Annotated in this window: 63 protein-coding genes (1 of these 63 only partly in view); 20 read left to right on the top strand and 43 right to left on the bottom strand. The window is 55.3% G+C overall.

The features are described from left to right. Window positions 1-492, top strand: the 3' portion of a protein-coding gene (locus BEN30_RS11470) for a class I SAM-dependent methyltransferase (protein WP_069958500.1). It extends 201 nt beyond the left edge of the window; the window shows 492 of its 693 coding nt (coding positions 202-693); the start codon falls outside the window, past its left edge; it ends in the stop codon at window positions 490-492. 101 nt (window positions 493-593) lie between these two features. After that, window positions 594-863, top strand: a complete 270-nt coding sequence (fliN, locus tag BEN30_RS11465; RefSeq protein WP_069958479.1) for a flagellar motor switch protein FliN — start codon at window positions 594-596, stop codon at window positions 861-863. An 18-nt stretch (window positions 864-881) separates the two neighbouring features. Here the strand turns inward: fliN and BEN30_RS11460 are convergent, their stop codons facing one another. Both BEN30_RS11460 and BEN30_RS11455 read right to left on the bottom strand, forming a co-directional pair. Continuing rightward, on the bottom strand, window positions 882-2,201 hold the full coding sequence (locus BEN30_RS11460) for a Y-family DNA polymerase (RefSeq protein WP_069958478.1): 1,320 nt from the start codon (window positions 2,199-2,201) through the stop codon (window positions 882-884). A gap of 203 nt (window positions 2,202-2,404) precedes the next feature. Beyond that, window positions 2,405-2,887, bottom strand: a complete 483-nt coding sequence (locus BEN30_RS11455; protein WP_245649044.1) for a LexA family protein — start codon at window positions 2,885-2,887, stop codon at window positions 2,405-2,407. A gap of 262 nt (window positions 2,888-3,149) precedes the next feature. Here BEN30_RS11455 and ald point away from each other — a divergent pair, with 262 nt between their 5' ends. Further along, window positions 3,150-4,262: an alanine dehydrogenase gene (gene ald / locus BEN30_RS11450; protein ID WP_069958498.1), complete on the top strand. Its 1,113-nt coding sequence runs from the start codon at window positions 3,150-3,152 to the stop codon at window positions 4,260-4,262. Here the strand turns inward: ald and BEN30_RS11445 are convergent. Continuing rightward, window positions 4,259-4,585, bottom strand: coding sequence for a hypothetical protein (locus BEN30_RS11445; RefSeq protein WP_139134995.1), 327 nt, complete (start codon window positions 4,583-4,585; stop codon window positions 4,259-4,261). The genes ald and BEN30_RS11445 overlap by 4 nt on opposite strands. Window positions 4,586-4,661: 76 nt before the next feature. Beyond that, window positions 4,662-6,632, bottom strand: a complete 1,971-nt coding sequence (gene amt, locus BEN30_RS11440; RefSeq protein WP_069958476.1) for an ammonium transporter — start codon at window positions 6,630-6,632, stop codon at window positions 4,662-4,664. 422 nt (window positions 6,633-7,054) lie between these two features. Here amt and BEN30_RS11435 point away from each other — a divergent pair, with 422 nt between their 5' ends. Next, window positions 7,055-7,420 (top strand): nucleotidyltransferase domain-containing protein, encoded by a 366-nt coding sequence (locus tag BEN30_RS11435; protein ID WP_170827035.1) that lies wholly within the window; start codon window positions 7,055-7,057, stop codon window positions 7,418-7,420. 17 nt (window positions 7,421-7,437) lie between these two features. Here BEN30_RS11435 and BEN30_RS11430 read toward each other — a convergent pair whose 3' ends face one another. Beyond that, window positions 7,438-9,108: a formate--tetrahydrofolate ligase gene (locus BEN30_RS11430; protein WP_069958474.1), complete on the bottom strand. Its 1,671-nt coding sequence runs from the start codon at window positions 9,106-9,108 to the stop codon at window positions 7,438-7,440. A gap of 156 nt (window positions 9,109-9,264) precedes the next feature. Beyond that, complete coding sequence (locus BEN30_RS11425; protein WP_069958473.1) at window positions 9,265-9,717, bottom strand: helix-turn-helix domain-containing protein; 453 nt, start codon at window positions 9,715-9,717, stop codon at window positions 9,265-9,267. A gap of 362 nt (window positions 9,718-10,079) precedes the next feature. Here BEN30_RS11425 and BEN30_RS18660 point away from each other — a divergent pair, with 362 nt between their 5' ends. Genes BEN30_RS18660 through BEN30_RS11415 form a run of 3 tightly spaced genes read left to right on the top strand, consistent with a single transcriptional unit; the run spans window position 10,080 to window position 12,286 of the window. Further along, window positions 10,080-10,256, top strand: coding sequence for a hypothetical protein (locus tag BEN30_RS18660; RefSeq protein ID WP_170827034.1), 177 nt, complete (start codon window positions 10,080-10,082; stop codon window positions 10,254-10,256). A gap of 18 nt (window positions 10,257-10,274) precedes the next feature. Beyond that, a complete protein-coding gene (locus BEN30_RS11420) occupies window positions 10,275-10,895 on the top strand; it encodes a protease complex subunit PrcB family protein (protein WP_069958472.1) in 621 nt (206 codons plus the stop codon). An 8-nt stretch (window positions 10,896-10,903) separates the two neighbouring features. Next, window positions 10,904-12,286, top strand: a complete 1,383-nt coding sequence (locus tag BEN30_RS11415) for an FAD-linked oxidase C-terminal domain-containing protein (protein ID WP_069958471.1) — start codon at window positions 10,904-10,906, stop codon at window positions 12,284-12,286. Window positions 12,287-12,412: 126 nt separating this feature from the next. Here BEN30_RS11415 and BEN30_RS11410 read toward each other — a convergent pair whose 3' ends face one another. The 11 genes from BEN30_RS11410 to BEN30_RS11360 form a co-directional block, all read right to left on the bottom strand. Continuing rightward, window positions 12,413-12,781 carry a 2Fe-2S iron-sulfur cluster-binding protein gene (locus tag BEN30_RS11410; RefSeq protein ID WP_069958470.1) on the bottom strand — a complete coding sequence of 123 codons (369 nt, stop codon included), beginning with the start codon at window positions 12,779-12,781 and terminating at the stop codon, window positions 12,413-12,415. Between the two features lie 186 nt (window positions 12,782-12,967). Next, on the bottom strand, window positions 12,968-13,834 hold the full coding sequence (gene nifM / locus BEN30_RS11405; protein ID WP_084005427.1) for a nitrogen fixation protein NifM: 867 nt from the start codon (window positions 13,832-13,834) through the stop codon (window positions 12,968-12,970). Continuing rightward, window positions 13,831-14,298: a nitrogen fixation protein NifZ gene (locus BEN30_RS11400; protein WP_069958469.1), complete on the bottom strand. Its 468-nt coding sequence runs from the start codon at window positions 14,296-14,298 to the stop codon at window positions 13,831-13,833. The genes nifM and BEN30_RS11400 overlap by 4 nt, the downstream gene beginning before the upstream one ends. Window positions 14,299-14,309: 11 nt before the next feature. Continuing rightward, on the bottom strand, window positions 14,310-14,642 hold the full coding sequence (gene nifW / locus BEN30_RS11395) for a nitrogenase-stabilizing/protective protein NifW (protein ID WP_069958468.1): 333 nt from the start codon (window positions 14,640-14,642) through the stop codon (window positions 14,310-14,312). A gap of 20 nt (window positions 14,643-14,662) precedes the next feature. Further along, on the bottom strand, window positions 14,663-15,169 hold the full coding sequence (locus tag BEN30_RS11390) for a hypothetical protein (protein ID WP_069958467.1): 507 nt from the start codon (window positions 15,167-15,169) through the stop codon (window positions 14,663-14,665). A gap of 3 nt (window positions 15,170-15,172) precedes the next feature. Beyond that, complete coding sequence (cysE, locus tag BEN30_RS11385) at window positions 15,173-16,015, bottom strand: serine O-acetyltransferase (protein ID WP_069958466.1); 843 nt, start codon at window positions 16,013-16,015, stop codon at window positions 15,173-15,175. Further along, complete coding sequence (gene nifV / locus BEN30_RS11380) at window positions 16,008-17,195, bottom strand: homocitrate synthase (RefSeq protein WP_069958465.1); 1,188 nt, start codon at window positions 17,193-17,195, stop codon at window positions 16,008-16,010. The genes cysE and nifV overlap by 8 nt, the downstream gene beginning before the upstream one ends. A gap of 180 nt (window positions 17,196-17,375) precedes the next feature. Further along, a complete protein-coding gene (gene nifS, locus BEN30_RS11375; RefSeq protein WP_069958464.1) occupies window positions 17,376-18,584 on the bottom strand; it encodes a cysteine desulfurase NifS in 1,209 nt (402 codons plus the stop codon). 3 nt (window positions 18,585-18,587) lie between these two features. After that, the gene (gene nifU, locus BEN30_RS11370) at window positions 18,588-19,538 is read right to left on the bottom strand and encodes a Fe-S cluster assembly protein NifU (protein WP_069958463.1); all 951 of its coding nucleotides are present in this window, start codon (window positions 19,536-19,538) and stop codon (window positions 18,588-18,590) included. 27 nt (window positions 19,539-19,565) lie between these two features. Then, a complete protein-coding gene (locus BEN30_RS11365; protein ID WP_069958462.1) occupies window positions 19,566-19,889 on the bottom strand; it encodes an iron-sulfur cluster assembly accessory protein in 324 nt (107 codons plus the stop codon). Window positions 19,890-19,978: 89 nt separating this feature from the next. Then, window positions 19,979-21,103, bottom strand: coding sequence for an FAD:protein FMN transferase (locus tag BEN30_RS11360; protein WP_069958461.1), 1,125 nt, complete (start codon window positions 21,101-21,103; stop codon window positions 19,979-19,981). Between the two features lie 261 nt (window positions 21,104-21,364). Between BEN30_RS11360 and BEN30_RS11355 the strand changes: the two genes are divergently transcribed. After that, the gene (locus BEN30_RS11355) at window positions 21,365-23,002 is read left to right on the top strand and encodes a tetratricopeptide repeat protein (RefSeq protein WP_069958460.1); all 1,638 of its coding nucleotides are present in this window, start codon (window positions 21,365-21,367) and stop codon (window positions 23,000-23,002) included. 17 nt (window positions 23,003-23,019) lie between these two features. Here the strand turns inward: BEN30_RS11355 and BEN30_RS11350 are convergent, their stop codons facing one another. From BEN30_RS11350 to nifH, 17 genes are all read right to left on the bottom strand, one after another. Further along, window positions 23,020-23,445 carry a hypothetical protein gene (locus BEN30_RS11350; protein ID WP_069958459.1) on the bottom strand — a complete coding sequence of 142 codons (426 nt, stop codon included), beginning with the start codon at window positions 23,443-23,445 and terminating at the stop codon, window positions 23,020-23,022. A gap of 13 nt (window positions 23,446-23,458) precedes the next feature. Then, window positions 23,459-23,782 (bottom strand): (2Fe-2S) ferredoxin domain-containing protein, encoded by a 324-nt coding sequence (locus BEN30_RS11345; RefSeq protein ID WP_069958458.1) that lies wholly within the window; start codon window positions 23,780-23,782, stop codon window positions 23,459-23,461. 43 nt (window positions 23,783-23,825) lie between these two features. Continuing rightward, window positions 23,826-24,140 carry a ferredoxin III, nif-specific gene (fdxB, locus tag BEN30_RS11340; protein WP_069958457.1) on the bottom strand — a complete coding sequence of 105 codons (315 nt, stop codon included), beginning with the start codon at window positions 24,138-24,140 and terminating at the stop codon, window positions 23,826-23,828. A gap of 34 nt (window positions 24,141-24,174) precedes the next feature. Next, window positions 24,175-24,384: a CCE_0567 family metalloprotein gene (locus tag BEN30_RS11335; protein ID WP_069958456.1), complete on the bottom strand. Its 210-nt coding sequence runs from the start codon at window positions 24,382-24,384 to the stop codon at window positions 24,175-24,177. A 14-nt stretch (window positions 24,385-24,398) separates the two neighbouring features. Beyond that, window positions 24,399-24,869, bottom strand: coding sequence for a NifX-associated nitrogen fixation protein (locus BEN30_RS11330; protein ID WP_069958455.1), 471 nt, complete (start codon window positions 24,867-24,869; stop codon window positions 24,399-24,401). Continuing rightward, window positions 24,866-25,339, bottom strand: a complete 474-nt coding sequence (locus BEN30_RS11325) for a SoxR reducing system RseC family protein (protein WP_069958454.1) — start codon at window positions 25,337-25,339, stop codon at window positions 24,866-24,868. Before BEN30_RS11325 ends, BEN30_RS11330 begins: the two co-directional genes overlap by 4 nt. Continuing rightward, window positions 25,332-25,757 (bottom strand): nitrogen fixation protein NifX, encoded by a 426-nt coding sequence (gene nifX, locus BEN30_RS11320; RefSeq protein WP_211563377.1) that lies wholly within the window; start codon window positions 25,755-25,757, stop codon window positions 25,332-25,334. Before nifX ends, BEN30_RS11325 begins: the two co-directional genes overlap by 8 nt. 10 nt (window positions 25,758-25,767) lie before the next feature. After that, the gene (gene nifN, locus BEN30_RS11315) at window positions 25,768-27,204 is read right to left on the bottom strand and encodes a nitrogenase iron-molybdenum cofactor biosynthesis protein NifN (RefSeq protein ID WP_069958452.1); all 1,437 of its coding nucleotides are present in this window, start codon (window positions 27,202-27,204) and stop codon (window positions 25,768-25,770) included. Between the two features lie 3 nt (window positions 27,205-27,207). Continuing rightward, a complete protein-coding gene (gene nifE / locus BEN30_RS11310; protein ID WP_069958451.1) occupies window positions 27,208-28,596 on the bottom strand; it encodes a nitrogenase iron-molybdenum cofactor biosynthesis protein NifE in 1,389 nt (462 codons plus the stop codon). A 156-nt stretch (window positions 28,597-28,752) separates the two neighbouring features. Further along, window positions 28,753-29,706 (bottom strand): hypothetical protein, encoded by a 954-nt coding sequence (locus BEN30_RS11305; protein WP_069958450.1) that lies wholly within the window; start codon window positions 29,704-29,706, stop codon window positions 28,753-28,755. After that, window positions 29,703-29,966 (bottom strand): hypothetical protein, encoded by a 264-nt coding sequence (locus BEN30_RS11300; protein ID WP_069958449.1) that lies wholly within the window; start codon window positions 29,964-29,966, stop codon window positions 29,703-29,705. Before BEN30_RS11300 ends, BEN30_RS11305 begins: the two co-directional genes overlap by 4 nt. Further along, window positions 29,963-30,673, bottom strand: a complete 711-nt coding sequence (locus tag BEN30_RS11295) for a NifB/NifX family molybdenum-iron cluster-binding protein (protein WP_069958448.1) — start codon at window positions 30,671-30,673, stop codon at window positions 29,963-29,965. The genes BEN30_RS11300 and BEN30_RS11295 overlap by 4 nt, the downstream gene beginning before the upstream one ends. 71 nt (window positions 30,674-30,744) lie before the next feature. Further along, entirely contained in the window at window positions 30,745-30,942 is a 198-nt protein-coding gene (locus BEN30_RS11290; RefSeq protein WP_069958447.1) for a 4Fe-4S binding protein, read from the bottom strand. A 55-nt stretch (window positions 30,943-30,997) separates the two neighbouring features. After that, on the bottom strand, window positions 30,998-31,210 hold the full coding sequence (gene nifT / locus BEN30_RS11285) for a putative nitrogen fixation protein NifT (protein WP_069958446.1): 213 nt from the start codon (window positions 31,208-31,210) through the stop codon (window positions 30,998-31,000). A 60-nt stretch (window positions 31,211-31,270) separates the two neighbouring features. Further along, a complete protein-coding gene (nifK, locus tag BEN30_RS11280; RefSeq protein ID WP_069958445.1) occupies window positions 31,271-32,842 on the bottom strand; it encodes a nitrogenase molybdenum-iron protein subunit beta in 1,572 nt (523 codons plus the stop codon). A 99-nt stretch (window positions 32,843-32,941) separates the two neighbouring features. Beyond that, window positions 32,942-34,417, bottom strand: coding sequence for a nitrogenase molybdenum-iron protein alpha chain (nifD, locus tag BEN30_RS11275; protein WP_069958444.1), 1,476 nt, complete (start codon window positions 34,415-34,417; stop codon window positions 32,942-32,944). 76 nt (window positions 34,418-34,493) lie between these two features. Further along, window positions 34,494-35,396: a nitrogenase iron protein gene (gene nifH / locus BEN30_RS11270; RefSeq protein WP_211563382.1), complete on the bottom strand. Its 903-nt coding sequence runs from the start codon at window positions 35,394-35,396 to the stop codon at window positions 34,494-34,496. 209 nt (window positions 35,397-35,605) lie between these two features. Between nifH and BEN30_RS11265 the strand changes: the two genes are divergently transcribed. The 3 genes from BEN30_RS11265 to BEN30_RS11255 all read left to right on the top strand — a co-directional run bounded on the left by BEN30_RS11265 (window position 35,606) and on the right by BEN30_RS11255 (window position 37,903). Further along, window positions 35,606-36,454 (top strand): NAD(+)--dinitrogen-reductase ADP-D-ribosyltransferase, encoded by an 849-nt coding sequence (locus BEN30_RS11265; RefSeq protein ID WP_069958442.1) that lies wholly within the window; start codon window positions 35,606-35,608, stop codon window positions 36,452-36,454. Window positions 36,455-36,587: 133 nt separating this feature from the next. Then, complete coding sequence (locus BEN30_RS11260) at window positions 36,588-37,457, top strand: hypothetical protein (RefSeq protein WP_069958441.1); 870 nt, start codon at window positions 36,588-36,590, stop codon at window positions 37,455-37,457. Next, the gene (locus BEN30_RS11255; protein ID WP_211563375.1) at window positions 37,454-37,903 is read left to right on the top strand and encodes a bacteriohemerythrin; all 450 of its coding nucleotides are present in this window, start codon (window positions 37,454-37,456) and stop codon (window positions 37,901-37,903) included. Before BEN30_RS11260 ends, BEN30_RS11255 begins: the two co-directional genes overlap by 4 nt. Here BEN30_RS11255 and draG read toward each other — a convergent pair. The 8 genes from draG to nifL form a co-directional block, all read right to left on the bottom strand. Continuing rightward, window positions 37,884-38,852 (bottom strand): ADP-ribosyl-[dinitrogen reductase] hydrolase, encoded by a 969-nt coding sequence (gene draG, locus BEN30_RS11250; protein WP_069958440.1) that lies wholly within the window; start codon window positions 38,850-38,852, stop codon window positions 37,884-37,886. The two genes, BEN30_RS11255 and draG, sit on opposite strands and share 20 nt — an antisense overlap. Next, complete coding sequence (locus BEN30_RS11245) at window positions 38,827-39,399, bottom strand: nitrogen fixation protein NifQ (RefSeq protein ID WP_069958439.1); 573 nt, start codon at window positions 39,397-39,399, stop codon at window positions 38,827-38,829. The genes draG and BEN30_RS11245 overlap by 26 nt, the downstream gene beginning before the upstream one ends. Before the next feature lie 7 nt (window positions 39,400-39,406). After that, a complete protein-coding gene (locus BEN30_RS11240) occupies window positions 39,407-39,691 on the bottom strand; it encodes a 2Fe-2S iron-sulfur cluster-binding protein (RefSeq protein ID WP_069958438.1) in 285 nt (94 codons plus the stop codon). A gap of 25 nt (window positions 39,692-39,716) precedes the next feature. Beyond that, entirely contained in the window at window positions 39,717-39,995 is a 279-nt protein-coding gene (locus BEN30_RS11235; RefSeq protein ID WP_069958437.1) for a 4Fe-4S dicluster domain-containing protein, read from the bottom strand. 12 nt (window positions 39,996-40,007) lie between these two features. Beyond that, window positions 40,008-41,510: a nitrogenase cofactor biosynthesis protein NifB gene (nifB, locus tag BEN30_RS11230; RefSeq protein ID WP_069958495.1), complete on the bottom strand. Its 1,503-nt coding sequence runs from the start codon at window positions 41,508-41,510 to the stop codon at window positions 40,008-40,010. Window positions 41,511-41,713: 203 nt separating this feature from the next. Next, a complete protein-coding gene (locus BEN30_RS11225; RefSeq protein WP_069958436.1) occupies window positions 41,714-42,928 on the bottom strand; it encodes a PAS domain-containing sensor histidine kinase in 1,215 nt (404 codons plus the stop codon). A 41-nt stretch (window positions 42,929-42,969) separates the two neighbouring features. After that, window positions 42,970-44,568: a nif-specific transcriptional activator NifA gene (gene nifA / locus BEN30_RS11220; protein ID WP_069958435.1), complete on the bottom strand. Its 1,599-nt coding sequence runs from the start codon at window positions 44,566-44,568 to the stop codon at window positions 42,970-42,972. Next, window positions 44,568-46,166, bottom strand: coding sequence for a nitrogen fixation negative regulator NifL (gene nifL, locus BEN30_RS11215; protein ID WP_170827033.1), 1,599 nt, complete (start codon window positions 46,164-46,166; stop codon window positions 44,568-44,570). Before nifL ends, nifA begins: the two co-directional genes overlap by 1 nt. Window positions 46,167-46,460: 294 nt before the next feature. Between nifL and rsxA the strand changes: the two genes are divergently transcribed. From rsxA to BEN30_RS11170, 9 genes are all read left to right on the top strand, one after another. Further along, a complete protein-coding gene (gene rsxA / locus BEN30_RS11210; RefSeq protein ID WP_069958433.1) occupies window positions 46,461-47,036 on the top strand; it encodes an electron transport complex subunit RsxA in 576 nt (191 codons plus the stop codon). A gap of 12 nt (window positions 47,037-47,048) precedes the next feature. Next, complete coding sequence (rsxB, locus tag BEN30_RS11205; protein ID WP_069958432.1) at window positions 47,049-47,588, top strand: electron transport complex subunit RsxB; 540 nt, start codon at window positions 47,049-47,051, stop codon at window positions 47,586-47,588. A 14-nt stretch (window positions 47,589-47,602) separates the two neighbouring features. Continuing rightward, window positions 47,603-49,096, top strand: coding sequence for an electron transport complex subunit RsxC (gene rsxC / locus BEN30_RS11200; RefSeq protein WP_069958431.1), 1,494 nt, complete (start codon window positions 47,603-47,605; stop codon window positions 49,094-49,096). Then, window positions 49,093-50,181 (top strand): RnfABCDGE type electron transport complex subunit D, encoded by a 1,089-nt coding sequence (locus BEN30_RS11195; protein WP_069958430.1) that lies wholly within the window; start codon window positions 49,093-49,095, stop codon window positions 50,179-50,181. The genes rsxC and BEN30_RS11195 overlap by 4 nt, the downstream gene beginning before the upstream one ends. Continuing rightward, window positions 50,178-50,861, top strand: a complete 684-nt coding sequence (gene rsxG, locus BEN30_RS11190; protein WP_084005420.1) for an electron transport complex subunit RsxG — start codon at window positions 50,178-50,180, stop codon at window positions 50,859-50,861. Before BEN30_RS11195 ends, rsxG begins: the two co-directional genes overlap by 4 nt. Before the next feature lie 3 nt (window positions 50,862-50,864). Beyond that, the gene (locus BEN30_RS11185; RefSeq protein ID WP_084005418.1) at window positions 50,865-51,611 is read left to right on the top strand and encodes an electron transport complex subunit E; all 747 of its coding nucleotides are present in this window, start codon (window positions 50,865-50,867) and stop codon (window positions 51,609-51,611) included. A gap of 27 nt (window positions 51,612-51,638) precedes the next feature. Beyond that, the gene (locus BEN30_RS11180) at window positions 51,639-51,899 is read left to right on the top strand and encodes an RnfH family protein (protein WP_069958429.1); all 261 of its coding nucleotides are present in this window, start codon (window positions 51,639-51,641) and stop codon (window positions 51,897-51,899) included. A gap of 1 nt (window position 51,900) precedes the next feature. Beyond that, window positions 51,901-52,248, top strand: a complete 348-nt coding sequence (locus BEN30_RS11175; protein WP_069958428.1) for a hypothetical protein — start codon at window positions 51,901-51,903, stop codon at window positions 52,246-52,248. Window positions 52,249-52,354: 106 nt separating this feature from the next. Beyond that, window positions 52,355-54,013 (top strand): alpha-D-glucose phosphate-specific phosphoglucomutase, encoded by a 1,659-nt coding sequence (locus BEN30_RS11170; protein WP_069958427.1) that lies wholly within the window; start codon window positions 52,355-52,357, stop codon window positions 54,011-54,013. Between the two features lie 39 nt (window positions 54,014-54,052). Here BEN30_RS11170 and glgC read toward each other — a convergent pair whose 3' ends face one another. Further along, window positions 54,053-55,345 carry a glucose-1-phosphate adenylyltransferase gene (gene glgC / locus BEN30_RS11165; RefSeq protein ID WP_281201836.1) on the bottom strand — a complete coding sequence of 431 codons (1,293 nt, stop codon included), beginning with the start codon at window positions 55,343-55,345 and terminating at the stop codon, window positions 54,053-54,055. Window positions 55,346-55,505 lie beyond the last annotated feature (160 nt).

Raw genomic sequence — 55,505 nt, 5'->3', positions numbered from 1 at the left:
GAAGTCTATTTTTCGGGCCGTGCCGAGGAACTGCCGTTTGATTCCGACAGCATCGATATCGCCGTCTTTTTCAACAGCCTCCATCATGTCGACATCGACAATATGAGCCTGGCGCTGAAAGAAGCGGCGCGCGTTCTCAAGTCTGGTGGCATACTTTACGTCTGTGAACCGGTGGCCGAGGGACCTCATTTCGAATTGATGCAGCCCGTGCATGACGAAACCGAAGTGCGCGCCAAAGCCTATGAAGCTCTGCAAGGGGCTGGTGCGCTGGGGCTTGTTCAAGACTCCGAGTTCACCTATACGCACCCGGCCCTGCATGCGGATTTCGAGCGTTTCAAAGAACGCCTGCTGCGCATCAATCCCCAGCACGATGAGGGCTTCGCCAAGCATGAAGCGGCGCTTAGGGCCGCGTTTGAGCGCCTGGGCGTGCCCGTCAAAGACGGCTTTTCGTTTGACCAGCCCATGCGCGTGAACCTGTTTAACAAAGCCTAGATAAAGCCTTGTTTCTGGGCCTCAACAGCATTCATGGTCGTTTAAGAGAATTTGCGCTATAGTGCGTTATCATTTCACCGATTCTTGGACCAAAATCAATCATGGCAAATGGCATCAACGAAGAAGACGAACACAAAGCCCTCTTGGATGTTCCGCTGGAAGTGACCGCTGTTTTGGGCACCGCCACCATGAAGGTGAGCCAATTGCTTAAGATGGGCCGTGGCGCCGTGGTGCAATTGGATCGCAGCGTCGGTGAGGACATCGAAGTCAAAGCCAACGGCAACCTGATCGCGCGCGGCGAAGTGGTTGTGGTCGAAGACCATTTGGCCGTCACGATGACCAAAATCTACAAAGCCAATATGGGCCGCTAAGCCCACACTGGATTTCCCCTAAGCCTTAACGACCCGCAGCTCTGCCCACGATGTGGTGTAGCGCGGGGACTTGTGGTCGCGGCGCAGGCTCCAACCGCTCCCTTTTGCCCCCCCTCGCGCAGGGTCTGGCGTGATATCTTGGGGCCGCAGCCCAAAGCGCACCAAATCTCGCCCCCCTCTTTGCCCCCCGTTCAAGCTGTCCAAGGCCTGCTGCAGACGTTCCGCCTTCATCTGGTTGGCCGCAGACGGGGCAAACAAGGTGGCTTGCTGGGCCACCTGCGGGGCCAAGTCCAACAACATCACACCGGCTTTTTTATAGCGAAGCCCTGGTTGATACGCTTGGCCCAGAGCCTTCAGCGCGCCACGGGTCAAATCGGCCGTCAGGTTTGACGGGCTGGGCAACGCCACCGTGGCGGTCGCCTGAACCAGGGGCTGTTGGGGGTTAAAGCGATCCGTGTGCGCAAACACCATGACTTGCCCGGCCACCAATCCGCCGTGGCGCACCCGTTCACCTGCGCGGGCGGCAAAGGTCGCAATGGCGTCTTTCACATCGTCATAGGCCGTGACCGGGCGCGCAAAAGATCGCGATGATACACACGATTTGTGACTGTGCGGCTGGCTCTCCAAATCAAGGCACGAGGTCCCCAAAAGCTCCACCTGGGTTCGCGCCCCGGTGACGCCCATTTTTTTACGCACCCAAAATTCCGACTGGCGGGAAAAGTCCAACGCCGTGTAAATACCAAACGCGGGAAAGCGCTTTGCCCATTGGCGGCCCACCCCCCACACGTCCCCCACCGGGGTCGCGGCCAAGGCGGCTTCGATTTCAATATGGTCGGTCAAAATCGCCACCCCGCCCAAGGCCGGGTTCTTTTTTGCGCGTTCCGCAGCAATCTTCGCCAAGGTCTTGGTCGGTGCGATGCCAACCGACACGACAATGCCGGTCCAGCGCTTGACCGTGGTGCGGAGGTCTCTCGCATAGGCGTCCAAGTCCCAGCCTTCAAACCCATCCAAGCCTAAAAAAGCTTCATCAATGGAATAGATTTCCATGTCGGGACTGTACCCACTCAGCACCGCCATGACCCGCGCCGACAAATCGCCATACAGCTCATAATTGGATGAAAACACCTGCACATCATGACGCCTCAACAGATCGCGGACTTTGAAATACGGCGCCCCCATGGGGATGCCAATGGCTTTGACCTCGGCGGACCGCGCCACGATGCAGCCATCGTTGTTGGACAACACCGCCACCGGGCGATCTTGGAGGTCGGGACGAAACACCCGTTCACACGACGCGTAAAAATTATTGCAGTCGATGAGGGCGAATAGTTTTGTCATAACAGAGCCCTTCTTTTTTAAAGCCGCACGCGGTTGGATTGCCGCCCCCCGAACCAACGACGAGCCATTGCGAGAAGCAAAGCGACGAAGCAATCCATGTTTGAAGTGCACTCCGTAGCTTGCTAACGCTCCAGCCCGTATCTGGATTGCCACGCCCCCTGCGGGGGCTCGCAATGACGGGCGGGATGCGTCATCGCACGTCATCACATCATCAGATTGCGCACCGCATTCGTCACCACCCCCCAAATGGCGGAGGTTTCACCGCCGCCCTCTCCGCTGGCATCCAGACTGGGCATCAGGATGGGCGGGAAATCCGGGTGTTCCGCCACCAAGCGCCACGCCCCGGCCCGGCCCTTCAGACGCTTAACCGTCAGCTCGCCTTCCACCACGGCGATCACCACATGGCCGTCATGGGGTTCAACGCTGCGGTCCACCACCAGCAAATCGCCGGGAAAAATGCCTGCCCCGGTCATGGATTCCCCTTCGACCCGCACAATAAAGGTAGCGGCGGGGTGGCGGATCAGGTGGCGATTTAAATCCAGACTGCCTTCAATGTAATCTTCCGCCGGAGAAGGAAAGCCAGCGCGCACCGCACTGGCCAAGACGGGCGTTTCCCGCTTGCTTTTGACCACCGCGTGCCACGCTTTGCCATGCCCCAGCGACAGCCACATGGGCGGCTCCGACATGTGCGAGAGGCGCGGCCTCTGCACCATGTGCGGTGCGGACGGCGGGGCAAAGGCATCAGCGCCCTCCCTTGGAGATATCCTGGGGGACAGCCTGTGAGACATCGTGCGCGAAATCATGGCTGCGGGTCCTTTTGCTAACTTGATTCCATTAAGAACAAAACAGGAACATATCACGCGACCGTCACCCGCACAAGCTTCCTCAATTCCCACCTTGCAAACACCCCCACGACGTTCATACTTAAAGAGAACAAGGAGATTTATGATGCGCATTGGAATCCCCAAAGAAATCAAGAACGGTGAGTTTCGTGTTGGCATGACGCCCGCCAGCGTGCGCGAGGCAGCCCAGCACGGTCATTCCATTTTGGTCGAAACCGGTGCCGGCATCGGCATCGGCGCCACCGACCAAGACTATGAAAATGCCGGAGCCACCATCGCGCCGGACGCAGCCTTGGTGTGGGAACGCGCGGACCTTGTCGTTAAAGTCAAAGAGCCTCAGGCGGTTGAACGCGCCCGTCTGCGCGCGGGCCAGACCCTGTTCACGTATCTGCACCTAGCCCCCGACACGGCGCAAACAAGCGATCTGATGCGCAGTGGCGCGATCTGCATCGCGTATGAAACCGTCACCTCAAACGCGGGCGAGCTGCCCCTACTCCACCCCATGAGCGAGGTGGCCGGGCGCATGTCCATCCAGGTCGCGGCCCATGCGTTGGAGCGCGAAGCGGGCGGACGCGGTGTGTTGCTGGGCGGTGTGCCGGGTGTCGCGCCCGCGAAGGTCACCATCATCGGCGGCGGCACGGTGGGGGCGAACGCGGCCCTGATGGCGATTGGCACCGGGGCAGAAGTGGTGGTGCTGGACCGCAGCAACGCCACGCTTCGCAGTCTCAACGCGCGCTTTGGCGCCCGTGTGAAAACCATTTATTCCAACAGCGACACTTTGGAAGACCACGTTCTCAGCGCCGACGTGGTGGTGGGCGGCGTATTGATCCCGGGGGCCTCAGCCCCCAAGCTGGTGAGCGAGGCTATGATCAAGGCGATGCGACCGGGTTCGGTGGTGGTCGATGTGGCGATTGATCAAGGCGGTTGCTTTGAAACATCCCACGGCACCACCCACGCGGCACCAACGTATGTGGTCCACGATGTGGTGCATTACGCGGTCACCAACATGCCCGGTGCGGTGCCGCACACGTCAACCTATGCGCTGAACAACGCGACCTTGCCGTTCATTCTGGCCCTGGCCGATAAGGGCGCACAGCAAGCGTTGAGCGATGATCGGCATCTGTTGAATGGCTTAAATGTGTGGGCAGGGAAAATCACCTGCCGGGCGGTGGCCGAGGCCCAAGGCCTCGACTTCACCGAGCCCAAATCGGTGCTTTAAGCGACGTTGAACACCACGCCCCACATCAACAGGCCCACCGCCATGATGACGATGGAATTGGCGGCGATGGCGCTGAAGGTGGTGATGGAAAATTGGCGAAAGCCGATCAGCACCGCCATGAGGACACCCCCCGCTGCCAGCAAAATACCCAGCAACATGACGGCCGCGTTGAGATAGACAAAAAATTCCGCTTCGGCCGGATTAAACGGAATGAACGAACCGCCCCAGAACAAGAAATTCGCCAGCCCGCCGATGATGATCGGCATCACCGTCGGCATTTGCCCCTTGATCGTCAGCCGGGTTGAGCGTGCTAACATATGCATTTCCGTACCTCCCACTTCTATCGTGCTGAAGCTTAAGGTGACACGGTTTTCAGAAACGGGCTGTGACGGTGCTCACTCACGACGCCAAAGAGGGAGATACCGTTAGGTCCAATTTTATATCTGTGGAGGGCTCTGCTGGTCGGGGGGCCAGTTCCGGCTCGCTGACCCGCCACGTACCCTTGCCCGACAACTTGGCGTCGTACATGGCGTTATCTGAGCGTTTGATGACGGTTTCCACATCTTCACGCGCACTTCTCGACCCCCCAAAGACGGCGATGCCCACCGACACGCCGATGTTGGCTTCACCTTGTTTTAAGATGAACGGCTCGCTGACGGTTTCAATCAATTTTTCCGCGACATGTTCCAGCGCATCCAGAGTTTCCACTTCGCCGATCAACAGCGCGAACTCATCCCCGCCCAGTCGCGCCACCAGATCGCTTTCGCGCACACAAGACAGAAGCCTCAACGCAACTTGCTTCAACAACGCATCCCCGGCGTCATGGCCCATGTCGTCATTGATTTTTTTAAAGCCGTCCAAATCCATGTACATGACCGCCCCTTGACGGCCATTGCGGTTGCACGACGCGATGCTTCGGCGCACCAGATCAAAATACACCCGGCGATTGGGCAGACCGGTCAAAACGTCCGTTGACGCCAGTTCGGTCAAACGTTCCAAGGCTTCCTGGCGACGCCCGGTTTCCAACTGGAATTTATCCAGCACGACGTTGTAAAAGGTCGCAATCTGGTGCGCTTCGGTTTCGTTCTCCACGTCCACATGCTTGGAAAAATCACCCGTGCGCGCCTGCCAATCCATTTGCGTCACCAGATCCAAAATGGATGTGGTGGCCGCATGTTCGGCAATGTTCAAACCGATGCGCTCATCTTCCGCAGACACCCGCATCGGCCAAAAACGATTGACCGCGTAAAAAGTTATGTAGCTGAGCGGAAACGCAAACAGTCCAACCGCCGCGATGCCGACCAACTGAATTTGCATCTGATCCAGACGGCTGCCGCCCATCAGGTATTCGGGGCTGGCAAACAGGGCCACCGCCATCGTGCCCCAAACACCTGCCACCAAGTGCGACGGCACCGCGCCGATGGCATCGTCGATCTGCAACTTTTCCATCAGGTGGACACTGCCAATAGCCAACGCGCCGGCCCCCAAGCCGATCAAAATGGCGCCGATTTCACCAACCACATTGCAGCCCGCACAAATGGCGACCAGCCCCGAAATGGTGCCGTTGATGATCGCATCGACCGAGGCATGACCGCGCTTGTACCAACTGATGGCCAAGCCAATAAGACCGCCCGCCGCGCCGGAAAGGGCGGTGTTGGCGACGATCAGCGGCACCAAAGAATTCAACGCCAAGGTCGAACCGCCATTGAAGCCAAAAAAGCCAACCCACAGCAAAAACACGCCGAGCACCGCCATGGGTAAATTCTGGCCTTCGATATGATGCCCACCCAGACCAAACCGCCCGATGCGCGGGCCCAAGATCAGTATCGCCGCCAAGGAAATCCACCCGCCCACGCTGTGCACCACCGTCGATCCGGCAAAATCCAAAAAGCCCATGGCGCCCAGCCAGCCGGTCAGCTCTCCACTGGGGGCGCTGTTCCAAATCCAGTGCCCCACCACCGGATAAATCACCCCCGCCGACAGCACCGTAATCATCACATAACCGATAAAGCGCAACCGTTCCGCCACCGCACCCGAAATAATGGTCGCCGCGGTGCCGCAAAACATCAGCTGAAAAATAAAGAATGCGACCCGATCCGGGCTCATGCTTTCATAAGACGCCGGGGCAAAGGCCCCGATCAAACCGTCCAGGCTCGGCCCAAACATGAGCTGAAAGCCGAACAACGTGAAGAGAATGCTGGAAATGCAAAAATCGACGAGATTTTTAATGGCCACGTTGATGGAGTTCTTCGAGCGCACCAAGCCGCTTTCCAAACACGTAAACCCCGCCTGCATCGACGCCACCAAAAAGCTGGCAATCAAGACCCAAGCCACATCCAAAGAAAGAGCAACAGGCGCATCTGGAAGCATAAGAAGCTCCGTTGTGATTAAAAATTAATCACACACATTTTCAGCCTATAGATTAGGCATCTTTTGCACCTGCACACAAGCATTTGAATCCAAAATTGAAGAATAAAGGGGCATTCAGGGCGGAAAAGCGCGAACCCATTTTCTGACACCCGTCATTGCGAGCCCCCAAAGGGGGCGCGGCAATCCAGACAACGTCTGCGGAGCTAGCGCCTCAAGATGGATTGCGTCGTCGCTGCGCTTCTCGCAATGACGCGGGGAGACGTTGAGATAGGGCCCGCAAATGTCAGTTTCCGACCAAGACGGTAATGACAACTGAAACGACTTTGAGCGTACACAAAACCCGTTGTGTACGGTGGACTAGACACAAATGCCCTATTGTTGCCGCGCAATGCGCTTTCGATCGAGGGATGGAGAAAAGTGACATGGAAAATAACAGTCTAGAACGACTAGCCACTATCGTTGCAGAGTGGGCAGAGCAGTTCCCTATTCTAAAAACCGTTTACATCTTCGGAAGTCATGTGCGTGGAGATCATCACGCAGAAAGTGACTTTGACGTCGCTCTGGAATTTGACCTCTTAGCAGGTTCATCCGAAGAAACGCCTTTTGACAAGGAACTTATATCAGGCTGCGCGGGGCTCAAGGCCCTCCTGCCATCAGGAATCAAGCTACAAGTGACAAAAGATTCCGACGACGCCGCATGGCCAAATATTAGGGCTGGCGAATGCGTCTTTACGACAGGCAAGACGCAGTGCGTGATTACACCACGGAGAAAGCCGCAGCGAACATAAACGAGCGCCAGACGCTCCTAAAACAACCCCTCAATCTCCCCAGCCGCATTCACCCGGATGTTTTCCGCTGCGGGGTGTTTGGGCAGGCCCGGCATGGTCATGATGTCGCCGCAGATGACGACGACAAATTCGGCGCCTGCCGACAGGCGCACGTCGCGCACCGGGACGACGTGGTTGGACGGTGCGCCCAGCAGGTCGGGGTCGGTGGAGAAGCTGTATTGGGTTTTGGCGATGCACACCGGCAGGTGGCCGAAGCCGCCGTCTTGAAACATTTGGAATTTGGCGCGGATTTTTTTGTCGGCGATGACCCCTTGCGCGCCATACATCATGCGCGCCACGGTGCGGGTTTTTTCCCACAAGGGCAGGCTGTCTTCATACAGCATACGAAATTCAGACGTGTCCGATGCGGTCATTTTCACCACCGCATGGGCCAAGTCTTCGGCCCCGGCCCCGCCGTCGGCAAAATGGGTGCAGGAGATGGCTTCGACCTCCAGTTCCGCGCAGCGTTGGCGCAGCAGATCCACTTCAGCCTCTGAATCTTGGGCGAAACGGTTCAGCCCCACCACCACCGGAACGCCGAAGTGTTTGAGATTTTCCACATGACGGGCGAGGTTTTCAAAGCCCTTCACCAAGGCCTCTTTGTTGGCATCGGCGTATTCGCCTTTTTGCGCCCCGCCTTGCATTTTCAGCGCCCGCAAGGTCGCCACCAAAACCACTGCGGCGGGTTTCAAGTCGCCCTTGCGGCATTTGATGTTGAAAAACTTTTCCGCGCCCAAGTCCGCGCCGAAACCCGCTTCCGTGACCACAAAATCGGCACACTTCAAGGCCGTCTTGGTGGCGATCAGCGAATTGCAGCCATGCGCAATGTTGGCGAACGGACCGCCGTGGACAAACGCGGGCGTGCCTTCCAGGGTCTGCACCAGGTTCGGTTTTAAGGCATCTTTCAACAACGCCGCCATGGCCCCTTCGGCCTTGATTTCCGAGGCGCGAACGAAGCGGCGTTGCTCCATATCTTGGCCGATGATGATGTTGCCGAGACGGCGCTGCAAATCGGCCATGTCTTTGGCCAAGCACAAGATGGCCATGATTTCCGACGCCGCCGTGATGTCGAAGCCGCCTTCGCGGGGCGCGCCGTTGGGCACACCGCCCAAGCTGGTGACCACTTCACGCAACGACCGATCATTCATATCGACCGCACGCCGCCAACTGATGCGGCGATTGTCGAGCCCCAAATCCAGGCGCCAATACACCGCATTGTCGATCATCGCCGCCAACAAATTGTTGGCCGCCGCAATGGCATGAAAGTCGCCGGTAAAATGCAGGTTGATGTCTTCCATGGGGATGACTTGGGCCCGCCCGCCCCCGGCGGCACCACCCTTCATGCCGAAACACGGACCAAGACTGGGTTCGCGCAAGCAAATGGCGGTCTTTTGGCCGATCCGCGACAAACCATCGCCCAGACCCACGGCCATGGTGGTTTTGCCTTCCCCAGCAGGCGTCGGCGATATCGCCGTCACCAAAATCAAGCGACCATCGGGTTTTGCCTTCTGGCCGTCAATCCATTCCAGGGCTATTTTGGCTTTGTCGTTGCCGTAACGCACCAGCGCGCTATCGGGCACCCCCAGACGTTTGGCAATATCGCCAATGGGTTGGGCGGTCACAGCGCGGGCGATGTCGAGATCTGCCATTTCAAGTCCCCATACTCTTCTGACTTAAGTGTCCATGCCTGTGAACTCTACAACACGCGCCCCCAAACGCCGATAGTTTACACACACACCACCAAACACGACAAAGGCCGTTCCACCTTACGGCGGAACGGCCTTTGTCAATCCAAACACAGGGCTTTATTTAGAGCACACCCGTGCCGCTTCGCGCATCAATTCGACAAAGCGCTGACGAACCAAGTTGTCGTCAATTTGGTAGAACGTGCGAACCAGTTCCAACGTTTCGCGACGATCCAGAATTTCCGCATCCGGTGCGCTGGCGGGAAGAGGACGGCCTTTTTTAGAGCCCTTTTCAGCGTATGTTTTCAATTCCGACGACATTTCATCGAAGAAATAAGAAATGGGAACGCCCAAAATACGGCTGAACTCAAACAAACGGCCAGAGCCGATACGGTTTGCACCCCGTTCATATTTTTGAATTTGCTGGAACGTCAAAGAGACTTTTTCACCCAGGTCTTTCTGACTCATGCCCAACAAACCGCGGCGCGCCCGAATCCGCGCACCAACATGCGCATCAATCGGCGTGGGGCCGTCTTTTGTTTTACGAGGGGCAGTTTTTGCTGTTGCTATCATTATGTAACACCTTTGCTTCGATTCCCTTAACTATACAATCATAAGTCAAAATGGCGCGGAAAACTTCATTTTTTTTCACCTATGACAAAGACTCAACAATCACAACTCTTTATAGATAGAACCGCAAATGCGTTTGACAACACTTGATGTTTAAAAAATACGACAATTATCATTGTGGATTCTCATCCGACCCTTTTTGCTCCCCCTAAAAACCGCTCATGTGGCCAAAAAAATCCATTTACGGACCCGGACCCTCTCTTGTCATGCCATATTATGCGGTTAACGCTTGGCCCAACAAAAATAAGCAGCCATGATAAGAGAGGGCCCAGCGCCAGGTTTTCAATTCATAAATGTGTGAACGCATGATCGAACATTCCGACACCATTGACGAAACGATCACGGCCCGATTGCAAGATCGCCCCGCACGTGTGAGGCGTGAAACTGTGCTCAAAGACAAAATCGCCACCATCATCGAAAAGCATCCCAACAAAAGTCTCAGCGTTCTGCGGCGCTGGTTGCATAATGCCCCCACGGATTAACTTTTAAGATTGAGACTGATGAAAACACCCATTGCCCCAGCTGCCTTTTTTGCCTTTCTGATGCTGCTTTTCGGCACGCCCGCAGGGGCCACCTCGACGCTCATGTCTACCCCTGTTCCCCAAAGCGCCAGCGCCCATGGTGATTTGCCCGACCCCGGTGCCCCCAGCGTTCATGCCGTGCGCGATGCAGGCGCGTGGCAACAGTTTCAAACCGAGCAACGTCTCACCTGGGCGGCCCCCATCGACTTTGCCCGCGACATGGTCGTCGCGGTATTTTTGGGCACCCGCAATACCACCGGATACACGGTTCAAATCGCCAATATTCGTGCCACAGATGCGGTCACCGAAGTCATCTATACGGAAATCCCGCCCCAGGCCCTGCAAACCGTTACGGAGACCTTGACCAACCCTTATGTGCTCAGTGTCATACCGCAATCTGCGCTGCCGGTGGTGTTCAGTTCCGGCCACTTCAAGGCAACCCAAATTCCCTATGGCGAATACACCCGCCTGATCCGCCAAATCAGTGAGATGTCTTACCAGCTGGACGATGTGCGGCGTAAAAACGCCATGTCTGAGGGCCGGGTCCGCGACTTAAACAGCCTGATCACCCGCACCGCACCGCCCCCATCAGTGCGTTAAGGTCACCCATGCCCATCAGCCAAATCCTCCCCCAACTCAAATCCCTGTTTGGCGACCGCATGACGACCAATGCAGGCGTTCTGGAAAGCCACGGTCGGGACGAAGGCTCCTTGCCCAGCGCTGCGCCCGATGCGGTGGTTTTTGTCCACACCACAGATGAAGTCAGTCAGGTGGCGAAGCTCTGCCATGGCACGGGCGTGCCGATCGTTGCGTTTGGTGCCGGCACCTCCTTGGAAGGTCACATCGCCGCCCCCCAAGGCGGGGTGTGCATCGATTTTACCCAAATGAACAAAGTCATCTGTGTGCACGAAGCCGACATGGATGCGGTCGTGCAGCCGGGCATCACACGCAAAACCTTAAACGCTCACCTGCGCGACACGGGATTGTTTTTTCCCGTCGATCCGGGGGCAGACGCCACCATCGGCGGCATGTGTGCGACCCGCGCCAGCGGCACCTCAACGGTGCGCTATGGCTCGATGAAAGACAATGTCTTGGCCTTGGAAGTGGTGCTGGCCGATGGCCGCATTGTCAAGACTGCCAACCGTGCACGCAAATCGGCGGCAGGCTACGACCTCACCCGCTTGATGATCGGATCGGAAGGCACCTTGGGCCTCATCACAGCGGTGACGGTTAAGCTGCATCCGATTCCCGAAACGGTGACCGCCGCCATCTGCCCCTTCCCGCGCGTCGAAGACGCCGTCGATTGTGTCATCACCGCCATCCAAACGGGCATACCGATGGCGCGCATGGAATTGTTGGACGCTCTCTCGATGAAAGCGGTCAACCAATACTCCCAATTGAATTATGCCCAAGCGCCAACCTTGTTTTTGGAATTTGAAGGCTCATCCGTCGCCGTGGCGGAACAAGTCGAAATGGTCCAGGCCATCGCGGCAGAGCACGGCGGCACAGATTTTCAATGGGCCACTCAATCTGAGGATCGTGCCCGCCTGTGGGCGGCGCGCCATAACCTGTACTATGCCGGATTGGCCTTGCGCCCCGGCTGTCGGGCGCTGACCACCGATGTGTGCGTGCCGATTTCCAACTTGGCCGAATGCATTCACCGCACCCACCAAGCCTTTGAGGCCAGCGCGCTGACGGGCCTGATTTTGGGCCATGTGGGCGATGGAAATTTTCATACCCTGATCTTATTTGATCCAGACGACGCCCAAGAACGTCAAGAGGTTGAACGCTTAGGCGCCGACATCGTCGCCCAGGCCCTGGCGCTGGACGGCACCTGCACCGGAGAACATGGCATCGGCATGGGCAAAACCAAGTATCTAACAGCCGAGTTGGGTGAACCGGCGGTCGACGCCATGGCGTTGATCAAAGCGGCGCTCGATCCCACCCACATCCTCAATCCGGGAAAAATCATTCCCACCGCCCCAAAATAGGGGGCTGAGCACGGCCTCTCTTTCCGCCCCTTCAACTGTGCAAAAGTTAAGGGACCACCGACCTTATATCGATGGTCCCTCGCTTTAGGGATTTGCTTTAGGGATTTACCGTGTGTCCGTTGAGACTTAAGCGCCGCCCGGCTCACCGGTGAACTGCACCAGAAGGTCTTCGTCGGTGACCACGCACTGACATGCCAGACGATAGGACGGGGGCAAATCGTTGACGTAGGCTTTTTCGATTTCCTTGCTCGACAACTTGCCGATGGATTTCAAAACTTCACGTTCTTTGTCGGTGAGCGCCACGCCCTTCACACGCTCGCCATCCAGGTGAGTCACTTTGATGAGGCACGAACCGCATTCGCCGTCTTCACATTCGTGGGGGATTTTGATGCCGTGTTCTTTGGCGATTTTCAAAATGGTGTCGAGCGAGCCGGCAACGGCTTCGACCTTTTTGTTTTTGCGCATGATGGGAGAGCTGAAATAAATGTTGGCCATGGAGTGTCACCTGTCTGTGAGATCAAGAAAGAGATTGCCTCCTTGATAGCAACACTCGTGCCAAAAAAGAGAACCAAACAAATTCAATCCGTTACCATTCACCTTGGCGACAACCCGACATAACCTTGCCAAACATTGTCACATCCAAAGGGCCACGCATGTGGGGAAGCCGACACACTCTAAATATTATTTCAGCGTTTTGATCCAAGCCTTCTGGCGAGCCTTTCGGCGTTTGTTGCTGAGATGCTGGCGCAGTTTTTCACGGGCTTCTTCCAATAAAATGACGGCTGCGGGCTCAATTTTTTCGCACAAAACCAAGTGCAGTCCCGCTTCGGTCTGCACGGGTCCGGCAATTTCACCTTCTGCCATGGTAAACAGCACTTGATCAATTTCGCTGTACAACTTGCCGGGCGGAAAATGGCCCAGAAGACCGCCTTCCAAGGCGCTGGGGCATTCGGAATGGGTGTTGGCCTGGGTAGCAAAATCGCTGGGGTTTTGGGCCAAGTGATCCTTGATGGCATTGATCCGCAGTGTGGCTTGTTCGTCCGTATTTTCCGCGTAATCGTCGTTGATGGTGATCAAGATGTGGCGCGCCGTGCGCTGTTCGGGACGGTGGAACGGCTTGGGGTTGTCCGTGTAATAGGCTTCCACCTCGGCGTCTGAGATGGGTTCAACCTCGTCGCCAATCATACTCATAACAGCATCAAAGGCCAGTTCCCGCCAAAGCGCGCGACGCAAATCCGTAACCGTCACATTGCTTTCCAAAAGGGCTTTCTCAAAAGCGATTTCATCGTCGAAACGCTGTCGAATGCGTTCAACGGCATCGTCGACTTCAACATTTGGGATCGAGACGCGGCGCCCATTTGTGCTGGACAGCACCAAGTCTTCCAGGGCGCGAGCTTGTTCGGCGCGTTGAGTGGCGGCGCTGAGTTGGCTGGCTTCCAATTCCCCCGGTTGACGACCGAACATCTCGGTTGCGGCACGCAAGATGTGATAAGCGTGCAAACCGCGTTCATCCGCGCCCGGTTGGGTTGAGACCTTTGACAAACTCACGTCATCTCCTCCAACTTCGCTTGTTCAGGATCGGCCCAATCCAAACGACTTTCCAAAATCTGCAAGGTGTGACCGGGAAAACGCACGTGGTAGGCCATTTCCCCTTCGGTTTCGCGCAGCACCATCAAGATTTCCCCCTCATCGCCCGCTTCGGCAATGATTTCACCGTTCACCGCAAAGGTCTTCAGTGCCACCACCTTGTCGCGGAATTCGAACTTGGATGGATTCCATGGCGCATCGATGGCGATCAGTTCTTCTTCCCGACACCCCACCACCCGGTCGTCGCCCAAAAAGTGAACGGTGTAGATGATCTGGTCTTGCAAAAACGTGCCCCGGTCCACCACCGTTCCGGTGCTGCCCCGACGCATGATCAAGGTGCCCGTATTCATACCCGGAAAAGTGCCGTCGTTGCGCACGTTGCGCGTCACGCGGACTTCATCACCAATTTCAAATTCTGGTCGCACGATGGAGCTCCTTATTTGATCAAGTCGCTGAGAGGCACAAACGCAGGGGCCGCGTCTTGATCCATGGATTTGTAGATTTGCAAAACTTTTTCCGTCTTGGGATCAGAATCCACAAACGTCTGATAAGCCTTGGTCAGTAATTTTGTGTAGAGCGCCTTGCGTTCACTTTCCTCTTCAGGCGGCGTTGCGACTTTGACGATGTCATCGTGAAAGCGTTGCAAGATGTGCAAGCGATAGGCATGAACGATAGTTTGATCAAACGGAATGGCAAAATAGTTGAGAAAATCTTCTGCCCCTTCCAATTCGGAAATGTCGTCTTCCAGGTCTGCATCAAAATCGAACATGGCTGTGTCTCCTATGGGGCTTAAGTGAGATCTGTTTGAAGGGCTTGGCGCGTAACGTCTGCCAAAGCAGCGGCACCGATGCGGTCTTTGGGGTCGAGTTCTGCCACTTTATCGAGCCGTTCCAGGCCGCGCTCAACATCGTCGAGGCGCAACAGCAGATAACCAGAGCCCTTTAAGGCATGCAGATAAAACCGCACCAACTCCGCCGCATGAGCTGCTGCACGCTGCACATCTGGCAAACCAAGATCGCGCCAGTCCGAAGCGAAGTTGAGCCGTCGAGCGACAATTTTTTTCACCCGGATAGCCACCTCTAAGGCTTGGGCGTGCTGATGGCGATAATAGTGATAGCGATACAGCGCCACCAAAACGGTGAGGTGTTCGGGGGCTAAGTGTTCAGCCTCCAGCAAATGAGCTTCCGCAATGGGATCGCCATAAGTCTCGCTGGCCTTGTGCAGCAGCGCCTCGACCTCTGGGGTTAAGGGTTCCGTGAAATACATTTCACCGGGCTCATAGGCCAGCAGGTCCATGATTTAGCTCCCCATCGCTTTGGCCAGGGGGGTATGCTTGCGACCACGTTTGCGCGCTTGGGGGCTGACGTTGTCGCACACGCCATCGCCATCGCATTCCATGCAGTTGCCATCTGACAGGCCCAACCGGGTTTCCACGACGGCCAAGCGCTCCAACACACACGCCACCGCATCCGCCACCGGGTCGGGGATCAGATGATGATTCAAATCAATGCCCGAGGGATTCAAGTGCGCGGTATCAGCGCTCTGCACCACCCGTCCGGGAATGCCAACCACCGTGCGGTTTTGCGGCACGTCGGCGATGACCACGGAATTGGCCCCGACTTTCGCACCGCTGCCGACGGTGATGGGACCCAAGATCATGGCACCGCCGCCCACCACCACACCATCTTCCAAGGTTGGATGGCGTTTACCGCGGCTCCACGACGTGCCGCCCAGGGTCACGCCGTGATAAATGGTCACATCGTTGCCGATGACGGCGGTTTCGCCAATCACCACACCGTGGCCGTGATCGATAAAAAATCGCCGCCCGATGACCGCGCCCGGATGAATTTCGATGCCCGTAAACATGCGGCTGAAAAACGACAGCAAGCGCGCCCCGTAACGCCAACCCTTGTTCCACAGTTTATGCGCCAGACGGTGATTGATCAGGGCATGCACACCGGGGTACGTGGTCATGACTTCCAGCTTTGTGCGCGCCGCCGGGTCGCGTCCAAACACGCACGACACATCTTCACGCAGCAAGGCAAACAGGCCGGGCATCTTTTGGGGCTCAAAGACATCCGCCGTTGGCAAGGATCTGGACACCGACATATTTTCGGATGAGAACGGGACTTGATCAGGCATGGGGCAAAACCTCAATCTGTAACGTTTCCTGGAAAAAACGCAGCAAGTCTGCGTCTTGGGGGGCGCGTTTGTATTGGGTGGAAAAAAGCCGCACACGGTCCAAAATGCATTGCGCTTGGATACGGTCCACGGCAAGGCCGAGATGTTCATACGCCAGACTCACGGAGCGGGTGCCCGAATGCTTGCCCAATACGATCTGGTGGACGCGTCCAACTTCGGCCGGATCGACGCCTTGATAGTTTAATGGATTTTTCATCAGGCCATCCACGTGGATGCCCGCTTCGTGGGTAAACACGCCATCGCCCAGCAAACTTTTTTGCCACGGCACCGGACGCCCGGAAGCTTGCGCCACCACCTCCGACAAGGTTTTGATTTTGCGCAAATCGATGCCGGTGTCGATGCCGTGCAAATGCTTCAACCCCATCACCACTTCTTCAAACGGCGCATTGCCCGCGCGTTCACCCAGGCCGTGAACGGTGGTGTTGGCGTGGGTGGCCCCACCCAAAATCGCCGCCAAGGTATTGGCCGTGGCCAAACCCAAATCGTCGTGGGCATGAATTTCCAAATCCAAATCGCTGAGCGCACGCATGCGCTCAAACGCCGCCCGGGTTGCGAACGGATCAAACACCCCCACCGTGTCGGCAAAGCGGAACCGTTTCGCCCCGGCCTTGGCCGCCGTTTCCAGCACACGGGCGATGAACTCCATATCGGCACGCGATGAATCTTCGCCACCGATGCACACGTCCAAACCCATATCCAAGGCCTTGGGCACAACGCGGGCAATCTCGCTCAACGCCCAGTCCCGGTCACGCCCCAGTTTGTGAAAAATGTGCTGATCGGATACCGGCATGGACAGATCGACGACATTCACGTCCAAATTTTTGCAATGCGCCAGGTCATCGTCGCGCATACGGCACCACACCACCAGATTGGTGTTGAGTTTTAAATCCGCCACGGCGCGAATGGCTTCGCGTTCTTCAGCACCCATGGCGGGGATGCCGATTTCCAGTTCCGGCACACCGAGAAAATCAAATTGGCGAGCAATTTCAATTTTTTCCGCCAGTGAAAAAGCGACACCTGCGGATTGCTCGCCGTCACGCAGGGTGGTGTCGTCAATGATGACGGTTCTGGGGTGTGATGGCCTGGGTTGGGATGGGTTTGTGTTGCTCTGCTGGGTCATGATCACACGGGCTCCGGTTACGCCCTTTTGTATAAGCAACCGTCGTGCCAATTATTTTACCCAGCAATAACAATGCCTTAATATTTGGGCTGCGTAAATTGTCACAAATGCCACAAAAAAATGGCGGTGAGGGTAAGGCCCTCACCGCCAAGTGCTAGGAGGCAACAGAAAAGTTGCTCTTTAGGAATAAGCCGGAGCAAACGCCGCGTCGGGGTTGGCAACCGGACCATTCTCCCCCCAATACGGGGAGAGCTTGCGGAGCTTGGTCATGATGGTGGGGATAACGTCAATAACCTTCTCAATTTCTTGGGGGGTGTTGTAGCGCGACAACGAAAAGCGAATGGTGCCGTGGGCGGCGGTGAACGGAATGTCCATGGCCCGCATCACGTGAGACGGTTCTAGAGAACCGGACGTGCACGCCGAACCCGATGAAGCCGCAATGCCGTCCTTGTTCAACAGCATCAAGATGGCTTCGCCTTCAACGTATTCAAACGCAATGTTCAAGGTGTTGGGCAGACGGTTGTCGGGATCACCGGTGACAAAGCAACTGGGCACAGCGTCCAAAATTCCCGCCTGAAGGCGATCACGCAAAGCTTTGACTTCGGTGTTTTCAAACGCCATGTGCTTCATCGCCAATGCGCACGCCAGACCCAGGCCAACGATGGACGCCGCGTTTTCCGTGCCGGCGCGCCGACCGCGTTCTTGATGACCGCCGCGCAGCAACGGCCGAAACCGGGTGCCGCGTTTTAAGTACAACACACCAACGCCCTTGGGCGCATGCAGCTTATGTCCGGACAAAGACAGCATATCAATCTTGGAACTTTTTAAGTCGATGGGCACTTTGCCCACCGCCTGCACCGCGTCGGTGTGAAACAACACGTTCGCCGCATGAGCCAGTTCCGCCATCTCTTCGACCGGGAACAAGGTGCCGGTTTCGTTGTTGGCCCACATCACCGAGACCACGGCAACGTTGGGGCTGAGCAAGCTTTTGTAAACATCCAAATCCAGGCGGCCCTTCCCATCCACTTTCAGGTAGTGGACGGTGTAGCCTTCTTTTTCGAGATGTTTGCACAGTTCCAGAACGGCGGGGTGTTCGATGGTGGTGGTGATGATTTCTTGACGCTTCGGGAACGCCTTCAGCGCCGAAAGGATGGCCGTGGAATCGGATTCCGTTCCGCACGATGTGAACACGATTTCACTGTCATGCTCCGCGCCCAACAACGCCTGAACCTGCCCACGGGCGGTTTTAATGGCGTGGCCGACTTTGTTGCCGAATTGGTGCATGGAAGACGGGTTGCCATATTGCTCGGTAAAATACGGCAGCATTTCTGCGACGATTTCAGGGTCGACCTGGGTGGTGGCGTTGTTGTCGAGATAGATACCGTCCATGACTTAAGCCCCCGATACCGCGTGAACGGCTTTCTTTTGCACCGGAATGACTTGCACGAACTCGCCCAAGGCTTCCATCAATTGCTGCTGCACACCGCCCAAGGTCATGCCCGCCATTTGACAGCCCGCACACGCGCCGACCAAATGAACCATAATGCGGTTGCCCTGCACGTCGATGAGTTCGATATCGCCGCGATCCGCTTGCAAGGTGGGGCGCACTTTTTCGATCACGGCTTCAATCTTCTTGATCCGCTGGAAGCTCGACATGCCGCTGTCGGTGCTGCCTTCGCTGTCGATTTTTGCAACGGCCGGGGTTTTGTCGGTGGGCTCTGTTAAGGGCGCCACTTGCGGCTTGGGCGCGGATTCGGGATCAAACTCAATGCCTTTTTCGGCCAAGACTTTGGTGAGAATTTCTTCGATGCCTTCATGACACGACGAACACCCGCCGCCGGCCTTGGTGTAGTTGGTGACGTCTTCAACGGACGACAGGTCATTGGCGCGGATGGTTTCTTCAATCATGACAGCGTCGATGGCGAAGCATTTGCAAATCAGTTCACCTTCTTCGTGATCGTCCTTCCATTCTTCGCCTTTATAATCGGCAATCGCCGCTTGCAGGGCTTCCCGTCCCATGACCGAGCAATGCATCTTTTCCGGCGGCAGACCTTCCAAAAAATCGGCGATGTCTTGGTTTGAGACTTTCAATGCTTCATCCAAAGTCTTGCCCTTGATGATTTCCGTGAGCGCCGAGCTGGACGCGATGGCGGACCCGCAGCCAAAGGTTTGGAACCCGGCGTCTTCGATGATTTCCGTGTCCGGGTTGACCTTCAGTTGCAACCGCAACGCATCGCCGCAGGAAATGGAACCGACGTCGCCGGTGGCGTTGGCCGCTGCCAATTCCCCTGCATTGCGCGGGTTAAAGAAGTGCTCTTTGACGGTATCGGAATAATCCCACATGGTTCAGGTCTCACTTTTTGGCGCACATTAAGCGCAGAAGGATTTGCCGCAGCCGCATGACGACTTGGCATTCGGGTTATCGAAGGTGAAGCCAGCGCCTTCAACGCTCTCGGTAAAATCAACGGTGACGCCTTCCAAGTATTGAAGGCTCGCCGGGCTGACGAACACCGACAGCGCGCCCGCTTCGACGACCACGTCGCCCAAGGGCGGAGTTTCTTCCAAACTCAGGGCATATTGATGGCCGGAACAGCCGCCGCTGTTCACTTCGATGCGCAGGCCCGCGATGGTTTTATCCGAACCGGCAATGACCTGGGCTAAGGCTTTTTGGGCATTTTCAGTTAGCTCTAACATGTTGGCTCCTATGATCTGAGTGGCGCTTGACGGCCTTCTTTTATCCATAAGAGAAGCAACGACCGTGCCAGATTATAAACGTCCTAAACTCAATGCCTTGCGGGCATCTGGCCTTGTCGTGAGTCTGACAATTGCACCACCGTGTGGGAGGCTTGCTGCGACAACGGCGCGCTTTTCACGATGGTGAGTTTTTTGTCGGTGTCGAACACCACGCGCGCCAACATCTCGGGGCTGGCGTACACCGTGCCTTGTTTGTCCACCAGCATGACGTCGCGAACGCCCATGGCTTTAGCGACTTCGACCCAATGCTCCGGCCCCGCAACAATCAACGCCGTTGCCGCCGCATCCGCCAGTGCGCCGTCGGTGTGAATGACGCTGGCCGAAACCGTGTGTTCTACCGGCATGCCTGTGCGCGGATCAATGATGTGGGCGTAGCGGATGCCTTCCGATTCCCGGAACCGTTCATAATTCCCCGACGTATAGAGATTTTCACCGCCCATCAGTTGCACCGACGCAATCACCCCCCAGTCACGCGGATCGCGAATGCCCACATTCCACAACCGCTCTCCCGCTTGGCCCAAGGTGTTGAGATCGCCGCCCGCGTTGACGATGGCATTGTTGATGCCCAGGCTTTTCAACTTGGCCACCGCCATATCCAACGCCACACCCTTCGCAAAACCGCCGAAATCAAATTGAACGGTGGGGTTGGTTGAACTGACAAGATCGTCCTCAATTTTAAGATCCGCCATGGACGGATGACGCGCCGCCAGGGCGTGAATTTTGTCAAAATCCGGTAATTTCCCAGTCGGCAATTCATCGGAATGAAAGCCCCAGATTTCGATCAGACCGCCAATGGCCGGGTTGAACAGCCCACCGCTTTTGGCTTCCAAGTCCCGCCCTTCCTTTAACAAAGGCAACACGAAGGGCGACACATGGCGACTTTCGCCATGCGCCAAGGCTGCGTTCAAAGCCACCAATTCTCCACCCGCCTTCCACGCATGCCAGTCTTTGTGCATGTGTTGAAAGTCGCGATCAATGTCCGCAACGGCCTGTTTGGCAACACCTTCATCCACACCGCGAATGATGAATTCCACCAAAGTGCCGAAGATATAGCGGGTTTCTTTGTATTCAGCCGGAGCCTTGGCGCATGACGCCAACGCCACCAAAATGACGAGAAGGATAAACGAGATGAGATGCTGACGTGAGGAAGTCATCTTGAAACTCCTTTTGCAAAACCGTTACTTTTTCCGTTCCCTGTCCCTCTGTTCCCCATGCAAAGCATGCGCCAACCCCAAAACGCAAAAAAGCCTGCAAATGCAGGCTTTCCCGAGATCCAGAACCTGTCAGGAACCTCACAATTTAGAATCAGAACCCATTTCCACACGACGCAATCGAACGCAATTATGGCAGGATAAATGATTGGCAATACAACAAACAGCAATGCTACAAAGGGTTACAATTAGGATCTTTCAGCCATGCAACACAGTTCAAACATTCAACAAACCTTGGATTCAGCCATTCAACACCACATGGCTGGGCAGCTGCCTCAGGCAAAAGGGCTGTATGAAGAGGTCTTGGCCAAGGCCCCCAATCAGCCCGATGCATTGCGCATGCTTGGCATTCTCGCCCGTCAGGTCGGGAAACTTGATATTTCGATTGAATTGATCGGCAAAGCCATCGCAGCAAGACCTGATTATGCTGATGCGCATTATGATTTAGGCGTCACTTTTCAGGGGTTAAATCGATATGACGACGCGGTTACATGCTATCAAAAAGCCATATCCATTCATCCAAACTATGTAGCTGCATATAACAACTTAGGATTTGTCTACCAGCAACAAGGCCGATTCGACGACGCTATTTCTCATTACAAAGAAGCCATTTCTTTTGACCCGTCTATTGCCGAACTTCACCTCAACCTTGGCCTTGTTCTGCGCGAGCAGGGAAAGCTAGACGACGCCATCAATTGCTACAGAAAAGCAATTTCGATCAATCCAAATATTGCAGAAGCCCACAATAGTCTTGGTGTTGCGTTAGAGAGTGAAGGCAATTTAGACGAGGCGGTTTCTTGTTTTCAAAAGGCACTTTCGATTGATCCGCAACATGGAATTGCTCACTACGGGTTGGGCAATCTTTATCGGAAACTCAAACGCAATCAAGATGCTGAAAACAGTTATCTCAGCGCACTCAAAATTTTGCCAAATTTTGAGAATGCGCAAATTGCATACAAATCATTAATCACGGGACAAGTGGCCCCCTGGCACTTCCCCATGATGAACGATGTGCCCCGAAACATCGCTTATGAGAACGCCATCAAGTCCACAATAAATTCTGATTCAATTGTTCTTGATATCGGCACCGGATCTGGACTGCTGGCAATGATGGCCGCCCGAAGCGGTGCGCGAAGCGTTGATGCCGCAGAGATGGTTCCCGCAATTGCTCACGCCGCGACAAATATCATTAAACGAAATGGTTTTGACCATATCATTAAGGTGCATAACGCTGTTTCAACGTCTCTTAAAGTTGGAACGGATATCCCCAAAAAAGCAAATGTATTGGTCACAGAAACCTTTGACGTCGGTTTGCTGGGAGAAAATGCTGTTGAAAGCATCAAGCATGCACGGGCTAATTTATTGACTGATGATGCGGTCATCATCCCGCAAAGCGCCCAAGTGTTTTGCGCCTTATTCGAAAGTATGGAAATTTACAAAAGAGGGAGAGTCGGAATCGTTTCTGGTTTTGATTTGTCGCCGTTTAACGACCTTGCACGACCTTATGATCAACTGTGTCTAAACGATTATGCATATGAGTTCATATCTGAAGAATTGGCAATATTCGATATTGACTTTATGGGGAAAGCCATCACACCCGACAAAAAAGAAATGGCGGTTCGCCCCCTTAAATCAGCCGTCTGCCATGGCGTGGCATTGTGGTTCCGCCTCCACCTTGACGGCACCCAAATATTTGATACTGCGGCTGACCAAAATGCTGACAATCATTGGGAGCAGGCTATATTTTATTTGGATGCCCCCATCACAGTATCATCTTCCCAGGACGTTCAACTCACCGTGAGCCATAACACCAAAATCATATCCGTATCATTAAGCGTGTAAGACCAACCCGTCAGGGTCTATTCCATAATACAGGCATACGCCCGGCGCAGCAGTTCCAGTTCGGTGGGAGACAGGTCGCGGGCTTCGGTGATGGCGATGAAGTTTGCGTGCGCTTTTTCAGACACTTCAAACGGCGGGTCCATCGACGTGAATTGCCCCAAGTAGACCCGCGACACGCCGTCCGGCGTATCAACAAAGGCGCTGAATTCGCTTTCCAGTTCGATCACCCCGGGGCTCAGGCCCAACCGCTTTGCGACTTGGCTCACCAACATGGCGGGGTGCGCGACCACCGCTGCGCCTTCGCCCTCCTCGCCATCGTCCAAAACTTGGGCGAGCTTGGGAAAGGGCTGAGGCGCCGCGATGCCGTCGGCAAACCGTAAAAAGCGAATGCGTGCGCTGGTGCGTTGTTTGTGCACCAAGATCAACCTTGCGGGAGCCGTCATGTGACCAAGCGTCCTACCAGATGTCCGCAGGCGCCATGAGACGCTCAACAACTTGGCCGCCCTTTAAGTGACTTTCAACAATTTCCGTCACGTCTTCGGGCTTCACTTTGATGTACATCACGCCTTCGGGATAGACCAAAACGCTGGGACCCGTGAAGCATGGACCGATACAGCTGGACGCCGACACTTTGTGCACGCCCCACAAATCGTGTTCCTGGAAGGCCGCCATAAAGGCTTCCATGACGTCGTTGGAATTGAATTGCGAACACGAACCGCGCGGGTGTCCGGCGGGACGAGATTGGGTGCAGACAAAAACGTGTTTATCGGGACGGGGCATACCGTCGCTCCTTTATTGTTATGGGTGCTAAAATATTCGGACCTTAAGGCATCGGCTGGGGGGAGTGGCTCATGCACGCCTTGGGGCACACCTTGATGCAAGCTTTGCAGCCGATGCAGTCCATGGGGTTTTTCAACGTCATAACCATGGCAGCATCATCGGAGAAGCCGTCATCGTCATCCCAATCTGCTTCAGCGTCGCCAAGATCCAGATCATCGCGATCAACCAAGTCAAACACGTCGTGCGAACAGCTTTTGAAACACCGACCACAGCCGATACATTTGCTTTGATCCAAAGTGGTGACGAATTCGGGGGTGAATTCCGTACCGCCCCGTGTGATGCCCGTGATGTTGCTCATGTCTCGTTTTCCTTAATTTCAGGGGTGTTGTGCGTTAAGCGCCCTCGGCAGCCTTCAGGGCCGCATTGGCCTCGGACCAGGCCTTGCAGGCGTCATAGGTGTCTTGGGATATTTTGGGAATGTCTTCAAAGGCGGCGGGCAAACGATCTTCGATCAAATCGTGCAATTCCATCGCCATTTCTGAAGCAATCCGTTTTGCTTTGCGTTCTGCTTTTTGCAGAGCCTTCAATTCATCGTCCGTCATGTTAAAATCCTCGATTACAAACCGGCAACTTCCGGGTATTTACCGACAATGTTCAACGCCACCGACAACAGTTTGTCGGCTTCGTCCTTCATCTTCGACAGGCTTTCAAAGCCAAAACGATGCACGTCGCGCAAGGTTTTATCCATCACCACCAACTTGCCCACCGTGATCAAAACACGGCCAAAGCCTTCGTGAGAAATGTGCATCAGCGGCACCGCCATCTTGCCGCATTCCTTTTCCGTCATCACGGCGATGGCGTTGTAAAAGGCTTTGACCCGGGCCAAGGTTTCTTCGTCGGGGTCGCCCACTATGGGAATGGCGCGTTTGCGGTCTTTGGTTAAAACCAACGGGTCCAGAACATCAATGTCCGTGGCTGTGTCATAAACGCCGTAGGAATCAATGGCGCGGATTTGACGGGTCATTTCCGTCACAAAATCGGACTTCAAAACAGGATCGGCCGCATCAATGACGAGGTCTTTGCTCATGAGTTTTTTCCTTCGTGTATATGCATTTGAGGCAAGCCGCCATGAACGGCGAGTGCCCGTGTTAAAATCAATCCAAGGCCCAACCCGACCAGCGCGCCCAGCGCTTGCAGGCCATCGCCAAAACCACTGAGCGACGTTGCGACGCTGCCCGCCACCAAACCCAATACAGGGGGCAAGTAGGCCATCAGCGCGGCCTTCACCAAACCATCGTGCGAGCAGCTCAACTGCACCGTTTCACCGGGCGTCGCCTCCACGCCGCCTTGCATTTCAAAGCGCAAACTTTGCGACACGCTCAAGCCCCCCAGCACCGACATCCCGCAGCCGCTTTCCTTGGAGCAGCTTTTGCACGCTGATCGACGCGGCACATCGACAAACAGTTGGCCGCCCGCCCCAGACACCACCCGTCCGCTGACGGTGGTGTTTTGAGGGTTTCCGGTGAGGGGAACCGTGCTGTGTGCGGGGCTATTCATTCCAACCTTCCGCCTCCATACCATCGAAGCGCTCACCGGTTTTTTCCCCTTGCAAAGCGCGCGCTATCCATGCCGTCGGGCCAGCACGCAATTGGGCTTGCAGTTCCGCGACCAATTGCGAAATGGGACTGCCCGGCTGAACCTTCATTGGCTGCACACCAATGCGCGCCAGCTTGGTAATGGCGGACCCGCCGATAGCTTGCACATAAACAGCGGCGCACGAGGACAGGGCTTGAATTTTGGCATCCAGCTTGTCTTCGTTGCCGTCTTGATCCAAGGCGCCGAATTCAACCGCGTCGGTCATGGTGGCATTTTCGGGATCAACCTCGTACATCACAAAAGACTTGGCCGATCCAAAATGCTGATCCACATGGCGCATGTCGGTCGAGGCAAAGGCAACTTTGATTCCATTGGGCATGGCGTTCTCCTTAGTGGCGCAGTCCAGAACCCGAAGATGTCGCGCGATGGACATGGTTCCCCTCTCCCTTCTCACCAGGCCCCTTGTCAGCAGGCCCTTTCTCAGCGGGCCGGTTCGCATAGATGGACGCATAGGGTTCCACTTCACCCTTGTGTGTGGACAACATCAGATTGGCCACATCAAACAAGGCATCCCGGGTGCCCGCGTATCCCATCCACGTTTTGCGAAATCCGCCCACGATATCAAACTGCGGAAAGCCTGCACGCAACACCGGCACCCCCAGAGCCTCTGCCGACTGCACACAGTGCGAATTGCCAATCACCAGTTCCGCACCCCCGTCGAAGGCCATTTTTTCCAGGTCTTCCAGATCGCCAATTTTAACGTTTTGAACGGGCAAGTCTTTCAACGACTTCGCCCCCGCAGGCGAAACGGCGACGACGACTTCGGCCCCCATGCCTTGGACAAAATCGATCATGGTTTTCAGCAAATCAGGGTCCGCCGCGATGGCAACGCGGGCTTGGCCGATCATGAAGTGGGCATCCAACATGGCGTCTTGCACCTGGGTGCGCTGGCGTTCCAACTTGGCAGGTACCGCTTGGCCGCTGATTTGGGACAGGACTAAGACAAAGGCATCCACCGCCTTTAACCCCAACAGATGGTCAAAGCGGTAATCTGGAACGCCGGTTATTTGACCTAAGCGATCCGCCGCCGGGCTCAAGGCCGCGCCGATGACGATGGTGGCCTTGGCCCCGCCCAAAGTGCGGATGACATCTACCGTCGCGCCCCCGGTGGTGAGCGGGGCAAAATCTTTGTCGCCCAAATGACCGTCTAAGCTGCCGGAAATATCGGGGATCACGACCGGGGTGAGACCAAACAGCTCTACCATGTCTTTGACCGCTTCGATGTCGCCCGGTGTTAAGTGTGCACCCGCCAAGATGTTGACACGAGACTCGTCCTTATCGTCCATGTGCACGGCAAGGGCCAAAATGAGTTCATCAACGGCTTTGGCGTATCCCGTTTCCAGACATCCAGTGAAATCGGGGGTGTCCACAGGCACGATCTCCGTGTCCGCAAATTCGGGATGCTGGGTGCGAAATTCACGGATTGCCAGACGCACGTCGGCGCCTTGGGTTTCCGAAAGCCCGGTGGACGGCAGACCGATCACGGCCGGTTTGGATTTTTTGCAAATCGCCGCCAAGCCATCGATCACATTGTCTTGCGACCCCATCACCGTGGAAACCTGATCCATGGCAGTCGTTTGCAAGGGGATCGGTTCGCGAAAGTGACGCACAAAAAAGACTTTGCCGAACGCCGTGCAGCCTTGGGAGCCGTGCAGCATGGGGATGGCGTTTTTAAGACCCAAAAACGCCAACGCCGCACCGATGGTTTGGCTGGATTTGAGCGGCTTGACCGAAAGGGCTTTGGCGCGTTTGATAAGCTCAGCCATAACTTAAACCTCCCCCTTTGTCGCCCAGGGTGCGGGGCTGCGCACCGCGTCCCACACCGGACTTTCCAACGACAGGGCCAGTTGGCGCGCCAGCTCGACCATGCCTGCGTATCCGGCATAGGCGAATTCGCGTTCTTGATTGATGTCCAAAAACGGCACGCGGGCTTTGAGGGCCGTGTACATGTTGCGCCCCCCGGCAATCAAGATGTCGGCCTTCAGGTTTGCCACCGTATCCAGCAGGGCGCGGGGATTGCCGTCTTCGATCATGACGGCGTCGGCCCCCATCAAGTCGCGAATGCGCGCTTTGTCTTCTTCGGTCGATTTTTTGGTGCCGGTAGCGACCACTTCAAGACCCAAATCCTGCAGTGCGGCAACCACGGACCAAGACTTCACGCCGCCAGTATAGAGCAACACGCGTTTGCCGCGGAGGCGATCTCGCCACGGCTCCAAGCGTTCGTTGAGACGTTTTTCTTCCCGCGCAATCAGCGCTTCGGTGCGCGCCGTCAAACTGGGGTCGTTGATGATTTCGGCAAATTTGCGCAGCGCGATGTTCATGTCCGAAGTGCCGTAAAAACTGCCTTCAAACCACGGCGTGTTGTATTTGTCTTGCAGCTTGCGCGCCACGTTGATCATGGCCTTGGAACAGACCATCATGTTGACTTCGGCGCGGTGAATGGTTTGCACGTCGCCAAAGCGGGTATCGCCCGACAAAGAACCCAGAATCCGCAGGCCCAATTCATCCAACAAAGGGGTCACATGCCACAGCTCACCCGCGATGTTGTATTCCCCAACCAAGGCAATGTCGTGGACTTGAACGCCTTCACGTTTCAGATGGTCTGAAACCGGATCCGGTTCGCGGGTGCCGATCACATACTTCACCATGGCTTCGCCGGCAATGCGGTTACCGAGGTTTTTGGTGCCGTAAAAACCGGCCGCATCAACAGGCACAACGGGCACACCCCAGCGTTCTTCCGCCTGTTTGCAGATCGCATCGACATCGTCGCCGATCAAGGCCGGAACGCAGGTGTTGTAGACAAACACCGCCGCCGGGCTGTAATCGGTGATGGCTTGTTTGATGGCATGGAACAGACGCTTTTCGCTGCGGCCCATGATCACGTCTTGTTCGGTCAAGTCGGTGGTCATGCCGACCCGCCAGAGCGTCGGCCCCGAAGACCGGGTGCCGCGATTGTCCCAACTGGACCCGGCACACGCAATGGGGCCATGAACGATGTGCGCGACGTCGGCGATGGGCAGCAGCGCAATTTGCGCGCCGTCAAACGAACACCCACCCGCCGCCGCACCCGGTGACGGACGCGCACAGCCGGACTTTTCTTTGTGATTGTGCCCGCACGCGGGTTCGTCGAGAAGTTCTGCGATGTCTTGTGGCTTCATGATGTTTATGCGGGTGGCCCCACGTCCTTCGCTGTTGTCACAGACTTGGTTGTCGCCTCAGGCCTCGCAACTCCTGTGCCAACATCTAAGCCCTTGATATTCTGACCTCTCGCGCCAAATGGCGTTGTCACAAACCCGACAATTTCGACATTTCACCTAAAATATATAGCTGTCCGCCATCCACTCTTTGAGCACGGCGATATCGCGCTCCGGCAAATAGTCATAAGGCCCGCTGACGTCTTCAAAGACCGCGTGAGCGACCCCTTTAAGGGCCTTTTCAACACCTGAAATCATACAAAAGTACCACGCCATCGGATAACCCGCCGTGCGGTCGAATTGGCTGATAAAGCGCGACAGTTCAACGCCGCGATCGGCAAAATTCGGCAACGGCGGCATACCGCTGCCAAAGGTGCTGAGTGGGGTCGCCTGCAAGCGCGTTTCACCAAACCGGTCTTTATAATCCGTCATGTGCAACACAAAATGACGGCAAAAATCTTTATCCTCGGTGCTGCACGCCGTCCAATTGTCAAAAAAGCGCAGGGTAAACAGGCTGTCTCCGTAGCTTCCCGACGTCATGCGGGCGTGAACGTCCGACATATCCCAGGCCTTGCGCAGGGTGTAAAACGCCGCATTCAACTGGGTCGGATCAACCCGGATGGGGTTTTCGGGATCGAGCAAATCTTCAATGGTGTCGGGGGCCTCTTCGGGATCGAACAATTCACGATCTGTGACTTCGCGCAGTTCATCAACTTCGACCTGCACAAAATCCCACGGGTGCGGCCCGGACTTTGCGGTCAGATAATGGGTGGTGCCACACATTCTGGTGGCCAACAGGCCGGCACGTTCATAACGCACGAACAAATCCATAAGATCGCCGTTGCTTTCGTCTTCAATCCACTGCTGCAAATGCTCCGCAATGCGGTTGCCATTGCTGTCCACCACACCACCAACCCGGTGCCAGCCTTTGCGCGACAAAACCAATCGCCACTCCAGGTCCGGAAACACATTTTCCAAGGCCTTCACCAACATGCCATGACCCGGTTTGGGATGGGCAGAGGCAACCGCACCATCCAGCAAGGACAGGCGATCCGATGGTAACTCAACGTTCATTCGCTCAGCTCCGCAATCAAAACACCCGTCGCGAAGTCTGGATCCGACGTGATCTTCATGCAGTGTTCGCTGCCATCGACGACATAAACGTTTGCCGTATCGCCTTCGCGCACGGGTTTTTCCAAACACAATTCATCTTCAAAACAATGCGTAAAGTGGATCGATGCCCACTGCTCACGCAGCTTGGGCACGACATCCGCGCTGCCGCCTTGCGCATTGACGAAGACCAGAATTTCATCAAGGACGCTGGGCGCAATCATGACGCATATTCCTCAGTCCTGTGTATCTTGGCGCGTTCTTCCGCCCCAAATCCCATGGCTTTCGCCAGCCATGGCGGCGGACTGTTGGCGATGACATCCTGCAACTGGGTCAGAACGTCGCGCGCTTTGCCGCCATTGGGTTGTTTGATCGGGTGGATGTCGGCGCGCACCACTTTGGCCGCAGCGGGGCCGCCAATGGACACGATGTAGAGAACCTGACAATCGCGAATCAAATCGGCGCGGTATTTATTTTTGTCTTCGGCCTCAACATCATCAGCCGTTGACCGCACGGCGATCAGGCGGATTTCACCGGCCGACATCTGATACACCAAAAAGCGCGAACACGATCCGAAGTGACCATCAAAATCTTCACCACCATTGGACGCCATCGCCACCCGGATCGATCCGGGCATGTCGCCGTCTTCATATGGGTCAAGGCTCGGCATTTCAAAGTCGTCCGGACCGGATTTTCCTTTGAGAATGGACAGCACGTTTTTCAGCGTCTCTTTGGTTTCGCCAAACAACTTGCCGCCATCGGCGGTGCGCAGCTTATCCATGCTGAGTCCGGTCATTTTCTTTTCCGTCAACGGAAGGGCTACCGCATCGCCAACGATGCCAAGCATTTCGGCAGGGGAAACGTTGTTTAAGGCTTTGGCCGCCAATCCAATGCGCAGGGCCATGTTGCGGGTGAGCTCATGTTCGCTCATGTCCTGACCTCCTGATCGAGAATTTCAAAGTGCGATGCGGCCACCCCAAGACTTGGGGTGGCCGCAAAACATTAATCGAGGAATACGATGCAATCGTCTTCCATACACACTTCAATGCACTGAGGCATTTCGTGTTCACCATCGCATTCGGTGCAGGTGTCGGTCTTCACGGTGTAAAGGCCTTTGTGCGGAACGATGGACTTGGTCGGGCATACCGGTTCGCAATCGCCACACGCGGTGCAAATACTGGCTTCAATTTGAACGGCCATGGAGAAATCTCCTTAAAAAGCATGAAACCCAGGACAAGACGCATAACCACAAGGGTTACCCGCGCTTAAACCTGAGCGTTGTTGGAAATGCCGGGGGCGGGCTGATGGGGTCTATGTACCACTTGGAACCGTCACCAATTTCAACTTCTCCACCCCATGTTTCCGGGGTGTCGGTTTCAACGGAAACGACAATGTCTTCCAAGTCTTTTTTGGCGACATAGAACAGCAGTTCGCCTTTTTCATTTTTACGGATCATGACGCTGGGCATCGGATACTCCTCTGTCTGTAGGTAAGGAAGGGCGACGGACGATGCCCGCCGCCCCAAGCCTTAGCGAACCAGATCGTAGTTGTAATCCGTGGTGCCCATGCCCCGCGTTTCTTCGTCGAGACGTTCCAGAACCGCGTTCACCAAGGTGGTGAGGATGTACATGGCGCCTTCATAGCCCATGGTCGTCATGCGGTGCAGGTGGTGACGATCGAAGATCGGGAAGCCGATGCGGATCAAGGGAACTTCGAACTCTTTACCCTTGTGCAAGGTGTCACGCTGGATGAACTTGCCGTAGCTGTTGCCGATCATGAAGTCCGGTTTGTTGGTGAACATCAAGGACCGGAAATGCCACAGATCTTTGCCCACATGGACTTCGCAGTTTGCGCCATATGGGCTCGCTGCCAAGATCGCTTCCATGGCTTTTTTCCAACGCTTGTTCGCGTGGTTGCACAGGATGTGGGTGGGCTCTGCGCCCAGTTCCAGCAAGAACGCCGTCATACCCATGACATAGTCCGCGTCGCCATAAAGACCGAACTTCTTGCCGTGCAGCCAGGTGTGGCTGTCGGTCATCATGTCGACCAAGCGACCGCGTTCTTTTTCAAGGCTGGCGGGAATGGCCTTACCGGTCAATTCGGCAACCTTCATCAAGAAACCATCGGTGCCTTTGAGGCCCATGGGGATGTCGATATCCGTACCCGGTTGGTTCCAGACATCTCTGACGTACTTTTTGGTTTTGACCAACTGCCACGGCTGCAACAACAGCGTATCGATGGCGTTCGGCGCGTCTTTCACTTCGTCTTGGGTCGTGCCGCCGTCATACATGCGGTATTGACCGTCAGCCGGCGTATCCAGCACTTCGCTGGGATCGCACAACAAGGTGGCGTCGACGCCCATCTCAGCCATCATGCGCTTCATCACACGATAGTTGCCAAGATACGTTTCAAAGCCGGGAACCAAGTTGATTTTACCATTGGAACCAACTTTTTTGTCGTCCATGTGGTTCAGCGTGAAGTAACGCATGATCCCTTCGAACATGTTGTCCCAGCCGGTGGTGTGCGAACCGACGAAGCTCGGCGTGTGCGCAAACGGTGTTGGGAATTCATCGGGAACGTGACCGGCTTTTTTGGCGTTGCCAATAAAGGCGTTCAAGTCGTCGCCGATAACTTCGGCCATGCACGTGGTCGAAACGGCAATCATTTCAGGCTTGTAAAGTGCTTTGGCATTTTCCAGGCCGTCATACATGTTCTTCTGACCGCCGAACACAGCTGCATCTTCGGTCATGGAATCTGATACGCAGGCAATGGGTTCTTTAAAGTGGCGGTTGAAGTAGGTGCGGAAGTAGGCAACGCAGCCTTGCGAGCCGTGCACATACGGCAGGGTCTTTGCAAAACCCAGTGAACACAACACCGAACCCAAAGGCTGACAGGCCTTGGCAGGGTTAATGGTGAGCGCTTCGCGGGCGAAGTTCAGTTCCTGATATTCTTGGGTCGTGGACCATTCGAACATCTCGTCAACTTTGGCTTCGCCGTGACGTTCTTCAAACATATCTTGCTTGTTTTGCAGGCTATCTTTGTAGTCCTGGTCACGAAACAAGGGGTAACTCGGTTTGATGTCTTCAACTACTTGCGACATTTTCTTTCCTCCTCCCGTGTCACTAATCTGTGAACAAACGGGTTAAAGGTGAACGATGACTGATCCTTCAAGTGTCTTCCCTGGGGATCAGCCGGGGGGTTATTCAGCAGCGATGGCCTCTGCCTTGCTGTCCTTGTGCCAAGGTGGCGTCAGGTTGTCCCAGCAGGGGTTGTTCAAGGTCATATCCATGTCACGGGCGAAGATGGCGAAGCCGTCATAGCCGTGATACGGGCCGGAGTAATCCCACGAGTGCATTTGGCGGAACGGAATACCCATCTTTTGGAAGATGTACTTTTCCTTGACGCCCGAACCGATCAAATCTGGCTTCACTTTTTTGACGAATTCTTCAAATTCGTAGCCGGTGACGTCATCATAAATCAGCGTTGCGTCGCCAACTTCTTTGATGGTGCGGTCATAATCGTCGTTGTGGCCAAATTCGTAGCCGGTACCGACAACTTCCATACCTAAGTCTTCGTAGGCGCCGATCACGTGGCGCGGACGCAGGCCGCCGATATAGAGCATGACTTTTTTGCCTTCCAAACGGGGACGATATTTATCGATCACAGCTTGGTATTCAGCTTTGTATTTGGCGATCACACGTTCAGCGCCTTCTTTGATCGAATCATCGAAGAACTCGGCGATCTTGCGCAGGCTCTCTTCAATTTTGGTTGGACCAAAGAAGTTATATTCCATCCACGGAATACCGTACTTTTCTTCCATGTGACGGGAGATGTAGTTCATGGAGCGATAGCAGTGCAGCAAGTTCAGCTTCACTTTCGGTGTCAGTTCCATTTCAGAAATGGAGCCATCACCGGACCACTGTGCCACAACGCGCAAGCCCATTTCTTCGAGCAAAATGCGCGAAGCCCAGGCATCACCACCGATGTTGTAATCGCCCAAAATGGCGACGTCATAATCGGTGGTCACGAAGGTGTCGTCGTTGTCACGTTTGTCCAAAGCCCAATCACGGACCGCATCGTTGGCGATGTGGTGGCCGAGAGACTGGGAAACGCCGCGAAAACCTTCGCAACGCACCGGAACGATGGTTTTGCCGGTTTCTTTGTTCTGCGCCTTGGCGACCGCTTCGATGTCATCACCGATCAGACCGATGGGGCATTCAGATTGGATGGTCGTGCCTTTGTTCAAGGGGAACAAGGTTTCGACTTCTTGCAACAGTTTGGCGAGCTTTTTATCGCCGCCGAACACGATGTCTTTTTCCTGGAAATCCGAGGTAAAGTTCATGGTGCCGTAGGTGTTGATACCGGTGGTGCCGACGTAGTAGTTACGACGACCGGCGCGGGAGTATTGACCGCAACCAACGGGACCGTGAGAAACGTGGATCATGTCCTTAATCGGACCCCACACAACACCCTTGGAACCAGCATACGCACAACCGCGAATGGTCATCGCACCCGGAACCGACTTACGGTTGGATTTGATGCATTTCTTGGATTGCTCAATCGTATGATCGTTGACCGTCAGATGTGCTTCACGGATTTTTTTTGCTTTTTCGGGGTAAACCTCAAGAACCTCTTCGATCAGGCTCTGGGTTTCCTCACGTGTCATATTCGACATGACGTTCTCCTCTCAGAGAGTTGGAAAGTGCCAGGGGTGGTGGGCCGACCCAACGAGACCGGCCCACCAAAAGTCCTTAAGCCGATGCGGCTGCGGCTGCGGCTTCGAGATCCGCTGCTTTCTGACCGACGATGCTTTCGTCTTCTTCGTCCATGATGCCAAATTCCATCAACAAGTCTTCCAACTCATCCATGGTGATCGGGGTTGGGATCACAAACATTTCGTTATTGATGATCTTCGTCGCCAGCGAGCGATATTCAGCGGCTTGCTTGGAGGTTGGATCGTATTCAATAACCGTCATGCGACGAATTTCTGCGCGCTGCACGAGGTTGTCACGCGGAACGAAGTGGATCATCTGCGTGCCCAGCTTGTCAGCCAGTGCCATGATCAGCTCATCTTCACGATCGGTTTCACGTGAGTTACAGATCAAGCCCGCGAGACGCACGCTACCGGAGTTTGCGTACTTCACGATGCCTTTGGCGATGTTGTTGGCAGCATACATCGCCATCATTTCGCCGGAACACACGATGTAGATTTCTTGGGCTTTGTTTTCACGGATCGGCATAGCGAACCCGCCACACACCACGTCGCCCAGAACGTCATAGAACACGAAGTCCAGGTCATCCGTGTAAGCGCCTTCTTCTTCCAAGAAGTTGATGGCGGTGATCACACCGCGACCAGCGCAACCAACGCCGGGCTCAGGTCCTCCGGATTCGACGCAAGCAATGTCGCCGTAACCAATCTTGAGCACGTCTTCGAGCTCCAAGTCTTCAACCGAACCTGCATCGGCAGCCATCTGCATGATGGTGTTTTGTGCTTTAGCGTGAAGGATCAGACGAGTCGAATCCGCTTTGGGATCGCAACCCACGATCATCACTTTTTTGCCAAGTTCTGCGATAGCAGCAACAAGATTCTGCGTGGTGGTGGATTTACCAATCCCCCCCTTACCGTAGATGGCGGCTTGACGAAGTGCCATGATGGTGTCTCCTTAAAGTTTCTCTGTCTGTGGCGCAGTGATACGCCGGTAATTTCGTCTGTCGGGCCTACATCAGCAAAAGGTGTGCCAATGCTGAATTTTCATAGTAACCAACTGATATATATGAAAATTATTATCTGAACCTGTTGGAGCTATATCTGACAAACAAGTCCAAGACTCGACAAAACCTTAATGATTGTATGGTTACTGACATGCCTCAAAGACCCTCCCCGACACCGCCTTCAGTTCAACCCGACACGACCCTTCCGGCCCAGGCCAGACTGCCCATCAATCGGTGCAATCTGCCTGCGGTGATCCTTGGCAGCCTGACGTTTCAAAGTCATCCTCAACACCTGGAAATCGATGGCGTGAGATCGTTTTACGCGGATCTTTTTCAAGCCCTGCACGTTTTGGACACGCCGCAACAGCGCGCCCAAAAATTCCAAGACTATATGACGGTGAAGTTTCGCTTGAGTGCGCCCGAAGATGCTGGCGCTGCACAAGGCCGGGGCCGCACTAAGGCGGATTACCGACAAATGCTGCGCGGTTGGTTTTTTGATGCAGACGGTCGGGAAGCCGCCGTTCTCAAAAGCTGGGTTGAATCACGCTTCGGTCTGCTCACCCGTTATCACAAAGGTGCCATTCATGACCGAGCGGAGCCGCACTTTGCCTTGTTCCTGCAAGACCGCGCCAGCGGACTGCACAACACCAATGCGCTGGAAACACAAATGGATGTGCTCCATGCCTTCTGCCAGTTTGAACTGGCCCAACGTTTTGCAGGCTTACCCCACCTCACCCTCTATAGGGGCGTCAATCGTCTTGATGCGTTTGAAGTGCTCTCCAAATCTGATCGCCATCATCAAGTGATGCTGTTCAACAACATCAATTCATTCACCGCCAACAGAGACACGGCGGGTGAATTCGGCGACCATATTCTGACGGTGCAGGTGCCTGTGAGCAAAATTGTGTTCTTTTCCGGATTGCTCGACGGCCTCCTAAAAGGCGAGGACGAATATATTGTGTTGGGCGGTGTCTATGCCGTCGAAACCTCCACTTACTAGACGCTCTCTGACAAATTGTCGCAAAGCCCTCATGTCCCGTAGGGCTTTGGCGTTGAGTTCGCACGCTTTCTAAACTGGTGCACTTTTTGCATAACACCTCTTAAATTTATAGATACCGACGAGAGGTCCCGACATGAGCCACGACACAAGCGTAGACGCAACCCTTCAAACGATCCTTGGTGAAATTGCGAACGGGGCGGCTGTGCCGTACTTAGGCCACGGCGTTTTGGCGTCCTGTCGCAATGTCGAAAGCGACGCGCCCATGCCCGCCGACAGCGACAGCATGATTTTGGCCATGAACAACGGCCGCCCAATGGCACCAAAGTTGATGTATGAATTTCCCCGCGCCGCCATGAACCTGGAACTGAAAAAAGGCCGCAGCTTCATCACCCGGTTTTTGACCGAACTGTACGGTGGACAAAGCTGGACCCGCGCTCCACTGCACGATTGGATTGCTCAGCACAAGCCCGGCTACGTCATCGACATCAATAGAGATACCCAGCTGCAAGACAGCTATGCCCACACGCCGCACATCCTCATTCGCGGCACGGCGCGCATCGGCGGCACCAATTTCCGCTATGAACTGCATGCGTATGACGGTGAAAAGTATACCGAGATTGCTCAAGAAGATGCGGACTTGAGCCTCCCGGTTTTGTTCAAACCCACCGGCAGCCCCGTGCCCAATCCCACCTACATTGCGTCGGATGCGGATTATGTGGATTACATCACCGAACTGATGGGCGGCTTTGGCATTCCCGCCTTTTTGAAAGAAAAGCGCAAAGGTTTGAAGTACGTCCTGCTGGGCATGCGCCTCAACCGCGATACCGAACGCATGGTCTTGTCGGACATCGTATACGCTGCCGCAAAACCCACGGGCTGGGCGTTGATCCCCGATGCCAACGACAAAGAAAAGCGCTTTTGCGACAAGCTTGGTTTGCAATGGGTGGACGCCGGTATCGATGATTTTCTGGCGGCATCCCCAATTTTAGAGGCTGCATCGTGAACGACCTGATTCTTTCTTCAGATTTGGAATCCAAACAGGAGGCCCTGCCCTTGTTGACCTGGTCGCAAGATCGGCTGGGATTGGGGGTGCCGGTCATGGATGGCTATCACCAAGAATTCCTGAGCATTTTGTCGGCGCTTCCGTCCATGCCCGACAGTGTGTTCCCGACCTTGTTCGCCGAACTGGTGCGCCATACCCGGGAACATTTTACCAATGAAGAAACGCTGATGCGCGAAACCGAATACGGGATGTTGCGCGAACACTTGGAAGAACACCGCCGGGTTCTCGGCGATTTGGAGGTCATGTTGGAACGTGCGCAACGTGGCCGCATGATGATGCCACGCGAATATGTGAAAAATGGCATGCCGGAATGGTTTGCCCTGCACCTGGCCACCATGGACAGTGCCTTGGCGGCTCATCTCAAAATCAAATTGGATTTTGGCTAACCTTCAGCTCCCGACCGCTGACCAGAGGGGAGAGTTGCAACAAAAGACGGGCCTGCGCGTCACACGCGTCTGCAACGTTTCTGTCCAACTTTGCCAACCAACGCGAGGGGATCGCATCAACGCCGTAGAGCGCACCCACCAGAAACCCCAAAATGGCGCCGGTCGTGTCGGCATCGCCGCCCCGGTTGACCACATCCAAAAGGGCGGCCTCAAAACTGTCTGTGCGGGCGAACGCCTGAAACACCGCACGCAAGGTATCGGGCAGAAATCCACTGGGATTTTCCTCGCGCTTTTTGGTGATGTCATAGGCTTTGTCGTATCGTCCTAAGCGATGAGCCAGGGCGACCATATCCTGATACGCGTTTGTGGGCGTGATCAAGGCCCGCTGAAGCATCTGCACCACCGTCATCATTCCAACATCTGCCAAGGGACAATTGTGCGTGATGTGCGCCTGCACCAACGCGGCGGCCTCAAGCGTTTTTGGGTCCGCGCCCAGCCCCGCTATGGCCAACGGCAAAACCCGCATCACCGCACCATTGCCACCGTCATAGTCATCGACGGGCCCCTGCACAGTGCCCGACGTGCGAAACCGCACGATACCACGACGCACCGTGCTGCCCACATCAATCGGTTTGCTTTTCAGCCAATCGTCAAAGGCCTTGGCAATGCTCACACCTTCTACGCCATCGGCGCGCAAGATGGCATCTCCAAGGGCAAGGCTCATTTGCGTATCATCGGTGACTTGTCCAGGGCGCAGGTTCAACCAACCGCCGCCGATCATGTCGCGATGTTCGCCGTATTGATGTTGAATTTCGCGTGGCGTCATAAATTCGACCGTCGCGCCCAAGGCATCGCCTACGGCCAAACCCAAATATGCACCGACAGCCCGAGACGTCAGGCCATCTTGTTCAAAGGCCTGAGGGTCAGCCTTCATCGCCAAAGCAGACATGGTAATCCGTACACACTTCACAAGAAGGCGCACGGCAAACGTAAATCCCCTCGGCGATACACAATTGTTTGTACAGAAATTTCTTCCATTTCATATTGCGGTCGTTGCGCAGTGCCAGTGTTGGGAAATTGCGCTCCATGAGCTGGGTAAGCTCGGCGCGACTAAACAGCCCTAAGTCTTCCCACAAATGATCGGACCCCAAACACCCGGTGCACACGATGTCGGCCATAAACCGCTCAGAGATATCGCGCCCGGCCCGGTGGCTCAGCAACAAGTGGCGCAATTCATCCCATTCCAAAGACCGGGTTTTCGGCAAACGCAATTTCGAACGCACCCCGGCGGGAAGTTTCACACGGGGGAAATGGCGACGCATCAATTTACGAAAATCACCCGCCGGCAATCCCATCCACCCCCCCAGGGCGCTTTTGCCCAGTCGGGCGTTGATCGCCATGGCGGCAAAGGCCGCATCGTTGCCGTGACCGCGAGATCGCGAAAGCATCTTGCTGCGCGGACGTTCTTTCAACTGAGTCATGCGGTTGAGCATCATAAAATCTCTACCTTGGTTTAACGGTCACATTACCCAATATTTGCGCCTGACACGCCAAGCGATCTTTGCGCCCAGCCAAGTTTTCGCGCAGAACACGGTCTTCCAAAACGGACGGTTCGGACAAGTTTTCCTGACCCGCAACGATTTCCATCATGCAATTTCCGCAATCGCATTCACGACAGCCATAGGTGATGCCAGACCCTGCTTTTTCTGAAACCTCGATCACACGCGTGCCCACCGGAACGATAACGGTTTGATTGATGTCGGCGAAGGTGATTTCTGCTTTGGCCATGGTTATGCTCTCACATGCTTAAGACTTAACGCGCCTGAATTTCCGCCATGGCCTGAGCCATTTTGAAAGGCGGTATGCCAGTTAGCGAGCCCAGAGGGTTGATCGCTTCCCCAGCCGCATTCAAAATAGCCCCTTCGATGGGACAGATTTCCGCGCACTGCGGGTCGGCATAATCACCGTCGCATTCGGTGCATTTGGTTCCGTCAATCAGGAAATGCTGCCCGCTTAGGGAAATGGCTTGGGACGGACACAAGGGTTCGCACGCGTAACAGTTCACGCAGCTTTCGATGATGCTTAACGCCATAACGTTTCTCCCTCAACTGGCCGCTTGAACGTGTAAGTCTTTGGCCGACCACCCTTGGTCCACCAAATCGCCATACATGCCCTTCACCGCATCTTCGATCAGGTCCATGGCATAGGCCCCGTTCGGCGTGATCCCGGCGGCTTCCAATTGCGACCAGGGCTCGATGCCGACCTTGGCCGACACGACCGCAGAACAATCTGAAAGCGAGTCCAAAATGGCATCCAACACGGTGCCCTTTTCGGCCCCATCGGGACACACGTCCGGACCGACACAATAGGCATTTTCCACCTTGCGCGGGCCAATGAAGCGGATGCCTTCGGGGCTGGCTTCGTAGACCAAAAACTCTTTGGCATGGCCAAAATGTTCATTGATGACGCCGCCGCCTTTGGTGGTCACCGCGATGCGTGCGGGGGGCGTGCCAAGGGGAGCCAGCAAAGTTTCATGCCCATCGGCCAGTTCTTTTTCGGCGCGCAAGGCATCCCTGTGCGCTTCGATGCCCGCATGCACATTGGCGCGCTTGTTCATGGCCGCTTCGTAATCAATATCCATGGCTTCAATTTTGTCCAAGGTGAATTCTTGGCCACGGTCTTCGCCCAGCAACCCTACTGCATCGGCACGACACTGGCGGCAGTGACGCATCATGTTCATGTCGCCCGCGCATGCATCTTGCAGGTCCGACAATTCTTGTTTGGATGGACCGCGCTGGCCCATCACACCGTAGAACGTGCCGTGTTCGGCTTCGGCGATCAGGGGCATGACGTTGTGTAAAAAGGCGCCCTTGGCTTTCACAATACGGGACACTTCTTTTAAGTGTTCATCGTTCACGCCGGGGATCAGGACTGAGTTCACTTTGACCAAGATGCCCCGTTCGAGGAGCATTTCGAGGCCCTTCTGCTGGCGTTCGATGAGAATTTTGGCACCCTTCGCACCCTTGATGCGGCGATTGTTCCAAAACACCCACGGATAAATTTTGGCGCCGACTTCCGGGTCCACGCAATTGATGGTGATGGTCACATGGTCCACCTTCAACGCTTCAATCTCATCAACATGATCGGGCAACGCCAGACCGTTGGTGGACAGGCACAACTTGATGTCCGGGGCTTTGGCGTAAATTTCTCTGAACGTGGCAAAGGTACGTTCAGGGTTGGCCAAGGGATCGCCGGGACCGGCCACACCCAATACCGTCATTTGGGGAATTTCGCTGGCCACCGCCAAAACCTTTTTCGCCGCCTGATCGGGGCTCAACAGTTCCGACACCACGCCGGGACGGCTTTCGTTGGCGCAGTCGTATTTGCGGTTACAATAATGACATTGAATGTTGCAGGCCGGAGCAACGGCAACGTGCATACGAGCGTAGAAATGGTGCGCTTCTTCCGAATAGCAGGGGTGATTGTGAACCTTTTCCCGCACTGCGTCGGGCAAATGCCCCATGCCGTCTTCGCTGCTGCCACAGGTTCCAGAGCTACACCCGCCTTGGGGAGCCGCGTTATCTTGACCAAGGACTTTCAGTTCCATAATGCACCCTTTTTCTTCACCGGGGGGTCTGTATGTCAAACGTCTCAAAATCGTAAAAAATCTCTGCCGGAACCTTCGCAAGGTCTGTGCCAATTCATAATGCATTGATAATATTTGAAATACCCAGACGAATGCGGTGTTGGTTCTGACAATGCAGACTCGTTAATGTCGCATGTGCGACAATTTTTTAGGCGTGAGGGGATTTACACAGGAAACGTCACCGTGACCGTTGTGCCACGGCCCACATGGCTGTCCAAATTGAGGGAACCGCCATGCAATTCCACCAACTTTTTGGATATGGGCAGCCCCAGGCCGGTGCCTTCTACGACGTGATCCAGGCCGTGTTCGGCTTGACCATATTCACTGAGCACACGGGGAATGTCCTCGGCGTCGATGCCGACGCCTGTGTCTTTAACCGACACCGCCAGCACCCCCGGCGCACAGTCTTCGATGGACACCGTGACGGACCCCTGTTCTGGGGTGAACTTAATGGCATTGGACAACAAATTGAGAAAGACCTGTTTGATGCGTCGAGCGTCGCCGCGCATTGTGGCCTCGATCTCTTCATTGATCTTTGAGACCAGGTGCACCTGACCTTCTTGGGCGCGGTGACCAATGAGCACCAAACACTCCATCATGACGGCGCGGACATCGACATCGCCCATATCCAAATCAACGGAACCGGAATTGATTTTCGATAAATCCAAGATATCATTGATCAGGCCCAGCAAATGATCTCCCGAGCCTTTGATGATATCGACATACTCAACATATTGAGGCGGCGTGATGGGGCCATGAATTTTTGTCCGCATGGCATCCGCAAACCCAATAATGGCGTTAAGAGGCGTGCGAAGTTCATGGGACATGGAAGCCAAAAACAAGCTTTTGGCCTCGGTCGCTTTCTCCGCTTTTTTCAAAGCCTTTTTAAGGGACAATTCCGCCAAACGTCGACGCTCGATTTCAAGCAACAATTCGCTGGTGCGTTTTTGCACCCGGCTTTCCAATTCGTTTGTGAAGTCAACAACGTCCCGTTCAAGGTTTTTTCGGACCGTAATATTTTTCACAAAACCTTCGAAGTAAGCTTCACGCGCACCCGTTGCCGACACGACCCGCGCCGTTTCGGAAATCCAGATGATGCTGCCATCGCGTCGGTACACCTGGCTTTCAAAATTTTCGATCGAACCTGTATCCATCAAGGCATTGATAAAGATGTCTCGCTTGCCGTCTTCGACATACAATTGATGAGAAATATCTGTGAGCGTACCCAGCATATCATCGGCGCCGTCATACCCGTACATATGGGCCAAGGCCGGATTGATCAACAGGTAGCGCCCTTCCAGCGTGCTTTGAAAAATACCGATATTGGCATTTTCAAAGATGTCGCGGAACGCACCGCAGTTGTCATCTTTATCGGGCATTTTCTGCTTTGTTCTCGATGTGGCTTCAAGATAATTCATGATCAGATTTGTCGCACTTTGATGTTGAGCGTCTGAATGCGATAAGCGATTTGCCGGGGCGTCATGTTCAGCAATCGTGCGGCTTTGGCCTGAACCCATCCGGCCTCTTCCAAAGCGGCAATCACGCGTTCACGCTCATCCAAATTCGGGTCGTTTAAATCCACCGCCGAAGGGGCGGGGGCCATCGCTCCAGGTGATCCACTGGCGACCACAGGCGGTGCCAACATCTTATTCGACAATCCTGAAAGCGCGATCACATCGCGATCAATGATTCCCTTTTCGCCCATGATCGACGCGCGTTCGAGCATGTTTTCCAGCTCGCGCACGTTGCCCGGCCAATTGTGCCTGACCAAGATCCGCACCGCGCTGTCGGTAATGTCTAAGGGCCGTCCCTGATGTTTGGCAATTTTGTTGACCAAGAAGCGAGCCAGATCCGGAATGTCTTCAACGCGGTCGCGCAACGGTGGCATATTGATAGGCATCACGTTCAAGCGATAGTACAAGTCTTCGCGAAACGCACCGCTTTCCACTTCTTCTTCCAGGTCGCGATTGGTGGCGGCGATGACGCGCACATCAACCTTCAAGGTTTTGTTTCCGCCGACACGTTCAAACTCGCCTTCTTGCAAAACACGCAACAGCTTGGCCTGAAAGGCGGCAGAAATCTCGCCGATTTCATCCAAGAACAGGGTGCCGCCATGGGCCATTTCAAAGCGCCCTTTGCGCTGGGTGTTGGCACCGGTAAAAGCTCCTTTTTCGTGCCCAAACAGTTCCGATTCCAAAAGATTGTCCGGCAGCGCCGCGCAGTTGAGCTTGACCATCGGGCCATGGACGCGCGGGCTGTTGTAATGAATGGCGTTGGCCACCAGTTCCTTGCCCGTACCGGATTCACCGCGTAGCAAAACCGTTGTGTTCCATGCCGAAACCAAGCGCACTTGTTCAAACACCCGGCACATGGATTGCGACCGGCCCACGATATTGTCAAAACCGTGTTCGTGTTTGATCACCCGGCGCAAGGTGTCGCGCTCTTCTTTCAGCTCGCGCTTTTCATTTTCCAACTGCACCCAAAGGCGCACGGTCTGCGCAATCAGGTTGGCGATCATTTCCATAAAGCGCGCGCGACCGTTTAAATCTTCCAGCCCTAAGCTGGGCTGGGCCGCCAAAACGCCCAAGGGCTCGTCACCCGAAAATATCGGCACACCAATAAACGGCAGGGATGGATCATGCGCTCCGGCGCGGCCTAAGAATTTCGGTTCTTGGGCAATGTTGGGGACCACGACGGCGACACATGTTTCCATGATTTCGCCAACCACGCCTTCGCCGGGGCGATAGCTGATGGTGCCATCAGATACCACGCCCTTTTTGCTGGAAACCCGCAAATTCAAATTGCCGGTGTCTTCATCCAACAAGCTGATCATACCGTTTTGAAAACCGCCGACATCATGCAGCAATGTCAGAACCTGTTCCAAGGTATCGCGCAAGTTCAGGGAATGGCTGAGGATCTGGCTGACCTTATACAGCGTATCAATATCGACCTTGACGAGACCACATGAACAGACATGGTCATCTTCATCATTCGGGGCGTTTTGCGCTCTCTCGTTCATCAGGAGGTCCTTTTTTGCCCATGGCCCAAGCTGCCTGCGGCGAAGACGATTTCAACCCGACCGCCACCCGTCAAGGCATTGCCAATTTGAATGGAACCACCTTGATCGGTGATGATTTGGCGCGCCAACACCAAGCCCATGCCAGGGCGTGAGCGGGTTTTTTTCCACGCCGTAAAGAACGGCTCAAAGGCCTTATAAAGGATGTCATCATCAAAACCCTGACCGCTGTCGCGAATTTCCATCATTACGTCGCCGCCATCCGTGGCGCGGGTGCTGATGATCATTTCCCGCACGTCACCACCGTCTTTGATGGCCATAATCGCATTATCGACCAAATATTTTACAAGCGACCTGAGCGCATTGGCGCGACCCGGGACGTTGGGCAGAACGGATGCGGGATGCCACTCGACAACCACCCCTTCGCGCAGCAAACCATCGATGGAAACATCCATCACTTCGCGGATCAATTCGTTGACGTTGACGGGCACAATGGGTTCATCTGCCGTGCGCGGCATTGAGGCTTTAAGCCGTTCCAGCGCCGCTTCCCCGGCACTGATCACCTGATGGATGGGTTCAGACAAGCCGTGCGCCGCTTGGCCTTGGCGTTCCAACATGGACGCCGCAGCCCCCATCACGTTAAGCGGACCTTGCAACTGGAATATGGCACCGGAAATAACTTCGCGCATGCCTTGGGCCATTTGCTGTTCGGCCATCAAAGCCCGCACGGCGTTGGTGCGCGCTTGCTCATAGCGGCGGCGTTGATGGGTGATGTCATTGGCGACCAACAGCACCCCACACAATCCGTTGCTGTCAAAATATCCGGCGGCAGTCATGTCTTGTTCTTCGACTTTGGTGGCGGAACAGGCGAACCAGCGCCGATCTCCGGCCTCGGTCTGAATGCTCACTTCGACAGCGGCAAAGTCAAAACCCTTTTCGCACATGGATTTCAAGTCTTGACCAAAACTGTCTTTGAGGGCGGTGACAAACTGACCAGCAACTTCCATCCCGCCAAAATCGCGCTTCAAGTCGACGTAGGCCGGATTGCAAAAAACGATCTTTCCGGCCGTGTTGACCAGCACAATCACCACGGGGGCGGCCTCAATCACCGACGTGATCAAAGCGTCTTGATTTTTCACTTTGCGTTCGAGTTGGTGCAGACCGGTGACGTCTCGGTGCATGCCCATGTAATGCATGACGGAACCGTCATCGTCTAAAACCGGAACCACCGTCAAATCGGCCAAGTAGGAGCTGCCGTCTTTGCGACGATTGACCAAACGCCCTTCCCAGACCTGGCCTGAGGTGATGCTTTTCCATAGCTCTTGGTACACCGTAACGGGCGTCGATTTATCCGAAAGCAGAGATTCGTTTTTGCCGATCAATTCGTTTTGGCTGTAACCCGTCAAAGCTTCAAAAGCGGGATTAACATAGAGAATGTTCGCATGCTCGTCGGTGATAGAGGTTGCCACGGGCACATGCTCAACCGCCTTGCGAAAGACGCCCGGAACGATTTGGGGAGCCATTTGGGCGCTGCCTTGCGCGTTGCCACGACTCTCCAAACCGTCCTTGAACGGTTGTTCTTTGTGTTTGATATCGTCCATTTGCTTTGTCATTTGTCGGGTATGTCGCAAAGCGCGTGCCAAACGCCGGAAGTGAAGGTTTGCGCGCTTCTAAGCTATTGGACTGTGTAGGTTTTGCGACAACGTGCCCTTGAATACCCCTGGGTCTGTACAGAATGCGACAGAATTTAATCAGTCTAAAAAAGAGGCATGTGCGAAAAAACCGCCCAGTTTTGCGGCCTGTTAACGAGGCAATCCCAATACCCATAGAGTTGGTACGGTTGATGCATTTCACCGACCTAAAGACCATTCAATAACCCCAGTGGACCTACCCGCATGCAAGACTTATTGCTGCTTCTGATCGGAACCGCCCTCGTCAACAACGTGGTGTTGGTGAAATTTTTAGGGCTTTGCCCTTTTATGGGCGTGTCCAACAAGGTTGACACCGCGCTGGGCATGGGACTGGCCACGACGTTTGTGCTGACCTTGGCTTCGGTGGCCGGTTGGGGGCTGGAAACCTTTGTGTTGATCCCCCTAGACCTTGGTTTTTTGCGCATTCTCAGCTTCATCTTGGTCATCGCCGCCGTCGTGCAATTGACGGAAATGCTGATCAAAAAGACATCGCCGGGGCTATATCAGGTGCTCGGCATCTTTTTGCCGTTGATCACCACCAACTGCGCCGTGTTGGGCGTCGCCTTGTTGAACATTCAAGAACAGCATTCATTCCTCGAAAGCCTGTTGTACGGATTTGGCTCCGCCCTTGGCTTCACGTTGGTGATGGTGTTGTTCGCCGGGTTGCGCGAGCGCTTGGCTTTGGCCGATGTGCCGGGACCGTTTGTCGGAGCCCCCATCGCCTTCATCACCGCAGGCCTTTTGTCGCTGGCCTTCATGGGCTTTGCCGGATTGGGATGAGGTGAAACAGATATGATCAGCGCCATTTCCAGTTTAGCTCTGTTGGGCCTCGGTCTCGGCATTATGCTGGGCTATGCCGCCAAATATTTAAAAGTCGAAGCCGGGGCTTTGGTTCAAGAAATCGAAGCCATGTTGCCGGGCTCGCAATGTGGACAGTGCGGCTATCCGGGCTGCGGCCCAGCCGCCGAAGCCGTTGCCAATGCCAAAGCCGCCGTCACCTTATGCCCCCCCGGCGGACGTGCCTTGGCCCAGTCCTTAGCCGCCAAGTTGGGCGTCAGCGCCGATCTCAGCGATATGGAAGACCAAGTTCCCCAAGTCGCGTTTGTGAATGAACAGTTGTGCATCGGCTGCACCAAATGTTTCAAGCGCTGCCCCACCGACGCCTTGATTGGCGCCAACAGACAAATTCACGTGGTCATCAAAGACGCGTGTACCGGGTGTGGCAAATGTGTCGACATCTGCCCCACCGAAAGCATTCAAATGCGCGATGTTCCGTTGACGTTGGAAAATTGGTACTGGCCCAAACCCGATGCCTTGCAATTGGCATCATAAGGAGCCTGGACGACATGAAACTGTTTCGCATCCGTGGCGGCGTCCACCCCGAAGGGCGCAAGCGTCTAAGTGAAGACCAGCCCATCGAAGATTTGCCCTTGCCTGAACTGTTGCATGTTCCCCTGCAACAGCACATCGGTGCGCCAGCGGTGGCCATTGTGTCCAAGGGCGATCAAGTCAAAAAAGGCCAAGTGATCGCGACCGCGCAAGGCAACATCTCCGCCCCTGTTCATGCCCCCAGTTCCGGAACCGTGGTGGGTTTGGGCCGTTACGCCGCCCCTCATCCGTCCGGATTGCCGGGGCGCACCATCACCATCCGCACCGATGGCTTGGAAGAATGGACCGAGCTGTCCGAACCCATGGATGCGTTTATGGCTGATCCCAAAGACATCGCCAAGCGGGTGTCCGAATGCGGCGTTGTCGGCATGGGCGGCGCAACTTTCCCGTCTTCGGTGAAGTTGAACCTCGGCCAACGCTACGACCTGCACACCTTGATCATCAACGGCGCAGAGTGCGAACCCTACTTGACGTGCGATGACCGTTTGATGCGCGAATACGCCGACGACATCACCATGGGTGTACGCATCATGGCCCGCGCATTGAACGTCAAACGCGTCCTCATCGCCATCGAAGGCAACAAGCCCAGCGCCATCCGCGCCATGGGCCAAGCCGCAAATGCCTACGACGACGTCACCATAGTCGAAGTCCCTGCCCGCTATCCGATGGGGTCGGAAAAGCATTTAACCCAGACCTTGTTGGGTCTGGAAACGCCCGCGCGAGGCCTCACTGCAGACATCGGCGCGGTGGTGCACAACATCGCCACCGCCTTTGCCGTGTTTGAAGCCGTGACCAAAGGCATCCCCTTGATTTCGCGTATTGTCACCGTCAGTGGCGAAGCCATCACCAGACCGTCCAACCTGCGCGTGCTCACCGGCACCCCGGTTGCCAAATTGATCGAGCACGTTGGTGCGTATTCGAGCGAACCGGAACGGTTGTTGTTGGGCGGCCCGATGATGGGCCAGCCGTTGGCGGATTTAAAAGTGCCCTTGGTCAAAGGCACCAACGGCGTGCTGGCGCTGACGGGTTTGCAAGCGGCAACTCAGGTGACGACCACATCGTGCATCCGCTGCGCCAGTTGCGTGGATGCCTGCCCATGCGGTTTGGTGCCCTTGGAAATGGCCGCCGCCATCCGCAAAGAAGAAATGGAATTGGCAACCAAAAGCGGACTGATGGATTGCGTCGGCTGTGGCTCGTGCGCCTATGTGTGCCCGTCGAACATTCCTTTGGTGCAATATTTCAACTACGCCAAGGGCCGCATCACCGCTGTGCAGCGAACCGAACACAAACAAAAAGAAACCAAGCGCTTGGCCGATCAGCGCACCGAACGCATGGAGCGCCAAGCCGCCGCCAAACGCGAAGCGATGGAAAAACGCAAAGCGGAACAAGCGAAAAAGAAAGCCGCGCAACAAGCGGCCCGAAATCAAGAACAAGAAAAGGTCTCCGCATGAGCACACCTCCCCCCCTCATCGGCGGCCCGTTTCTCAAACAGAGCCCCAGCGTCAGCCACATTATGTTGGTGGTCATGCTGGCGTTGACGCCGGCAACGTTGTACGGCCTGTTTCAGTTCGGTTTGCCGGCCCTGTATTTGTTCCTCGTCACCATCGCCGCCTCTCTCTTGGCCGAGGCCATCTGGCTGAAATTGGCCGGACGCCCGGCGCTGCCCGCGCTCAGCGATGGTTCGGCTGTCCTAACGGGTTGGTTGCTGGCGCTGACCTTGCCGCCGTGGGCGCCGTGGTGGATCGGTGTCATCGGCGCGTTCATCGCCATCATCATCGGCAAGCAAGTTTTTGGCGGTTTGGGCCAGAACCTGTTCAACCCGGCCATGGTGGCACGGGTGGTGTTGCTGATTTCGTTCCCCTTCCAAATGACCTATTTCATTCATCCCGTGCCACTGTTTCAACAAGGTGCACCGGGACCGCTGGAAAGCTTAGCCGTAACCTTTGGCTACGGCTCTGGTCCCACCATCGACACGCTCAGCAGCGCCTCGGTGCTGGGCCATGTGAAGACCGAAATTGGTCGCGGCACCGTTTGGGCAGACGCCTTTTCCTCCACCTTCGACATGCACGGTCTGGTGTTTGGCGCGGTTCCAGGCAGCTTGGGCGAAACCTCTGCCCCGCTGTTGCTGTTGGGCGGTTTGTTGCTGTTGGCGGCACGCCTCATCACCTGGCATATTCCCTTGGTCATGATGGGTACGATTGCGGCCCTGGCGGCGGTGTTTAACGCCATCGATCCGCTGGTTTACCCCGACGCCTTAACCCATCTGCTGTCGGGCGCGACCGTCTTGGGGGCGTTTTTCATCGCCACAGATCTGGTCACCAGCCCCGTATCCGCCACCGGTAAAATCGTCTTCGGTGCAGGCTGCGGAGCATTGATCTATATCATCCGCACCTGGGGCGGATATCCCGAAGGTATGGCGTTTGCAGTGTTGTTGATGAACGCCGCCACGCCCCTGATTGACCGCTACACCAAACCGCGCGTGTATGGCCGCACCCGGCGGGGCACACCTTTGGTGCATGAGGAGGCTTCCAAATGAGCGACATCCGCGACGCCACAGCCTCTTCTGCCGACAGCCCCGCGAAGTTTGATAAGACCCCTTGGGTGTTGGCGCTGACGCTCACCATCTTCGCCACCGTCGCGGCGGGGCTTTTGACCATCGGCGACATCCAAACCCGCCCGGCCATCGCCCAGCGTCTGGCGGAAGACTTAAACGCCATTTTGTCCCAAGTGGTGCCGCCAGAGCTGCACGACAATGCGCTCAGCAAAGACGTTCTGATTCTTAAATCGGCAACCGGCAAACCCGTCACCGTCTACCGCGCCCGCAAAGGCGATGAGATCATCGGCTTCGCCTATTCTGTGACCGGACAAGGCGGCTACGCCGGCCCCGTTGAACTGGTCATGGGCGTCAACGCGCAGGGTCAAGTGTTGGGGGTGCGGGTGTTGTCCCATGCCGAAACGCCGGGCTTGGGCGACAAGATCGAGCTGCAAAAAAGTGATTGGATTCTCAGCTTCACCGGCCTGTCGTTTGCCAACTTGCCCCGCGGCAAATGGGCGGTGAAAAAAGACGGCGGCACCTTCGATCAATTCAGCGGCGCCACCATCACACCCCGCGCCGTCGTCAAAGCCGTCAAGGACGGTCTGGATTTTTTCGCCGCCAACCAGATCACTCTTTTTGCAAAAACGCTCCAGAGCACCTCGTCAGGAACAGGAGAATGATTGATGGCTGAAGATATCACCGCCGAAGATATCGTCGACGTTCCTGACGTCCAGGCCCCACCCCGCACGAACTACATGGCCCTCACCAAAGATGGGCTGTGGGACAACAACGTGGTGTTTTCCCAATTGCTGGCCCTGTGCCCATTGCTGGCGGTGACTGGAACGGCGACCAATGGTTTGGGCATGGGCTTAGCGAGCACAGCGGTTTTGATCGCCTCGGGTCTGTCCATTTCGCTGTTGCGCAATTTGATTCCGCCCGACGTGCGCATCCCCGCCTTTGTGTTGGTGATTGCGCTTATCGTCACCTTGGTCGACATGGCCATGAACGCCTGGGTTCATGAATTGCATAAAGTCCTGGGTCTGTTCATTCCGTTGATCGTCACCAACTGCGCCATTTTGGGACGCGCCGAAATTTTTGCTTCAAAGAAGCCCGTGGCCCCTTCCACCTATGACGGCTTCATCATGGGGGTTGGTTTTACCCTGGCCTTGGTGGCCTTGGGTGCGGTGCGTGAAGTTCTGGGGGCCGGCACTTTGTTTGCCGGGGCGTCTATTTTGTTGGGCGATGCCTTCAAATCCATCGAAATGAACATCCCCGCCTATGACGGCATGCTGTTGTTCGCGCTGCCCCCCGGCGGTTTTATGGTGCTGGGCTTTATGCTGGCGGGCAAGCGGGTGTTGGACAAAAAAATGGAAACGTGGCGCCAAGGCCGAGCCCTTCAATCCGATGCGCCCGCGTGTCATACGGTGTGATGAGCTTTTAAAAAAGGAAATAAAATCATGATCGTCGGTGTCGCCTACGCCAAAGCCGCGCAGCAGGTGTGGACCAATGTCGAAGTGCCCGAAGGGGCGACCATTCGCGATGCCATTGCCGCGTCCGGTATCCTCAACAAGTTTCCCGAAATCGATTTGGAAACACAAAAGGTCGGTATCTTTGGCAAACTCAGCGACATCGATTCAACGGTTGACGACGGCGACCGGGTTGAAATTTACCGTCCCATCACCGCCGATCCGGAAACTGTGGAGCGTCGCGATCAGTAACATGATGACCACCAGCACCAACCCCACCTTAGAAGACTATGTGCGCCTGTTTGCCGTCTATGGCGACGATATGGGGTCGGTCTATTTAGAACCAAACGACGCCCGCTATGAGCTGTTGTTCGAACAAGCCGCCCGCCTTTTGATCCAAAGATCTGAATTTAACGACAGTCTACCCGCCCCCTTTCGCATCACCGCCAAAAATTACGTGAACGGCGAAGAAAAAACCGTGCGCCACATGAGCTACCCCGAAAATCGCCACTTCATGTTGAGCGATCTGTACGACTTCGTCATGCTCAAAAAAGTGCATCACGACCGCCTGCAATCCCCTCCTCGCACACCAGCGCCCTGAAGCGGATAACACGTCCGTATTGAAATGTTATGGCAGGCGTGATTTCCCCATCCAGACTGTGCTACATTCACTTGCGAATGAGGCAAAATCACAAGGATGCACCGGAATGACCACCACCACCGTCAACACAAAACCGTTCCTTGGCCAGGTTCCCGGCACGTCTGGCCTGCGCAAGGCCGTGAGTGTATTTCAGCAGCCGCACTACGTGGAAAATTTCGTTCAGTCTATTTTTAATGCGGCGGGCGCTTCACACGGTCAGACGGCGGGTCAAACTTTGATTTTGGGCGGCGACGGACGGTTCTACAACAACCACGTCATCCAGGTGATCCTAAAAATGGCCGCCGCCAACGGCTTTGGCCGCGTCATGGTGGGGCAAAACGGCATTCTTTCAACCCCTGCAACATCGTGTGTAATCCGCAAACACAAGGCGATGGGCGGGATCATCCTGTCGGCCAGCCACAATCCTGGCGGCCCGGACGGAGATTTCGGAATTAAATTCAACACCGCCAACGGCGGTCCGGCCCCGGAAAAAATCACCGCCGACATTTACGCCCGCAGCTTGGCGATCAGCCATTACACCATTTTTGACTCAGGTCTTGATTCTGGCGATGTTGACGTGGCGCAACTTGGCCTCAAGCGCTTGGGCGACATGGACGTGGAGGTCATTGATCCCGTCGCAGATTACGCCGAGTTGATGGAAAGTCTGTTCGATTTCAACAAAATCTCGACCATGATCAAAAGCGGCAAACTGACCATCTGCTTCGATGCCATGCACGCGGTCAACGGCCCCTATGCCCAGGACATTCTGGTCAAGCGGTTGGGAGCGCATTCAGGCAGCCTGATCAACTGCGTCCCCCTGACCGATTTTGGTGGCGGCCACCCCGACCCGAACCTGGCCCATGCCCACCAATTGGTCGAAATCATGAACGGTCCAGACGCGCCCGAGTTTGGCGCAGCGTCGGATGGCGACGGGGATCGCAATATGATTTTGGGGCGCAATTTCTTTGTCACCCCCAGCGACAGCCTGGCGGTTTTGGCCGCCAATGCCAAATTGGTCCCCGGCTACAGCGCTGGGATCGCCGGGATCGCCCGCTCCATGCCGACCAGCATGGCGTGCGACCGGGTGGCCGACGACTTGGGCGTGGCGTGCTTTGAAACGCCAACCGGATGGAAATTCTTTGGCAACCTGATGGACAGCGACCAGGTCACGTTGTGCGGAGAAGAAAGTTTTGGCACCGGTTCCAACCATGTCCGCGAAAAGGACGGCCTGTGGGCGGTGCTCATGTGGCTCAACATTTTGGCCGTGCGCGAACAGTCCGTCGAAGACATCATGCGAGATCACTGGCGTCGCTTTGGACGCAATTATTATTCCCGTCATGACTATGAAGAAATCGACTTGGACGCGGCCAACGCCCTTGTGGAACATCTCCGCGGCCAAACGGCCACGCTTAAAGGACAAACCTTTGGAGCCTACCGGGTCGAAGCCGCCGATGATTTCAGCTACACCGATCCGGTTGATGGATCGGTGAGCGCCAAACAAGGTGTGCGGGTGTTGTTCGAAGGCGGTTCGCGCATCGTCTTTAGACTGTCGGGCACGGGCACCAAGGGGGCAACTTTGCGCGTCTATGTGGAACGCTTTGAAACAGATCCCAGCCACCACGATCAAGACACGCAAAAAACCCTTGCGGATCTGATCAAAATTGCCGAAGAGCTGGCACAAATTCACCACCGCACCGGCCGCGCCGCGCCCACGGTCATCACCTAAGCAAAATGACCGTGGCAGATCGCCTCTGCGAGAGCGGGCCTAACGGCGTTGCGCGGCTTCTTCTTCTGCCGCCAACTTTTCCAGCATTTCCGGCGTCACCAACGTGACGCCACCTTCCGAGCGATAAAAACGGCGCGCATCATCTGCGGCGTCTTTGCCGATCACCATGCCTTCCGGTATACGGCAGTTTTTGGCCATGACCACTTTGTTGATGTAGGCGCTTCGGCCAATATCGCATTCCGGCAAAATTACGGAATCTCTGACCGTCGCATACGAGTTTACGCGCACGTCGGTAAACAGCAAAGAGCGTTCCACAATACCACCAGACACGACACAGCCCGCTGACACCAAGGAATCAACCGCTGCACCCCGGCGTGAAGGGCTATCGAACACAAATTTTGCCGCCGGGCGCTGAACTTGATAGGTCCAGATGGGCCAATTGTTGTCGTAAAGATCCAATGACGGGATCACGTGGGTCAAATCGATATTGGCTTCCCAATACGCATCCAACGTCCCCACATCGCGCCAATACGATTCCGTCTGGGTGCCGCAAATTACACAACTGTCCGAGAACAGGTGCGCCATCAATTTACAGCGGCCAACCAGATAGGGAACAATATCTTTGCCAAAATCGTGTGAGGAGTCCGCTAATTGTTGATCGCGGCACAAATGCTCATAAAGGAAGTCCGCGTTAAACACATAGATGCCCATGCTCGCCAGCGACATATCCGAACGTCCGGGCATGGTGGGCGGGGTTTCCGGCTTTTCCACAAAACTGATGATGTTTCCATCGCCATCGATATCGACAACGCCAAAGCCCTTGGCCTCTTCAACCGGAACTTCGACACACGACACCGTTACATCCGCACCACTTTTGACGTGATGGGTGATCAGTCGGCTGTAGTCCTGTTTGTAGATATGATCGCCTGCCAGGACCAAAATATAGTCCGGCCGGTGTCCTTTGATGATATTGATGTTTTGATACACGGCATCAGCGGTGCCGCTATACCAGCTTTCGTCATCCGTTTGCTGCTGGGCGGGCCAAATTTCGATAAACTCATGAAGCTCGGCGCGAAGAAAGCCCCAGCCGTTCTGAATATGCTTGATCAGGGTGTGAGCCTTATATTGAGTCGCCACCCCAACCCGACGAATGCCTGAATTCATGCAATTTGAAAGGGGAAAATCAATAATACGAAACTTTCCGCCAAACGGGACAGCGGGCTTAGATTGACTTTCCGTCAACTGCATCAACCGTGAGCCGCGGCCCCCGGCAAGAATCAGAGCCATGGTTTTTTTAAGAGCTCTGTTGTAGTCAAAATTGTCGTCAACCAAGTAGAATCCCCCTACATTTTCATAAAACAGGCCTACCGCACACGCAGCTCGCCTTTCTGCCAACCGCGCGTTTTGCACCTTTGCATGTGCACTATCACACAACCATCTTAACTCATTTGCAGGCTGAATTGTAGGAATGAAAAAATATATCTTGGTTACA

This window comes from Magnetovibrio blakemorei, from assembly GCF_001746755.1.
Classification (GTDB): domain Bacteria; phylum Pseudomonadota; class Alphaproteobacteria; order Rhodospirillales; family Magnetovibrionaceae; genus Magnetovibrio; species Magnetovibrio blakemorei.
This window is presented reverse-complemented; position numbering and strand designations above follow the sequence as displayed.

Excerpts from the sequence above, each read along its gene's own strand:
- fliN (WP_069958479.1), top strand. The coding sequence starts at position 594 with ATGGCAAATGGCATCAACGAAGAAGACGAACACAAAGCCCTCTTGGAT.
- BEN30_RS11460 (WP_069958478.1), bottom strand. The coding sequence starts at position 2,201 with ATGACAAAACTATTCGCCCTCATCGACTGCAATAATTTTTACGCGTCG.
- BEN30_RS11455 (WP_245649044.1), bottom strand. The coding sequence starts at position 2,887 with ATGTCGGAGCCGCCCATGTGGCTGTCGCTGGGGCATGGCAAAGCGTGG.
- ald (WP_069958498.1), top strand. The coding sequence starts at position 3,150 with ATGCGCATTGGAATCCCCAAAGAAATCAAGAACGGTGAGTTTCGTGTT.
- BEN30_RS11445 (WP_139134995.1), bottom strand. The coding sequence starts at position 4,585 with ATGCATATGTTAGCACGCTCAACCCGGCTGACGATCAAGGGGCAAATG.
- amt (WP_069958476.1), bottom strand. The coding sequence starts at position 6,632 with ATGCTTCCAGATGCGCCTGTTGCTCTTTCTTTGGATGTGGCTTGGGTC.
- BEN30_RS11435 (WP_170827035.1), top strand. The coding sequence starts at position 7,055 with ATGGAAAATAACAGTCTAGAACGACTAGCCACTATCGTTGCAGAGTGG.
- BEN30_RS11430 (WP_069958474.1), bottom strand. The coding sequence starts at position 9,108 with ATGGCAGATCTCGACATCGCCCGCGCTGTGACCGCCCAACCCATTGGC.
- BEN30_RS11425 (WP_069958473.1), bottom strand. The coding sequence starts at position 9,717 with ATGATAGCAACAGCAAAAACTGCCCCTCGTAAAACAAAAGACGGCCCC.
- BEN30_RS18660 (WP_170827034.1), top strand. The coding sequence starts at position 10,080 with ATGATCGAACATTCCGACACCATTGACGAAACGATCACGGCCCGATTG.
- BEN30_RS11420 (WP_069958472.1), top strand. The coding sequence starts at position 10,275 with ATGAAAACACCCATTGCCCCAGCTGCCTTTTTTGCCTTTCTGATGCTG.
- BEN30_RS11415 (WP_069958471.1), top strand. The coding sequence starts at position 10,904 with ATGCCCATCAGCCAAATCCTCCCCCAACTCAAATCCCTGTTTGGCGAC.
- BEN30_RS11410 (WP_069958470.1), bottom strand. The coding sequence starts at position 12,781 with ATGGCCAACATTTATTTCAGCTCTCCCATCATGCGCAAAAACAAAAAG.
- nifW (WP_069958468.1), bottom strand. The coding sequence starts at position 14,642 with ATGTTCGATTTTGATGCAGACCTGGAAGACGACATTTCCGAATTGGAA.
- BEN30_RS11390 (WP_069958467.1), bottom strand. The coding sequence starts at position 15,169 with ATGGACCTGCTGGCCTATGAGCCCGGTGAAATGTATTTCACGGAACCC.
- cysE (WP_069958466.1), bottom strand. The coding sequence starts at position 16,015 with ATGCCTGATCAAGTCCCGTTCTCATCCGAAAATATGTCGGTGTCCAGA.
- nifV (WP_069958465.1), bottom strand. The coding sequence starts at position 17,195 with ATGACCCAGCAGAGCAACACAAACCCATCCCAACCCAGGCCATCACAC.
- nifS (WP_069958464.1), bottom strand. The coding sequence starts at position 18,584 with ATGGACGGTATCTATCTCGACAACAACGCCACCACCCAGGTCGACCCT.
- nifU (WP_069958463.1), bottom strand. The coding sequence starts at position 19,538 with ATGTGGGATTATTCCGATACCGTCAAAGAGCACTTCTTTAACCCGCGC.
- BEN30_RS11365 (WP_069958462.1), bottom strand. The coding sequence starts at position 19,889 with ATGTTAGAGCTAACTGAAAATGCCCAAAAAGCCTTAGCCCAGGTCATT.
- BEN30_RS11360 (WP_069958461.1), bottom strand. The coding sequence starts at position 21,103 with ATGACTTCCTCACGTCAGCATCTCATCTCGTTTATCCTTCTCGTCATT.
- BEN30_RS11355 (WP_069958460.1), top strand. The coding sequence starts at position 21,365 with ATGCAACACAGTTCAAACATTCAACAAACCTTGGATTCAGCCATTCAA.
- BEN30_RS11350 (WP_069958459.1), bottom strand. The coding sequence starts at position 23,445 with ATGACGGCTCCCGCAAGGTTGATCTTGGTGCACAAACAACGCACCAGC.
- BEN30_RS11345 (WP_069958458.1), bottom strand. The coding sequence starts at position 23,782 with ATGCCCCGTCCCGATAAACACGTTTTTGTCTGCACCCAATCTCGTCCC.
- fdxB (WP_069958457.1), bottom strand. The coding sequence starts at position 24,140 with ATGAGCAACATCACGGGCATCACACGGGGCGGTACGGAATTCACCCCC.
- BEN30_RS11335 (WP_069958456.1), bottom strand. The coding sequence starts at position 24,384 with ATGACGGACGATGAATTGAAGGCTCTGCAAAAAGCAGAACGCAAAGCA.
- BEN30_RS11330 (WP_069958455.1), bottom strand. The coding sequence starts at position 24,869 with ATGAGCAAAGACCTCGTCATTGATGCGGCCGATCCTGTTTTGAAGTCC.
- BEN30_RS11325 (WP_069958454.1), bottom strand. The coding sequence starts at position 25,339 with ATGAATAGCCCCGCACACAGCACGGTTCCCCTCACCGGAAACCCTCAA.
- nifX (WP_211563377.1), bottom strand. The coding sequence starts at position 25,757 with ATGCCCAATGGAATCAAAGTTGCCTTTGCCTCGACCGACATGCGCCAT.
- nifN (WP_069958452.1), bottom strand. The coding sequence starts at position 27,204 with ATGGCTGAGCTTATCAAACGCGCCAAAGCCCTTTCGGTCAAGCCGCTC.
- nifE (WP_069958451.1), bottom strand. The coding sequence starts at position 28,596 with ATGAAGCCACAAGACATCGCAGAACTTCTCGACGAACCCGCGTGCGGG.
- BEN30_RS11305 (WP_069958450.1), bottom strand. The coding sequence starts at position 29,706 with ATGAACGTTGAGTTACCATCGGATCGCCTGTCCTTGCTGGATGGTGCG.
- BEN30_RS11300 (WP_069958449.1), bottom strand. The coding sequence starts at position 29,966 with ATGATTGCGCCCAGCGTCCTTGATGAAATTCTGGTCTTCGTCAATGCG.
- BEN30_RS11295 (WP_069958448.1), bottom strand. The coding sequence starts at position 30,673 with ATGAGCGAACATGAGCTCACCCGCAACATGGCCCTGCGCATTGGATTG.
- BEN30_RS11290 (WP_069958447.1), bottom strand. The coding sequence starts at position 30,942 with ATGGCCGTTCAAATTGAAGCCAGTATTTGCACCGCGTGTGGCGATTGC.
- nifT (WP_069958446.1), bottom strand. The coding sequence starts at position 31,210 with ATGCCCAGCGTCATGATCCGTAAAAATGAAAAAGGCGAACTGCTGTTC.
- nifK (WP_069958445.1), bottom strand. The coding sequence starts at position 32,842 with ATGTCGCAAGTAGTTGAAGACATCAAACCGAGTTACCCCTTGTTTCGT.
- nifD (WP_069958444.1), bottom strand. The coding sequence starts at position 34,417 with ATGTCGAATATGACACGTGAGGAAACCCAGAGCCTGATCGAAGAGGTT.
- BEN30_RS11265 (WP_069958442.1), top strand. The coding sequence starts at position 35,606 with ATGCCTCAAAGACCCTCCCCGACACCGCCTTCAGTTCAACCCGACACG.
- BEN30_RS11260 (WP_069958441.1), top strand. The coding sequence starts at position 36,588 with ATGAGCCACGACACAAGCGTAGACGCAACCCTTCAAACGATCCTTGGT.
- draG (WP_069958440.1), bottom strand. The coding sequence starts at position 38,852 with ATGTCTGCTTTGGCGATGAAGGCTGACCCTCAGGCCTTTGAACAAGAT.
- BEN30_RS11245 (WP_069958439.1), bottom strand. The coding sequence starts at position 39,399 with ATGATGCTCAACCGCATGACTCAGTTGAAAGAACGTCCGCGCAGCAAG.
- BEN30_RS11240 (WP_069958438.1), bottom strand. The coding sequence starts at position 39,691 with ATGGCCAAAGCAGAAATCACCTTCGCCGACATCAATCAAACCGTTATC.
- BEN30_RS11235 (WP_069958437.1), bottom strand. The coding sequence starts at position 39,995 with ATGGCGTTAAGCATCATCGAAAGCTGCGTGAACTGTTACGCGTGCGAA.
- nifB (WP_069958495.1), bottom strand. The coding sequence starts at position 41,510 with ATGGAACTGAAAGTCCTTGGTCAAGATAACGCGGCTCCCCAAGGCGGG.
- BEN30_RS11225 (WP_069958436.1), bottom strand. The coding sequence starts at position 42,928 with ATGCCCGATAAAGATGACAACTGCGGTGCGTTCCGCGACATCTTTGAA.
- nifA (WP_069958435.1), bottom strand. The coding sequence starts at position 44,568 with ATGAACGAGAGAGCGCAAAACGCCCCGAATGATGAAGATGACCATGTC.
- nifL (WP_170827033.1), bottom strand. The coding sequence starts at position 46,166 with ATGGACGATATCAAACACAAAGAACAACCGTTCAAGGACGGTTTGGAG.
- rsxA (WP_069958433.1), top strand. The coding sequence starts at position 46,461 with ATGCAAGACTTATTGCTGCTTCTGATCGGAACCGCCCTCGTCAACAAC.
- rsxB (WP_069958432.1), top strand. The coding sequence starts at position 47,049 with ATGATCAGCGCCATTTCCAGTTTAGCTCTGTTGGGCCTCGGTCTCGGC.
- rsxC (WP_069958431.1), top strand. The coding sequence starts at position 47,603 with ATGAAACTGTTTCGCATCCGTGGCGGCGTCCACCCCGAAGGGCGCAAG.
- BEN30_RS11195 (WP_069958430.1), top strand. The coding sequence starts at position 49,093 with ATGAGCACACCTCCCCCCCTCATCGGCGGCCCGTTTCTCAAACAGAGC.
- rsxG (WP_084005420.1), top strand. The coding sequence starts at position 50,178 with ATGAGCGACATCCGCGACGCCACAGCCTCTTCTGCCGACAGCCCCGCG.
- BEN30_RS11185 (WP_084005418.1), top strand. The coding sequence starts at position 50,865 with ATGGCTGAAGATATCACCGCCGAAGATATCGTCGACGTTCCTGACGTC.
- BEN30_RS11180 (WP_069958429.1), top strand. The coding sequence starts at position 51,639 with ATGATCGTCGGTGTCGCCTACGCCAAAGCCGCGCAGCAGGTGTGGACC.
- BEN30_RS11175 (WP_069958428.1), top strand. The coding sequence starts at position 51,901 with ATGATGACCACCAGCACCAACCCCACCTTAGAAGACTATGTGCGCCTG.
- BEN30_RS11170 (WP_069958427.1), top strand. The coding sequence starts at position 52,355 with ATGACCACCACCACCGTCAACACAAAACCGTTCCTTGGCCAGGTTCCC.